This window comes from Bizionia saleffrena (assembly GCF_008086175.1).
Classification (GTDB): Bacteria; Bacteroidota; Bacteroidia; order Flavobacteriales; family Flavobacteriaceae; genus Bizionia; species Bizionia saleffrena.
The window spans coordinates 57,672-115,342 of record NZ_VSKM01000008.1; the positions used below are offsets into that span (position 1 = coordinate 57,672).

Here is a 57,671-nt window from a genome sequence, read left to right on the forward strand (position 1 = left end):
ATTTCTGGAGCACTACCTTCGCCTGCAACCACGGTTTGTCCAACTTGTAAGCCATTTTGAGCAATGACATAAGTTTTCTCACCATCTTGGTAATTTAACAACGCAATAAACGCTGTTCGGTTAGGATCGTATTGAATTGATTTCACTTCAGCAGGAACTCCTACTTTGTTTCTTTTGAAATCAATGATACGGTACCTTTTCTTATGACCACCACCTATGTAGCGCATAGTCATACGACCTTGACTGTTTCTTCCACCTGAACGTTTTTTCGGAGCTAATAAACTCTTCTCCGGCTTATCAGTAGTGATGGCGTCAAATCCATTTACTACTCTAAATCGCTGTCCTGGTGTGATTGGTTTTAATTTTCTTACTGACATTTGTTTTTAATTACATGTTAGTGTATAAATCAATTATCTCACCTTCCGCCAGTTGTACAATTGCTTTTTTAAGAGCATTTGTTTTACCATGTTGAATACCAGTTTTTGTAAACTTAGTTTTTCTATCTGGACGGACATTTATAGTACGAACTTTTTCAACAGAAACGCCATAAGCAGCTTCCACCGCTTTTTTAATTTCTACCTTGTTCGCCTTGGTATTCACGAAAAAACTGAAGCAGTTGTTTAACTCACTGTTTGCAGTTGCTTTTTCTGTGATTATAGGTTTAATTAAGATACTCATTGTTTCTCTATTTACTTAAATTCGTTTCAATTCCTTCTAAAGCACCTTCTAAAAGGATTACTCTACTTGCATTTAAAATCTTGTAAGTGCTTAATTCTGAACTAGTTATAACTTCAGAACCTTTTAAATTACGTGAAGACAAATATACATTATTATTTGAATCACCCAACACAAACAGAGATTTTTTATTCTGTAAGTCTAAAGCCTTTAATACGTTAGTGAAGTTTTTTGTTTTTGGTGCGTCGAAATTAAAATCTTCTAATACCATAATTGACTTCTCACCCGCTTTGATACTCAATGCCGATCTACGTGCTAAACGCTTCAACGTTTTATTAAGTTTCATTGTGTAGCTTCTAGGTCTTGGGCCGAACATACGTCCACCACCTCTAAACACACCAGACTTAATACTACCTGCTCTTGCAGTACCTGTTCCTTTTTGCTTCTTAATCTTACGTGTACTTCCAGAAATCTCAGCTCTTTCTTTCGATTTGTGAGTTCCTTGTCTTTGGTTTGCTAAATATTGTTTAACATCCAAATATACAGCGTGATTATTAGGCTCTATAGCAAAAACACTGTTAGAAAGGTTTGCCTTTCTACCTGTTTCTTTTCCGTTTATATCTAAAACTGCTATTTCCATTACTTTCTAATAATTACATAAGCGTTTTTGTGTCCAGGTACACACCCTTTAACAACAAGTAGGTTCTTTTCAGCAACTACTTTTAAAACTCTTAAATTTTGAATTTTTACTGAGTCTCCACCCATTCTTCCTGCCATACGCATTCCTTTGAATACACGTGCTGGATAAGATGCAGCTCCAATTGATCCAGGTGCTCTTAAGCGGTTATGTTGACCGTGAGTAGCTTGACCTACACCACCGAAACCATGACGTTTTACAACCCCTTGAAATCCTTTACCTTTTGATGTTCCTGAAACATCTACAAATTCACCTTCTGTGAAATGCTCTACAGTGATTGCATCACCTAAATTGTACTCCTTATCAAAACCTTGAAATTCTACGATTTTGCGTTTTACAGAAGTTCCTGCCTTTTTAGCGTGACCTAGGTCTGCTTTAGTAGCACTTTTTTCTGTCGCGTCATCGAAACCAAGTTGAACAGCTCCATAGCCATCAACTTCTTCAGTTCTGACTTGGGTAACGATACATGGTCCAGCTTCGATTACTGTACATGGAATATTCTTTCCATTCTCGTCGAAGATGCTGGTCATACCGATTTTTTTTCCAATTAACCCAGACATAATTATTGTTTATTATATTATAGACAACTCGCGATTTGTCCATTTTATTTTTTCTGTGATTAAGTCGCGACTTAACCCTTATTAAAATACAAGGCCGAAAATACATTTTCAGCCTTGAATTGTATTTTTACCGTTTTTCCTTAACCAGTCGTTAAGGACATGTAGATTTCTGCAAAAATAGAAATCTCTTCTTAGATACCCTAAATAAATTTAGGTTATTTTAAATAAGCGTCTTAAGTGTTACCTGCGGACTATTTTACTTAAACTTTAATCTCAACTTCTACGCCACTTGGTAATTCAAGTTTCATTAAAGCGTCAATTGTTTTAGAAGATGAAGAGTAAATATCTAATAATCTCTTGTAAGAGCTTAATTGAAATTGTTCTCTTGATTTCTTATTTACGTGTGGTGAACGTAATACAGTAAAAATTTTCTTATGAGTTGGTAACGGGATTGGCCCTGTCACTACAGCTCCTGTACTTTTTACTGTCTTTACAATCTTCTCAGCAGACTTGTCTACTAAATTATAATCGTAAGATTTTAATTTTATTCTTATTTTTTGACTCATTTCCTTAAGATTTACGATTCAGTGCCTTTAGCAGCTTTGATTACTTCTTCTGATATATTTGAAGGGGTTTCAGCGTAATGTGAAAACTCCATTGTTGATGTTGCACGTCCTGAAGACAATGTTCTTAATGTTGTTACATAACCAAACATTTCTGATAAAGGTACAGTCGCTTTTACAGTTTTTGCTCCGGCTCTGTCTCCCATATCACTTAATTGTCCACGACGACGGTTTAAATCTCCTACTATGTCACCCATATTTTCTTCAGGAGTAATTACCTCAAGTTTCATAATAGGTTCCAGTATAACAGCTTTTGCTGCTTTTGCAGAATTTTTAAATCCTAATTTAGCTGCTAATTCGAATGATAATTGATCCGAATCGACATCATGGTAAGATCCATCCTTTAAAGTTACTTTCATTGAATCTACTTCGTAACCTGCAAGTGGTCCATTAACCATAGCCATTTTAAATCCTTTTTCAATAGAAGGGATAAATTCCTTAGGAACGTTACCACCTTTAATTGTAGACAAGAACTGTAATCCAACAACACCTTCATCTGCTGGTCCAATAGTAAATACAATATCGGCAAACTTACCACGACCACCAGATTGTTTTTTGTAAACTTCTCTGTGTTCCGCAACTTGTGTAATAGCTTCTTTGTATTCAACCTGTGGCTGACCTTGGTTTACTTCCACTTTAAACTCACGACGTAAACGGTCTACAATGATATCTAAGTGAAGCTCACCCATTCCTGATATAATTGTCTGACCTGAATTTTCATCAGTTCGTGCTGTAAACGTAGGATCTTCTTCAGCTAATTTAGATAACGCCATACCTAATTTATCAACATCTGCTTTAGTTTTTGGCTCTACCGCGATACCAATTACTGGATCTGGAAAGTCCATAGACTCTAAAACAATAGGATGTTTCTCATCAGACATCGTATCACCCGTTTTAATATCTTTAAACCCTACTGCCGCTCCAATATCTCCTGCCTCGATATAATCAATAGCAATTTGTTTGTTGGCGTGCATTTGGTAGATACGAGAAATACGCTCTTTTTTACCTGAACGGTTATTCAAGATGTACGAACCAGCATCTAAACGACCTGAATACGCACGAAAGAATGCTAAACGTCCTACGAAAGGATCGGTAGCAATTTTAAACGCTAAAGCAGCAAAAGGCTCTTTAATATCTGGTCTACGTCTTTCTTCTTTATCTGTGTTTGGGTTAACTCCTATTACACTTTCTCTATCCATAGGAGAAGGTAAGTAACGACAAACAGCATCTAATAAAAATTGTACACCTTTATTTTTAAATGACGACCCACAGATCATAGGAATGATTGCCATATCCATTACAGCAGCTCTAAGTGCAGCGTGCACTTCTTCTTCTGTAATAGAATCTTCATCTTCCATGAATTTTTCTAGTAAGTTTTCATCATAACTAGCTACTTCTTCGATTAAGAAGGCACGATGTTTACGTACTTCCTCTTTCATTTCTTCTGGAATAGCAACAACATCAAATGTAGATCCGAAGTTGTCATCATGCCATACAATAGCTCTGTTTTTTACTAAATCAACGATACCTCTAAAATCTTCTTCTTCACCAATGTTTAAAACTATTGGCACAGCGTTAGATTTTAACATATCCTTTACTTGCTGACACACTTCTAAAAAGTCTGATCCTTGACGGTCCATTTTGTTAACGAAACCAATTCTAGGAACTTTATAATTATCGGCTAATCTCCAGTTTGTTTCAGATTGTGGTTCTACACCATCAACAGCACTAAATAAGAATACTAAACCATCTAGCACACGTAATGAACGATTTACCTCTACAGTAAAATCTACGTGGCCAGGAGTATCAATAATATTAAAGTGATAGTCTACTGCCTCAGCTGTTGGCTCTCCATTTTCTTTAGGAAATGTCCAATCACAAGTTGTTGCGGCAGACGTAATTGTAATACCACGTTCTGCTTCTTGCTCCATCCAGTCCATTGTAGAAGCTCCATCATGAACTTCTCCAATTTTATGAGATACACCTGTGTAAAAAAGAATACGCTCTGTTGTTGTTGTTTTACCAGCATCAATATGAGCAGCAATACCTATGTTTCTTGTATATTTTAAGTCTCTTGCCATTTCTTATTAAAATCTAAAGTGAGAGAATGCTTTATTTGCTTCAGCCATCTTATGAGTATCTACTCTTTTCTTAACCGCCGCTCCTTCTTCTTTAGCTGCTGCTAAAATCTCTGAAGCTAAACGTTGCGCCATCGATTTTTCATTTCTTTTACGTGAATAGGTAATTAACCATTTCATCGCTGTTGAAACCTTACGATCTGCTCTAATAGGATTAGGGATCTGGAATGTTGCACCACCAACTCTACGACTACGTACTTCTACGTGAGGCATAACGTTAGATAAAGCATCTTTCCAAGTTTCTAAACCTGTTTTTTCTTCGTCTGTTTTCTTTGACTCTACGATATCAATTGCATCGTAAAATACTTTAAAAGCTACTGACTTTTTACCGTCCCACATCATCATATTGACGAAACGTGTTACCAACTGATCGTTAAACCGTGGATCTGGTAAAAGCGGTCTCTTTTTTGCTGCTTTTTTTCTCATGTCTTCTTCTTAAAGTTTTAATTACTTTTTAGGGCGTTTTGCACCATACTTAGATCTACGTTGCGTTCTTCCTTCAACACCTGCGGTGTCTAAAGCGCCACGAACAATGTGATATCTAACTCCTGGTAAATCTTTTACCCTTCCACCTCTAACCAATACTATCGAGTGCTCTTGTAAATTGTGTCCTTCTCCAGGGATGTAAGCATTTACTTCTTTACCATTTGTTAACCTTACACGCGCTACTTTACGCATCGCTGAATTTGGTTTTTTTGGTGTTGTTGTGTAAACACGCGTACATACCCCTCGTCTTTGAGGACACGAATCTAAGGCAACCGATTTACTCTTCTTGGTTATTTTGGTTCTTCCTTTTCGTACTAATTGTGAAATTGTTGGCATATATTTTTATATATAATTTTACGTTACCTCTGTTTAAGAGGGGTGCAAATGTATGCATTTTAATTAATAATTCAAATCATAACTAATTAATTTTCAATAGAATTTCAAAAAAACAGCTTCTTTATAACATTCCATTAGTTTTTTCCATTAATTTTATACCCGTTTAAAATGACTGTGTTAGTGAAAAAAAAACCTCTTGTATTCCTTATTATTTTTATAATCCTTTCGTCAACGTCGGTAGCCCAAAACCTATACTTAGAAGTGACAGGAGAAACAGATTCTATTACTGAGATTTTAAAAAACTACAGTACCTTAAAAAAATTTCCAGAGGCCTCTGCGGTTTTAGATGCTCTAGGCAGCTTAAAAGAATCTCTTTATAACGACGGTTATATTAATCACACCCTTATTAATAACTCCAAAAAAAACGATAGTACGTTTGCATATCAAGTTCGGTTGCATTCAAAATACGAATACATCACGATTACATTTAATAAGAATACGATTAATCCTAAGGAGGTGAAACACATTTCAAAGTTAGTAACCGAAAACGAATTTACTATTCCCTTTCAAGACATCGAAGCGACTTTAGATTTCCTCACTATTAAAGTTTCAAAAAACGGATTCCCCTTTGCGCAATTAAACCTTGAAAACATTTCAGCTAAAAACAAAAACACGCTACAAGCCGAATTAAAAATTAGTAATACTACAGAAAAAAGAAAACTAGATGCGATCGTTGTTAAAGGCTATGAAAAATTCCCTAAATCCTATTTGAGACGTTTTTTAAAAATAACCCCTCAAAAAAGTTTTAATATAGAAACCATTAAAAAAAAGCTAAATGGTTTAAACAATCTTCGTTTTGCAAAACAAATTAAAGACCCAGAGGTATTATTTAGTAAAGACTCTACAACTTTATACCTCTATCTTGAAAAAACCCAAAGCAATGCTTTTGATGGGTATTTAGGATTTAGTACCAATGAGGAAACTAACACTCTAGAATTTAACGGTTTTATAAATTTAGACCTTAATAATAATTTTAATTTTGGCGAATCTTTTGCGCTTCATTATAAGAGTACCGAAAATGAACAGAAAACTTTCGATGTTGCTTTAAACCTTCCCTATTTATTTAACACTCCTATTGGCACCGAATTCGAATTAAACATCTTAAAGAAAGACTCGTCGTTTACTACCGTGAAACAAAGTGCTAAAGTATTTTATCAGATAGATACAAAATCGCGCTTTTTTTTAGGAATTGATACTTACACCTCCAATAGTTTATTAAAAAATCCAGTTTTTACGACTACCGACGATTATACCACCAACTTTTACACGTCGAAATATACTTTTGAAAACAGAAACGCATCCGATCTACTCTTCCCTATAAACACTTATTTCGCATTAGAAGCTGGGTTAGGCAAAAGAACACGAGACAACACCGGCGAAAAACAGACCAAACTAGCTGTAACGACCTTTCATAATATTAAATTTAACGCTCAAAACAGTTTTTTTGTTAAAGTGAGCGGTGCTTTATTAAATACTAAAAACCATTTGGAGAACGAATTATTCCGTTTTGGAGGTATAAACTCCATTCGAGGCTTTGCGGAAGAAAGTTTGTTAGCTACAAAATTTGCAGTGATTAATACCGAGTACCGTTACCGATTAAGCAAGACCATCTATGCGCATAGCATTATAGATTATGCGACATTAAATAATACACTTACCCAACAAAAAAACAACTTATATGGCTTTGGTATTGGTTTTGGTATTATAACAAGAGCTGGGGTATTAAAATTAAATTATGCTAATGGGAAGACAGAATCTCAGGAATTCGAATTCTCAAACTCCAATATTCATCTCAGTTTATCTTCCTTTTTCTAAGTATCTGCAGAAATAATACACGTTTTTTTAAAGTTTTTTGAAATTTTAACCAATAAATATTGTTTTATTAACTTTTTATTATGATTTTTGGCCTAGACTAATTCAAATAAAATATAAAATGAAAACAAAGTTTAGTGGAATTTTAACGCTGTTTCTAGCGTTTGTTGTGCAACTCACGTTCGCACAAGAAAAATCAATTTCAGGAACGATTTCCGATGAAAACGGACTACCGTTACCTGGAGTAAATATTGTTATTAAAGGCACTACCAGTGGTACGCAATCGGATTTCGACGGAAACTACGCGATATCTGCAAGCACAGGCGATGTTATTTCTTACTCATTTGTAGGATATAAGAGCGTTGACAAAACTGTAGGTGCAGCTAACACAATTAGTTTTACAATGGAAGTAGACGTAGCAGCTATCGACGAGGTAGTTATTACGGCGCTAGGTATTAAACGTAAGAAAGACGAGGTAACAACCGTTTATCAAACTGTTAGTACTGAAGAACTGGCTAAAGCTAACAACCCTAGTGTTGTAAACAGTTTATCAGGTAAAGTATCTGGTTTAACTATTTCTCAAACTAGTAATGGTGTTTCTGGAGATAGCAGAATTGTTCTTCGTGGTAACCGTTCGATCTCAGGTAACAATGAGGCTTTAGTGGTTATTGATGGTGCAATTTCTAGCACAACCTTTTTAAATGCTTTAGATCCAAACCAAGTGGAATCTTTAAACGTAATTAAAGGTGCTGCAGGTTCTGCATTATACGGATCGCAAGGTTCTAATGGTGTAATTGTAGTTACTACTAAGAAATCAACAAAAGGTGGAAAAATGACTATTCAAGTGAATAGTTCTATCGATTTTGAAAGTGTCGCTTATGTTCCAGAAAAACAGACCCGTTATGGTCAAGGATGGGATTTAGGAAATGGTTTCGAAAACGTTATCTACGAAAACGGTGGATGGGGTCCAGAATTTGACGGAGAAATGGTTCCTGTTGGATTACCTCAAGCTGATGGTTCGTTCGTAATGGCTCCTTACTCAAGTAGAGGAAGTGACAGTATGAAAGAATTTTTTCAAACAGGTATAACAAGACAAAACTCTATCTTATTCTCTTCTGGTGATGAAGACGGATACCTTACTTTAGGTGCTAGAAATATCTTGAATGAATTTATTATTCCTGGTGATCAAAGAAAAAGAAATACACTTACTTTAAATACAGGTAAAACTGTAGGTAACTGGAGTGTTGGAGGTAATCTTATTTACACAAATACTTCTGTTGAAAGACATAATGGTGATTTAAATACACAATTATTACAATCTGCATCAAACATTCCTGTTACTGCATTTGAAAACTCTGGAAACGAAGGAAACTGGAATGCTTATTTTACAAATCCTTACTGGAATCTTGCTAATCAACGTTCTGAAGGAGAGTCTAATAACTTAAGTTTAACTGGAGATTTAGGATACAAAGTAAACGATAACATCTCTTTTAAATTATTAAGTAATGCTAGAATTAATACTAGCCAAAGTTTATCGTACCAAAATGGTTATACAGAGCCAAAGGAGATCATTGACAATACAGGAGGAAATAGATCATTAATTTCTCAGGTAGACATCCGTAATGATAGAAGTAGTCAGTACTATACCGATTTCTTTATGAATTTAGATTATATGTTAACCGAAAAAATATCTTTTGGAGCTAACATAGGTTTAAACAACCAATACTTTAAAAATGCTTTTGTAAGAGCTGGTGGTAATGGTTTAACGGTAGATGGTATTTATACTATTCCTAACCTTTCTAGTGGACCAAGTTCTGAACTTCTCGGAGATAATTTACCAAGAACAACAGATTATAGAAGTTCTAATTCTAGAATTGGTGCTTTTGCTAACTTAGATTTTGGTTACGAAGATTTCTTATTTGTAACATTAACAGGGCGTAATGACTGGTCATCTACTTTAAATAAAGCTAACCAATCATTCTTCTACCCTTCTATAAGTGGTTCTTTTATCCCTACTAAAGCATTCGATAATTTTGGTGGTGATGTATTAAACTACATGAAAGTAACTGCAGCCTATGTGAAAATTGGTAACGATGGTGGTGTTGGTCCTTATGCTATTCAGCAAACGTACAACACAGCAGGTGGTTTCCCTTTTAACGGTCAAAACTCTTTTGTTGTAGATCAAACTATTACAGATCCTTTTCTTCAGCCTGAGTTTACAACCACTGCAGAAGTTGGTTTATCTCTTGGTTTCTTAAAAAACCGTGTTACTTTAGATGCGAGTTATTCTAGCTTTAACACGACAGATCAAATTGTAAGAATTAATACTTCAGATGCTTCAGGTTTAGCTAATACAAGAATTAATATTGGAGAAACTAAAGGATACGCTTTAGAATTTGATTTAGGTCTTAAAGTATTAAAGAGTGAAGATTTTAAATGGGATGTTAACGTAGGCTATTCTACGACAGACAACGAAGTTGTTAAAGTATCAGACCAAGCAAAACAAGTATCTCTTGGTGGTTACACAGGGCGTGCTGAAGTATTTGCTATAGAAGGTGAAGCTTTCCCAGTAATTCAAACAAATTCTTACGAGAGAGATCCTCAAGGAAGAGTTATTATTAATTCTGCAGGAAATCCTACGGAAGCAGCTGGTTTAAAAATTGCTGGTAGAACGACTGCTAAACACATCGTTAACTTAAATACGAATTTTACGTATAAAGCTTTTACTTTATCTGCTACTATGGATTACAGAACAGGACATGTGTTCTATTCTCATCACAAGGAAAACATAACATGGTCTGGTCACGCAGTTGAAACTGCTCAAGGTGGTCGTGGTGCGTTTATTTGGCCAAACTCTGTAGTAGAAACATCTCCTGGTGTTTATGCAACGAATACATCTGTGCCTTCTGGAGGAACCACAGCTGGTTCTTACATTAACTTCTTTGGTAACTATAGAAGTATTGGAGAAAACAACATAGTGGATGCCACTGCATTTAAAGTGAGAGAATTATCATTATCTTATGAATTGGACAAAAAATTCTTAAAGAATACAATGATTACAGGTTTAAGAATTAGTGCTAATGCTAGAAACCCATTTACAGTTTTACCATCTGAAAACAGAGGGTATAGTGATCCAGAATCTGGATTTTCAACTGGAAATGCACAAGGTATTACAGAACAGTCGGCTTTACCACCAACAAGAACTTTTGGTTTAGGTCTTAACTTAACATTTTAAAAAAAATAAACAATGAAAAAATATTTTAATAAAGGATTCATACTTCTTGCTTTAGGTGTATCTACATTAGCGTGCGAAAGTACCCTAGATATCAACGAAACAGAAGTAGGGTTTACAACAGAAAACGTAACTCCAGACTTATTGTTAGCTGGAGCGATACAAGCACCTCGCTATAGATTTGAGGTTACTGGTAGCGAAACTGGAAGTATCTTTATGAACCAATGGGCAGGCGATATTAATAACGTAACTGGTGGTTTTCAAGATGAATTCAGATTGAACTTTACACAAACTTATGGACCAGGATCTGTGATATGGAGAGATATCTACGCAGGGATGGGTACTTACCAAGCCATTATAAATTATGAAGGGGCGGAATACAATAACCATAAAGCGATCTCTAGAATATTGAAATCTTATTACTTCCAGTTCTTAACTGACGTATATGGAGATATTCCTTACAGTGAAGCATTACAATTTGGTGAAAACTTTACTCCTGCTTACGATGATTCAAAATCTATTTATAGAGATTTAATCACAGAATTAAACACAGCAATTGGTACTTTAAACAACTATAGTGCTGCAAACCCAGTAGGTGTTGAAGACACTGTTTTTGCTGGTGATGCAAATGGATGGATTCAAGTAGCTAATACTTTAAAGCTTAGAATTCTATTAAGACAATCTGAATTAGCAGCGACTGATTCTGAAACAGCGTCTTACTTAGCAGATCAATATGCAGCATTAGATACTAACTTTTTAACGACTGATGCTACTATAAACCCAGGTTACGCTAACGCTGATGGGCAATTAAATCCATTTTGGGAAAACTACGGTCAAGATACAGCAGGTAACGATACGTTCGATAATGATTTTATCGTACCTTCTGAATACCAAGCTGAATTCTTAAAAGGATCACAAACTGAAGATGGTTTATCTACTAACGTACCTGACCCAAGACTTACACGTATGTACGAGCCAGTAACTCAAGGTCCTGATGATGGAAATGTAACGGGTGTTCAACAAGGAGCAACTAATACTACTGCTCCACCAGAATTATCTGAATTAGGTCCTGGTTTCTTAAAAGGCCCAGACCAAGATAGTTTCTTATTTACTGCTGCAGAAAGTTTCTTCTTACAAGCAGAAGCTGCTGAAAGACTTTATATTTCAGGTAACGCTCAGCAATTATTTAATTCAGGTATTCAAGCATCGTTTGATATATTAGGTGCAGGATCTGCAGCGACATACATTACAGCATCTGGTAATACTAATAGAATTGGATATGCAGGTTCGACTAATAAAATTGAAGCTATTATGACTCAAAAATGGATCGCCCTTACAGGAATTAACGCTATGGAATCTTTTATAGATTACAATAGAACAGGTTTCCCTTCGGTTCCATTACCAATCATTGCAGAACAATCTAAATTACCATATAGATTATTATATCCTGCATCAGAATCTTCTTCTAACTCTGCTAACGTGCCTAACCAACCAGGATCAGCAGCGTTTAACGACAGATTATTCTGGGACGTAAACTAATTAAAAATTGCTAAAACTTAGAAAAATGAAAAACATAAAAATATTATTGCTTGTTCTTACATTATCTGCGCTAAACTTCTCTTGTTTAGTAGATGATGAAGATGAAGGAGGATTACAAGGCATCGAAAATAGTGCGTACCTTATTGGTTTCGCTAAGAAAACAGAAAATGAAAGTTATTTCGTAGATGAAGGGGCAGTAGAGAAAAACTACCCTGTAAGTATACTTGGTGGAAACTCTGGATACCCTACTCAATCAGACGTAGCCGTTACTTTTACAGTAGACCCATCATCGACTGCAGTAGCAGGAAATGAATATAATTTAAGCGGTAGCTCTTTTGTTATTCCAGCTGGAGAAAACTTCGGAACAATTCCTGTGACTATTAACACTGGAGGATTAGATCCTGATACCCCAACTTTTTTAAAGTTAAATTTAACGTCATCAACTGGTTCAGTTATATCAGATTTAAATGACACTTTAACAATAAACTTTGTTGGTTGTCAATCACAAGTAGACGCCTTTACTTATGACGTTTCTACGATACGTGTAAGTGATGGAGGTTTAGTGAACCAACAACCTGAAAGTATTACTATGGAATCTGTAAACGTTTTTAGAACTGCAACCGTTGGTTCTTACGGTCCTGGGGCTGCTAATGGATCAATTGGTGGGACAGAAGGATTTACATTTTCAGATGTATGTGGAACAATTAATGTTGAAAGTCAAAATTTAGTAAGTCTATATTCAAATCAAGTATCTGGTTCTGGTTCTGTTGATCCAGTTACTGGAGACATTGTAATCACTTATACTATTACATTTGAATCTGGTGACCGTTTATATGAATCGACTTATGTAAAACAATAATTAAATATTAAAAATATTAAAATGAAAAACATATTAAAAACAAGTTTAAAATCATCTTTGCTAGCACTTACGTTAGTGTGCTTTTTTAGCTGTATGGACGATGACTTAGATGGAATGGACACTCAGCCTAAGACATCTGCATCTACAACTGTTAGTTCTTTAACGATTGCTGAAGGTGGTTCTGATGTTATTCCATTTACAATGGAAAAAGCGATAAACATGCCCTCTCAGTTTAAAATAGAAGTTGTTTCTGGAACAGCGACCCAAGGTGTAGATTTTACAGCTGGCGATGCTGCTACAGATTCTGACACTGGTATTCCAGGTGACGGTTTCGAAATCACAGTTCCTGCTTATGCAACCTCTTTCGACATCCCTGTTAACACAATGATGGATATTTTTGCTGAAGATACAGAAACTGTTGTTTTAAAAATATCTGCAGCAGGTGTACGTACGGTATTAGCAGATGCTACGGTAACAGTTAACATTACAAATATTGCTACCGAGAGTTTAGCTATACTATTAGAATGGGACAAGGACGTTACTTACGAATGGTTAGAAACTGTAACTGAAGAAGATGGTGACGACGAGGATATCATCGTTTCTGAATTTACTGAAAACTTATGTGATGTCGTTGATTTTGATGTCGTTGGTTTATTAGAAACCGCTGATTGTCCAGAAGTAGATTATGCTCTTGGTGTTTTAGCTGATGGTACTTACAATATTGAAGTTGATCTATGGACGGTAACTACGGAAAAAACTCCTATTGACGCTTTTGCTATTCCTTTAACATTAACATTAGGAAAAACAGGAACATTTACTACTACTTTAGAATATAACGATGTTTACACATCTGACTATCCTGCAAGTGAACCAGGTGGTAATGGAACTATTGTAGCTGCAACAATTGTTGTATCAGGTGGTTTATATACTATTTATGACAAAGACGGAAATTTAGTAGCTGCTGAATAAGTTATTTAAATTACGACTTAATTAATACTAAAAGAGACTGATGAAAATCAGTCTCTTTTTTTATGTTTTAATTTTTATGAAAAAACTAACTTAAACTAGTTTAAAGGAAAACCATTAATAAACATAAAATAAGATTTTTAAAACCACCTCTTTTCGAGGTGGTTTTTTTATATCTTTGTGCCGATGGAAAAAGACACACAAATTTTCGGTTTAAGAGCAATTATTGAAGCTATAAATGCGAATAGTACAATAGATAAAGTATTCTTACAAAAAGGATTAAAAGGCGAGTTATTTCAAGAACTAGAGTTTGCTATTAAAAAAAATGGCGTAAACGCATCTTACGTGCCTATTGAAAAACTAAACAAATTAACTACAAATAATCATCAAGGTGCTGTTGCACAAATATCACCAATTACATTTCACGACTTAGAAACTTTAGTAGAAAAGACTATAGCAAGTGGTGCAACTCCCCTATTCTTAATGCTCGATCAAATAAGCGATGTTAGAAATTTCGGAGCGATTATTCGTACAGCAGAATGTACTGGCGTAAACGGTATTATAGTTCAGAAAAAAGGGGGCGCTCCCGTAAATGGCGATGCCATTAAAACGAGTGCTGGTGCAGTATTTAAAATTCCTATTTGTAAAGTAGACCACATTAAAGACGCCATGTTCTATATGCAAGCGTCGGGTATAAAAGTAATAGCAGCCACAGAAAAAACCGATAATACTATCTACGATATTTCTCTAAAAGAGCCTTGCGCAATTATTATGGGGTCTGAAGGTCGCGGCATTAACCCTTCGGTATTAAAATTAGTGGATGCAAAAGCAAAATTACCCCTATTAGGTGATATTGAATCTTTAAATGTATCTGTTGCCTGTGGCGTATTTTTATATGAAGTGTTAAGACAACGTTTATAAATCGTTGTCTTTATCTTCCGCATTCTCTTTATTTTCCTTAAAAATGTAGCGTATATTTTGATTTGATAGCGTTGCAGATGTCTCTGTGAGCGCAACGTTTTCTTTTTCTGCTTCTATTTCTGTTGGTACAAAATTACCACTGGCATCAAAGTGTTGCATAAACTCATCGTCTTGTGCGTTGTACTGCTCCTGTTGCCAATCGTATTTTGCAACTTTCGCTATTTTCTTTCTAAAAAACAACGCAAAAATAAATCCGGTAATTAATCCTGCCGTGTGGCCTTCCCAAGATACTTTTTCGTCTATCGGAAACGCATAAACAAACATACTTCCATATAAGAAAATCACTAATAGCGATAAAGCAATTAGCCGGTAATGTCTCGTAAAAATACCCTTAAAAAAGTTAAAGCTAAATAACACATAGATTAAACCGCTAATACCTATATGGTACGATGGCCTTCCTATAGCCCACGTTATTAATCCTGAAATAATAATACCGTAAATAATAACCTTAAACGCCACCTCTTTATAAAAATAAAACAAGGCTGAAGACAATACAAACAACGGAATGGTGTTAGAATATAAATGTTTTATGCCCGAATGAATAAACGGACTAAAGATAACGCCACGCAATCCTTTTAAGGTTTTAGGATAAATACCAAAATTATTGAATCGGTAACCAAAACGGATTTCAATAGAAAAAACAAGCCATATTAGTAGCACTAACAATAACGGATAGAGAATAACATCTATGGAAAATTTAAACGGATCGGTTGGTTTATTCATAGTTACAGTATAGCAAAAGAGCTACCATTTTATAAACAGAGGTTAAAATGTCAGTTGCGTGAGGGATAGAATGGCCTGTTTAAAATCCTTTTTACCTTCTTAAAAAGATTGAGTAATGATAGCCCGGTTATTTTTGAGAGGAACGACAAAAAAAACACGCCCTAAAAATTAATTGACCTCTCCCCTTTTTATTACAATATAATCCTTTAATTTTGCATTATGAATGCACCTTTAGCAGAAAGATTACGTCCAAAAACCTTATCAGACTATATAAGTCAGCAACATTTGGTGGGCGAAAACGGGGCGTTAACTAGCCAAATAAAACAAGGTTTAATCCCGTCGTTAATATTATGGGGTCCTCCTGGTATTGGAAAAACGACTTTGGCAAATATTATTGCTACCGAGTCGAAACGTCCGTTCTATACCTTAAGCGCCATTAGCTCCGGCGTAAAAGATGTGCGTGAGGTTATCGATAAAGCGAAACAAAGTGGCGGCCTATTTACAACGAAAAACCCGATTCTATTTATAGATGAAATTCATCGCTTTAGCAAATCGCAACAAGATTCGTTATTGCAGGCCGTTGAAAAAGGGTGGGTTACTTTAATTGGCGCGACTACCGAAAACCCTAGTTTTGAGGTAATCCCCGCATTATTGTCACGCTGTCAGGTTTACATCTTAAATCCCTTTGAGAAAACCGATTTAGAACAACTTTTAAAGCGTGCCATTACCGAAGATGAGCTCTTATCTCAAAAAACGATTCACCTAAAGGAAACCGAAGCTTTACTAAGGCTTTCTGGTGGTGATGCACGAAAATTATTAAATATTTTTGAGCTTATTGTTACTGCAGAAAATAACGATACCGTTACCATTACAAATGCTTCGGTATTAGATAAAGTACAAAACAACACGGTGCGTTACGATAAAACTGGCGAGCAGCATTACGATATTGTTTCGGCGTTTATAAAATCGATTCGTGGTAGCGACCCCAATGCAGCGGTTTACTATTTAGCACGTATGGTTGAGGGTGGCGAAGATGTTAAATTTATTGCCCGCCGATTACTTATTTTAGCGAGTGAAGATATTGGTAATGCAAACCCAACGGCACTTGTAATTGCAAATACAACCTTTCAAGCCGTGTCGAGCATTGGGTATCCAGAATCGCGCCTTATTCTAAGCCAATGCGCTACTTATTTAGCGTGTTCTCCAAAAAGTAATGCCGCCTATACGGCCATAAACGACGCCCAGCAATTGGTTAAAAACACAGGAGATTTATCGGTTCCATTGGGTATTAGAAATGCGCCAACCAAATTAATGAAGGATATTGGTTACGGCGAAGATTACAAATATTCGCATAATTACGAGAATAATTTCGCACCACAAGAATTTTTACCTAAAGAAATACAAAACACCACGTTGTACACGCCAGGCAATAATGCCAGAGAAAATGGACAACGCGAATTTTTAAGAAACCGCTGGAAAGATAAATACGGGTATTAGAAGTGTAGTGACATTATTTTTGATACTGTTTTTCCTTTAACTACGGAAGAATAGATCCAAAGGCCCGCTTCTTTATAAACGATAGCATTGTTATCTTTTACAATAAAGACGTCTTTTAAGTTTGATTGCCACAAGGTAAAAACCACCATTGAAGTCTCGTCTACAACTCGATAACCATTTGGAATTTCTTGAGCATATAGCGACGCACTGTCTGTAGCTTTAATTACTGTTTGAAGTGGAACAGATTTCTTTAGTACGTTTCTATTCGTTTGTGGCGTTTCGGTCGTTTCTACTCCTGTAATTTTCTCTTCTCTTAAGGTTTCTATCTCCTTTTTAAGACTATTAATTTGCTCTTGCGCTCTAGTCGTTTCCGATGGTATTATAATTTGATTAGCATCTGGTGCATAGCTGTAATTTAAACCATCCAAAGACTTTGAAGCCCCACGTAAAGCTAAATTATAAGCTACAGCACGGTCTTTCTCTCTAGAAATGCCCTCTAGTGTTGTATACACGATATCTCCTTTACAATTTTTAAGTTCTATCTTTAAAATGGTTTTGAAAAAACCAGAATCGTCCAAAACATTAGCGCGTAACGCTAAACAACCATTTGAGATTACTTCGTCTGGAAACGCATCGTTTTCCATAAAAGTTACGAAATTGTATTTTTCGAATAGGAACTTGGTCAATTCGTTTAATCTGTATTCGTTAGCGCTATTTAAAAATTTATAACTATTCGGGACGATGACATATTTATAATTATTAATATTATTTTGAGCATATCCTGAATACATTGCTAAAAAAAGCACGGCAAAAATTACTATTTTCTTCATTCTTATATATAAATTATTCACACTTTTAAAGTAGCGATTTTATTTCTAATAGCGTATTAACTTGTTTAACGTTACCGGTGATTACTGTTTTATGATAGTTGAAACAAATGGCATCCAACCCTATATTTAAAGCACCTAAAACGTCGGCTTCATAATTATCGCCAATCATAATACTCGATTCTTTTTTAGCCTTTGCCAACTCTAATGCGAAATGAAACATTTTAGGATTGGGTTTTTTAACCCCGACCATTTCAGAATTTGTTACGGTTTTAAAGTAGTGACTAATATTCGATTTTTCTAATTTACGCTGTTGCGCTTCTCCAAAACCATTGGTTATAATATGCAAATTATATTTTGGTTTTAAATACTCTAAAAGCTCTATAGTGCCTTCAAAAATGTGATTATAACTGGTTAAATAAGTGATATAGTCAACGGCTAATTTATTAATAACCACATCTTCAATCGTAATGTTTAAAGCCTTAAAAGCGTCACTCAATCTACCGTAACGCAAAGACACTTTATCAACCTTTTCTTCGCGGTATAATTTCCAGTACTTTAAATTTATAGGCTCATAAATGCTTATAAAATCGTTTAAATTGAGACTGATATCATTCATTTTAAAAATCATCTCAAAAGTTAAAGAGGAATTTTTATCGAAATCCCAAAGTGTATGATCTAAATCGAAAAACACATCTGTTATGTTATGACTCATTTGTAGATTCTATTATAATATTAAAAAGTTCTTTATATCCTCTCCAGCGCTCACTATTGCCGAAAGTATAATTATGAAACACGGGTACGAACTCACCATCTACCTTTTTTACTTCGTTAATAATACGATTAAGTATCATTTTTTTGTCTAATAAAGAATAATGTTTTAATAGCGCAAAATCTAAAACATGATAGGTATTAATACGTAATGGCGTTTGTATTTCGTAGTCCAAATCGTAGAAAAGAAAAGGGGTGCAGGTTCCTGCTCTAAACCCAACATGATTAATGTAACCCATCGTAAAATCTTCTAAAATTTCTAATTCGGTTAAATTGCGATACGATTCTGGTAAATTTAATTTAGAATACGATTGTCTTGCGGCAGGAATATCCTGATTAATAATGCGTTCTAACCGTTCTTTTTCCATTTTTAACGTGGGCTTATCGTCTAAGGCAAAAAATGAAGATTTTAGCCCTACTCTACAATAATCTCCCACTTGTTTTATTAAGGATACAAAGCCCGTTTTTTGAATACTGTTGTTTTTATTGTAAGTCGAAAAGTCGCCCACCGAAAAGAAAAACATAAACTTATGCGTGGTATGTTTTTGACGATTTACAATATATTTAAAGGTGTCGTAAGGATCATTCTGAAACCCTAAAATTACCATATACCGGGTGTAAATCTCTTTAAACTTAAAACCAAAAAGATCTCTACATGTTCCACCAACAGTGCGCATTATACCTTTAAACCTATAATCGTAGGCCATTGGCACATCGATTACTGGCGTTATTTTATAACTCCGCTTTTGATAGTCGTAATTTGGGAATTGTAGTTTTAACAATTTCAGAAATTTAAAAGCCCAAATATCTACAACCGGCTGCTCCAAAAACTGATGCTTATAAGCTAAACTTTCCTTGGCTGTAAAACGACCGAATTCGTCCTTTACATGAGGTAAATACTCTTCGTAGCGACTTATAAGATAAAAGGAAGCCGCAAAAATATCGAAAGGCAAAGCACTTTGGTCGTTATTGGGAAAAAAACATTTAGTTTCCTCCCAGTCGTTCACCTTTATCTCCCAATCGTTTAACCCTTGTTCGAATAATAATTCATGAGAGCGCACAAATATTTCGTTACCTAACGACTGCCGCGCATACGACATTTTTAAACTATCGTGTGCAATAAAATCTTCAATTGTTGTTGTAAAACTTACAGGAATACCCAATATGCGCGTGCATATTTGTTTAAATATGTATTTTATTCGTGGTGTTATTTTGTGTGTGTAAACTAAGAGCATTTAGTGGTGCATTCCGATAGTTATAATTTTTAGACTCAAAAATACATAACTTAATCTTTAATCACTCATTGCGACTTGTTTTTTGTGTCTATTTAAAGCGTATTACTACAAAACACCTTCGTCGGCAAAACTAAAATAGGTGGTTTCGGTAACAATTAAATGGTCTAAGACTTTAAGGTCTAAACTTTGGGCTGCAATTTTTAATTTCTCGGTTATTTGCTTATCGGCAGTACTGGGTTTCAATGTTCCCGACGGATGATTATGAGCCAGTAATAATCCTGTGGCGCCAACTTCGAGCGCTGTTTTTAAAACCAACCTTACATCTACTAATGTGCCTGTAATTCCGCCTTTACTCAATTGTGATTTCTGAATTACTTTATTAGAATTGTTGAGATAGATAATCCAAAATTCTTCGTGCGGTAAATCGCCAATAATAGGTTGCAACAGTTCAAAAGCTGAAGCACTCGATGTTATCTTTGTGAGTTTTAAAGCATCTTCTCCTCTACGACGTCGCCCTAACTCTAAAGCGGCAATAATGGAAATGGCTTTCGCTTCTCCAATGCCTTTAAATGTCATAAGTTGGTTAATAGATAACTTTCCTAACTGACTTAAGTTGTTGTTTGAACTTGCTAAAATACGTTTGCATAAGGCCACAGCACTTTCCTCCCGACTTCCAGACCCAATTAAAATGGCAACCAATTCGGCATCACTTAGCGTGCTTTTACCCTTGTGCAATAGTTTTTCTCGTGGCCTATCGTCTTGAGACCAATTTTTAATTGAAAATGATGATGACTGTTCCGACATACAGTAAATCTACATTTTTTTTATTAATAACTAACACTCTGTTCGATAGTAGTTTAAAAACGGATGCGTTATTTCGCCTTAACAAGAAGGGTTCACGATTTCGAAATGAAAAGTGAACCCTTATTTATGTTGTATGCCTATTTTTTACTTAATTAATTCCTTAATCGCGTTGAAATCTAAGCCACCATAATTTCCAGAACTCATTAATAGTAACGCTGTATTCTCTAGATTTTGAGACAACAAATAGTTTTTAAAATCTTCGGGATTAGTGTAAATTATTAAGTCTTCGCGTTTAAAAGCATCGGCAATTTGCTGGTGAGAAATGGCCTCTAATTGTTTCATTTCTAAAGCGTCTGGCGAATAAAACACCACCGCAACATCGGCGGCATCTAGCGCGCCTTTATACTCCTTTAAAAAATCGGCATTTAAACTACTGTAGGTATGCAATTCTAAACATGCCACTAACTTTCGGTTGTTGTATTGCTCTTTTACCGCTTGCGTTGTCGCTATTACTTTACTAGGTGAATGTGCAAAATCCTTATAGGCGACGCTTGTTTTACTCTCGGCAATTTTCTCAAGGCGTTTACTTGCGCCTTTAAAAGTGGTTATGGCTTCGTAAAAATCGTCTTCATCTATTCCCATATGTTGGCAAATCCATTTGGCGCCTGCAAGATTATTCAAATTATGTTTACCAAAAATCTCTATCGGTAAAGCACCTTCTGGGGTTTCTAAGAATGTTTCGCCATCTTCTACGGTGTATTCTGGTGTGTGATACCCAATTTTACGAATCGTGTTTTCGCTCGCTTCCACCACTCGGGTTACCTCAGCATCTTCAGTGTTGTAACTAATACTTCCGCCGACAACAATACTATCTACAAAAAGACTAAACTGCTCCACATAATTCTCGTAGGTAGGAAATACATTTATATGATCCCAAGCGATGCCACTTAACAACGCGATATTAGGTTTGTACAAATGAAATTTTGGTCGGCGGTCTATAGGCGAACTTAAATACTCGTCTCCCTCCAATACAATAAAATCGTTGTGTTCGGTAAGTTTTACCATCACATCAAACCCTTCCAATTGCGCGCCCACCATATAATCGACATCGCGATCGTGGTAATGCATAACGTGCAAAATCATAGAAGTAATGGTCGTTTTACCGTGACTTCCACCAATTACAACTCTGGTTTTATGCTTTGACTGTTCGAAAAGAAACTCTGGGTAACTGTAAATTTTAAGTCCTAATTCCTGGGCTTTTAAAAGCTCAGGGTTATCGGCTTTTGCATGCATACCCAACACGATAGCGTCCAAATTAGACGCGATTTTCTCCGGAAACCAACCAAAGGTTTCAGGTAATAATCCTTTGGCAGCTAATCGCGATTTTGAAGGTTCAAAAATAGCGTCGTCACTTCCTGTTACTTGGTATCCTTTGTTATGTAATGCTAATGCTAAGTTGTGCATTGCGCTTCCGCCTATGGCTATAAAATGTACGTTCATATCCTGATTTTGTAGGCGTAAAGATACTTTTTTTAGGCTGAAATTCCGAATGGTTTACAGCTTCAATTTCAAACGTTTTGAAAGACTTTTGAAAGGGGGTTCATACTCTTAAAAATGGAAAGTTACAAACACTACATTTGAAGAATATCTATTAAAAAAAGGTTCACAATGTATTTATTAGCTCCTTTTCCGATTTAAAAACAGCAATATCGGGTAATTCGGCAATTGCTTTATTTATAAAGAATAGTGCCTTTTGCGAGTTGTTTTTGTGTTTGTAAATTTGTGCCAAACGGTAATACGCCCAGCCTTTAGGCACACCATCGTTAGCACTATAATTCTCTAAATAAACGTTTAAACAATATACCCCTTTTTCTAATTGCACATTATAATCGGCACAGACTTTACCAATTTGATAATGCAAAGCATTGCGTTTATGCTTCATATTTGCGGCTTCTAAAACGCTAATCGCTTGGTTAGTCTTCCCTTCTTTCTCGTAAAGTTTAGTCAGTTTATCGTAACACGTTACCGAGCCACCAACAGTAATTGCCAGCTTATAATATTTCTCGGCTAACTCGGGTTCGGCATCATATTCGTAAATATAACCTTTAGCCAAATAGCCATCCACTTGGGATAAGTTCTCTAATTGGTTGGCATACTCCAAAGACTTGCTCTTACTTCCACCTATAATTCCGGGTAATTGCATATACAATTCCACCAGCGCCCAACGCGCATCGATGTGTGCGGGATCTAATTGTGCAGCTTTCAAAAATGCATGTTTTACGTCTCCAATAATTCCTAAGGCTCTAATTTTATTTATCGTTAGTGCTTTCATTCCCAAAGCACCACCATATTTAAACTGGTAATTAGCATTATCCGGCCTTTTATCGACCAAAACCTGATACTGTTCTATAGCGCTGTCCCATTTTTTTTGTTGGCCGTTAGCATCACCAAATAACTCAATGGCTTCTAAATGATTTGGGTTTTCTGCAACAAACGGCGCTAAAAGTAAAGATGCTTTTTTGTATTCTTTATTGGTATATAAATTCTCTGCATCGTTAAATGCCGTTTGTCCGAAATTAAGCAACGGAAAAAGGAATAGAAATAGTAGGGCTCTCATATTTATTATAAATTAGAGCTAAAATAGTATTCTAATTGGTATTGTTTTTGATTTTAGCGCAACAATTAAAAGTGACACCTTCAAAAAAGAGGCGTTCACGCATTAAAACGCGTCGTTTGCGTAGTTCTTATTTTTTATAAAAGTACAATACGATAAATTGCTTAAAAATGATGTTTATGAAAAATCACGTTATCTTATTACTGATTATATTTTTTGCTAACGCCTCCTTTTCCCAAGATAAAAGCTACGACCAATTATGGCGTGCTGTTGAATTTGAGGAAGTTAATGGGTTGCCAAAATCGGCTTTAAAAATAGTGGAAACTATTGAAGCCAAAGCAACAGCCGATAATAACGAACCTCAACAGATTAAAGTGTTGCTTTTTAAAAGCAAGTTTGCTTTAATTTTAAAGGAAGACGCGCAATTACAAATTGTAAATGCTTTTAAAGCCAAAATTAAAACGAGTACAGCTCCCACTAAAAATATTTTAGAAAATGTACTTGCTAATCTTTACTGGCAATACTTTAAAGCGCATCGCTATCAATTCTACAATCGGACTAAAACGGAAGAAAAAGTAGATGCCGAAGATTTTAGAACTTGGGATTTAACAACGCTAATTGAAGACATTCAACTGCATTTTGATAATTCTCTACAAAACGAATCCCTGCTTCAACAAACCGATTTAAACAATTACAATATACTTTTAGATCGAAAAAAAGACTCAAAGTTATACAGACCAACACTATTCGATTTTTTAAGTCATAATGCGTTAGATTTTTATAAAGCTTCAGAGGCGCGTATTACAAAACCTGCAGACAACTTTCGCATAGATGACCCTAACTATTTTAGTGATGCTGAAACCTTTTCTAGGCTATCTATTCAATCCACCGATTCTCTTTCCTCTCAACTAAAAGCTTTAAAAATTTATCAGAAATTAATACAGTTTCATTTAAATAAACCTGATAAAACAGCTTTAACCGATGTTAATATTAGCAGATTACATTATGTTTATGCTAATACCGTTGTTGCCGACAAAGAGAATTTGTTAATAGATAGTTTTAAAAAAGAAAGTGATAAAAACACAGGAACGGAAAGCGAAGCCCAATATGATTATGAAATAGCACATTTATTATATAAACAAGGGTTGCAATATGACAGCAATACAAATGCTGACGTACGTTGGAAAATAAAAGACGCTGTAGAACTTTGTGAATTCGTTATTAAAAAACATCCAGAAACTAACAGTGCAGAACACTGTGCCCTTTTAAAGCAAAGAATTTTAAGTCGATCTCTTGGCATTCAAACAGAGTCGAATTTACCAATTAATAAAAATGCCAAGCTATTAGTTACCTATAAAAACATTGAGCAATTAGAATTTTCAGCTTATGCCCTATCGGAAAAGGAAATTACTAGCTTCAACGACCTTCATAAAATTGAAGAACAAAAGGCTTTTATCGGTAAGTTATCTGCAACAAAAACGTGGAAAACGCCTTTAATTGATGAAGGCGATTATCAGTCGCATACCATTGAAATTTTAGCCCCAAAATTAGACAACGGTCGCTATTTAATAGTCGGTGCAGCCGAAAATGACGGTATAGACATTGCGCATAGCCTAGTGCAAGTTACCAATACAGCTTATATAGAATACCATGACCATGAATTTAAAGTTTTTCAGTTTATAGATCGCAATAACGGACAACCGCTTACTCAGGTTGAAGTTACGATTACCTATGAAGATAAAAAGAGCAAAAAGACGATAACAACCGATGCGTACGGTAAAATACGCGTAAAAGACAAAACAGATAGATACGGCAGCTTTAGCTTAACGGTAGCCAACGGAACAGACACAGCCGTATTTAAAAACTTATACTTACGTGGGTATTACCCCAAGAATATGCCAGAAAAAACAAGCTATAAGTCCTTTTTATTTACCGACCGTAGTATATACAGACCAGGACAAACAGTGTTTTTTAAAGGAATTATTATAGATGTTGATCGTAATAGATCGCTAGTAGTTAGCGATTATAAAACGAGTGCTAAATTGATTGATGTTAATGGTAAAGAACTTAGTAATTTAGAACTTATAACAAATGACTACGGATCGATTTCTGGTGAATTTATTCTTCCAAACACAGGATTAACGGGGCCATTTGCTATTCGTTTACAAGAGCAAAATGAAAAGTATACAATAAATAGTCAAACCATTTTTAGTGTTGAAGAATACAAACGTCCGAAATTTAAAACGACATTCAAGTCCCTTACTGAAACAATAAAAGTAAACGATAGCGTTACCGTAAAAGGTGAAGCCTTAGCGTTTGCAGGATCTACAATTACTGATGCTAAAGTGGTCTATCGTGTTAAAAGAAATATTCAATACGCACCGTGGTTTTACAGATCGCGTTATGCGCCACAACAACCGGAGCAAGAAATAGCACACGGAGAAACCACTACAAATAATAAAGGAGAATATTCCATACCTTTTAAGGCTATTCCAGATGCTAATGTCGATAAAAAAGGACTCCCTATTTTTAGTTATGAAATTACAGCTGATGTTACCGATATTAACGGTGAAACCCAAAGCGCATCCACTTTTATAAAAGCGGGATACCATACTATTACAGCAGCGCTCTCTATTGCAGATCAGTTAGAAAAATCGAATAAAAAACATACGCTTCAATTAACGACGAAAAACTTGAATGATGAATTTATTTCGACCACCGGAAGCTTAAAAATATACAAACTACAAGCACCAGATCACGTTTTAAGGCCGCGACCTTGGGAAGCGCCAGACTATCAGAATTTTACAAAAGAAGACTTTAAAACACTTTTTCCACACGAAGCGTATACCAATGAAGACCACATTGAAAACAGGGAAAAAGGAGCATTAGTTTTTGAAAAAACAGTGACTACCGACTCACTAACAGATATATCTCTAGGAAATATAAAACGATGGGATTCTGGGGCGTATATTATAACGTTTGAAACTAAAGACCCTTCCGGGTTAACTGTTAAAGATGAAATAAAGATATCTGTTTACGGTAATAATGACACGGTTTTAGCCGATAATCAGCTTTTTAGCATTACAACCAATAAAATAGAATATGCACTTAATGACACGGCAGAAATTACTTTGGCTACGGCAGCAGAAGACTTAGTTATTAATGTAGATATTGAGAAAGACCATAAAATTATAAAATCGTACACCGTACCACTACTTGCTAACAAGAAAACCATTAGTGTGCCTGTAACAGCTAACGATTACGGCGGATTTGTCGTTCATGTTAGCTATGCTGCTTTTAATAGTTTTTATAGTTCATCTCTACGCATTAATGTGCCTTATCCTAAATCTGAATTAGAGATTGAAACGCTAACATTTAGAGATAAACTTCAGCCTGGAAGTGATGAAACCTGGTCGTTTAAAATAAAAGGTCCGCAGGGCGAAAAAGTATCTGCCGAGCTTTTAGCAAGTATGTACGATGCTTCCTTAGATCAATTTAAGAAACATCAATGGCAATTTTCACCACTGTATCAACCACAATACTACTCACAATCTCGACGTAGTGGGTACAGCTCTTTTTTTAATTCTAATTTTAAAGTGCAACTAAATCAGTTATACAATTACTTCCCTAGTCCAAAAAACTATGACAGTCTTAATTGGTTTGGCTTGCATATAGGGAATGAGAACCAATACAAATATTATTTACGTGATTTACAATCAAGAAGAAGGCAAATGCCAACATTCGATAAAGTCATCTCGGGAATAGTTCTCGACGAAAATGGATTACCACTTCCTGGTGTAAATATTATTGTTGAAGGTACAATTTATGGCACACAAACAGATTTCGATGGTCATTACAGTCTTAAAGTAAAACAAGAGAGTCAAGTCTTTTATTCGTTTGTAGGCTATGTCACAGAGAAAAAACCAATAACTTCACAAACCATTTATAATTTATCCATGGCAGATGATGATAACGTAGAACAGGTTGTTATTAGCGCTTTAGGAATAAAGCGCAATCGTCCTGAATTAACTTATGCAATAGGATTTAGTGATCAAAAAGCTGACATTCAAGGTGCTCCTATGGAAGAGGAGGATTCCTATGAAGTCGCAGAAAAACATATAACAGAGGACAAACAAGATGCTACAAATAACGATTTCTCCAATGTACAGATTAGAAAAAACCTACAAGAAACTGCTTTTTTCTTCCCACAATTAGAAACCGATAAGGATGGCACTATTAGTTTTAACTTTACGACACCCGAAGCTTTAACACAGTGGAAATTACAGTTGCTTGCACATACTAAAACCTTAGAAAGTTCTATAAAAACCTTGGATGCTGTAACCCAAAAAGAATTGATGGTTATTCCAAATGCGCCTCGTTTTTTACGTGAAGGTGATCGCATAACAATTAGTACAAAAATCGTAAATCTTACCAATAAAGAATTAAATGGTACGGCGGTGCTTCAGTTGTTCGATGCGGTTACTAATAACCCTATTGATGCCCAACTGAATAATAGCAATAGCAAACGTGCGTTTACAGTAGCCGAAAAAGGAAATACACAAGTCTCTTGGCAATTAACGATTCCGAAGAACATCCAAGCCGTGACCTATAAAATTTTAGCACAATCGGGGAATTATAGTGATGGTGAACAAAACGTATTACCTGTTTTAACCAATAGAATGTTAGTTACAGAAACTTTACCAATGTGGATAAGCAGTAACGAAACGAAAACATTTACGCTCGATAAATTAAAAACAACGACCTCACCAACGTTAAAACATCATAAACTGACATTAGAAATAACAAGTAATCCTGCGTGGTATGCGGTGCAAGCTTTACCGTATGTAATGGATTACCCTTACGATTGTAACGAACAGATTTTTTCGCGCTATTATGCAAATAGTTTGGCACACTCCATTGTGTCATCTAATCCAAAAATAAAAAGGGTTTTTAACCAATGGAAATCTCACGATGGTTTACTCAGTACTCTAGAAAAAAACCCAGAATTGAAATCTATTCTAATTGAAGAAACGCCATGGTTGCGAGATGCTGAAAGCAAGACAGAACAAAAAAAACGTATCGCACTACTTTTTGATTTTAATACAATGACGAATGGATTATCAAAAGCGATTCGCAAACTAGAAAATAATCAAATGGACTCCGGTGCGTGGTCTTGGTTTGGGCAATACCGAGAAAATAGATTTATCACGCAACATATTATTTCGGGCTTTGGGCATCTTAAAACATTGGGTGTAAACACAGAATCTAATAGTAAAATGATTAGTAAAGCCATTGGGTATTTAGATACGCAATTTGTGAAGGAATACAACGATTTAACAAAACACAGCGCTAATGTAGACGTATCGGCAGATCATTTGAGCTATAGTCAATTACAGTATTTGTACATGCGAAGCTTCTTTAAGGACGTAAAAACAACGAAAGAAGTACGCAAAATAATGGACTATTATCAATCGCAAATCAATGCGTATTGGTTACAGCGTTCTCTTTATGCGAAAGGAATGATGGGGTTAATTTCGAATAGAAATGGTGATAAAGCGACAGCTCACCAGATTTTAGAATCGCTTAGAGAAACTAGTATTACATCAGAAGAATTAGGAATGTATTGGAAAGAAAACACAAGTTCTTGGCAGTGGTACGAAGCGCCTATTGAAACGCAATCGCTACTTATTGAAGCGTTCTCTGAAATTGAAGAGACCTCAGTACGTAAAACCGGAACTATAGATAACTTAAAAATATGGTTGCTTAAAAACAAGCAAACGAATAGTTGGAAAACCACAAAAGCAACAACCAATGCCGTCTATGCCTTACTATTACAAAGTAGTGATTGGTTAAGTGTTACCGACAGTGTAGAGGTGTCGATTGGAGGACAACCCCTTTCTCCGGAGACTCTTGAAAATGTAAAAGTTGAAGCCGGAACAGGCTATTACAAAACGAGTTGGAACACCACAGAAATAAAACCAGAGTTGGCTGACGTAACCCTTACTAAAAAAGGAAATGGCATTGCTTGGGCCGGTTTATACTGGCAATATTTTGAAGATTTAGAGGCCATTACTTTTGCCGAAACACCTCTTAAACTACAAAAAAAACTCTTTAAGAAAACGCAAACAGATACTGGTGAACTCTTAACTGACATCACAAAAAATACAACGCTTAATGTGGGTGATGCTATTCGTGTGCGCATTGAAATAAGAAGTGATCGCGCTATGGAATTTGTGCATTTAAAAGATATGCGTGCGTCAGGCTTAGAACCCATAAACGTATTATCGCAATATAAACACCAAGACGGTTTAGGGTATTATGAATCTACGAAAGATACGGCAACGCATTTCTTTTTTGATTATTTACCAAAAGGCATTTACGTTTTCGAATACGATTTACGCGTTACCAACGCCGGAGAAATGAGTAATGGCATTACAACCATTCAAAGTATGTACGCACCAGAATTTACAAGTCATAGCGAAGGGATTCGTATTACCACCAAAGAGTAAATAATAGCCAATATAAATGATGAAGTATTATAAAGAAAGCAATTTTAATTACGTATAACGTAAAACGCAAGTTCTCGACTACACCTGAACGGACCATGGCGCTTCGTTTAGAAATACAATAAATATTTTTGCCAGAATCACTACTAATTAAACAGACATTACAACACAAAAAAGAGGCTTCGCGGCCTCTTTTTTATACTATAAATTATTTTCTATTCTCTTATTTTGAAGGCGGCATCGCTGGTCTTACCTCAATTTTACTTGGTAACGTTCTTGGATTCATTTTTAATACATCGGCTACTAATTCGCCAATATCTTCGCTTTGAATTTTCCAAGCATCTGCATCATTTAGCGTATGTCCGTTAAAATGAGTGGCTACCGATCCTGGCATAATCGTGCTTACTTTTATACCGTGCTGACGTAAATCTAACATTACCGCTTGCGTAAATCCTGTAACACCAAATTTACTGGCGTTGTATGCAGAACCGTTTGCAAAGAAGTTCTCGCCTGCTAAACTTGAAATTGTTAAATAATAACCTTTTGTTTTCTTTAAAGCATTCACACTGGCTTTAATAGAATTAAAAACCCCAGTTAGATTAGTGTCAATGGTGTCTTTCCATTGTTCTTCCGTGATGTCTTCAATACTTGCAAAGTGCCCTATTCCAGCATTAGCAACCATAACGTCTAGCTGTCCGAAAACATCTTCAACGGCGTTTACTGCTTCTTGCTGACTTTTAAGATTTCTAACATCGGCTTGAAAACCTATGGCTTTTGCTTCCGTTTTAGAATTAGCATTCAATCGTTCGGCTGCTTCTTGAGCAGATTGTAATGTACGACTTGTAACGGCTACGTTTACACCTTCTTGTAATAAACGTTCGGCAATACCATATCCTATTCCTTTTGTTCCTCCTGTAATAAGGGCTACTTTATTTTTTAATGTTGTCATTTGTATTCTGTTTTACTCAAAATTACAAAAAAGGCAACGGATTACAGTATTTTAAAGGTTATCAAAATGATAAAGTTTACTGTTTTGGTTTGGGTGGATATTGCGTGAATATCTTATCTACAACAGCACGAAAATAAGATTCTCGTTGCTCAGGAGATGCTTTAGGATTCATACTACTTTCACCTTTACCTTGCCAAAACAACCCCATTTTAGAGTCGTCTACAAACTCAATTAAAAGACTCTGATTCACTTTATTTTGCCCCATAGGAATACCAATAGAGATACCCCCACCAATACCTCCATTTCCGCCGCCAAGACCAACGCCTACATTATTTCGTGGCGCTTCTTGATGTTGAGACATTTTAAAATCGATTAAAAAATCAGGCGTTTCAGAAACCGATAATCCTTGTTTTGACAGACTTTTAGTAATGGCAATAATTAAACGCTTATCGTCCAATTCATTTAAACCTGATTCTATATTAGAGAAATAGTTATAGGTTTTATACTCTGAAAACGTAGCTGTTTTTTCATAATCCGATGTCACTTGAATAGCGCTACAAGAGCACAAAAAGACACACAGTAGGAGGAGTTTAATAAATTTCATAGTTCTAGATTTTCAATAAATATAATCATTAGCGGCCGATTAAAAATAATATAGTTTAATTAACCCGTTCAAAACAGATTATTTCGATAGTTTTTAAACCGACATCTTATTTTTTTAGAAATAAATTTAAAGATATAGAGAAGGCTTTTTAAGGTTTGCTATGCGTTTAACAAATGGTAATAATTTGGTCTAGTTTCTTAGTTTTAAAAGTGAAACGACCTTGAATCGTTTATCGAAAAAAAAGTCTAATTAAGATTTAGTCCTTTTTATCGACAGACCGTGTTAGTGCTGAAGAAATAATACCTGTTGGAATAGCCACGATACCTAAACCAATCATTAAAATAAAAAAAGTAAAGATTCGACCACCAACCGTAACCGGGTAAACGTCGCCGTAACCCACCGTTGTTAGCGTAATAATAGCCCACCACAAACTATCGAAAATAGACGAAAAGTGTTCTGGCTGTGCTTCGTTTTCGAAATAATAGATGCCTACTGCCGAAAAATACATTAAAATAAGCGTGATTAATATAAAGAGTAATATTTCTTCTTTTGCTGATTTAATTGCAGCATTAAAATGATTCATCGCTTTATTGTAGCGCACCAATTTAAGGATCCTAAACAATCGTAAAAAACGAAGTGCTCTTAACGATCGTAAGTCAACTCCCATTGCAATATAAAATGGAAGAATAGCCAGCAAATCAATGATGCCGTAAAAGCTGAAAATAAATTTCAGCTTTTTCTCAGACACATAAATTCTTAGTATATATTCAATAGAAAAGATAACCACACAAAACGTCTCGAAAATCCTTAAGAGAAAGCGTGTGTCTGGCTCTAAATCTGGAAGCGTTTCAATAGAAAACGTTACTACCGACAGTAATATTAGCCCTTGAATAAAAAAAGCAAAAACACGACTTGAAGTAGTGTCGCCATTTTCTATAATAGTTCTAACTTTCTCTTTCACGGCAGTGGTATAGACGTTATTTATTTAACATGGCCCATAACTTATCTTTAAGCTCTATTAAGCCTTGTTGGGCTACAGATGAAATAAACAAGTATGGAATTGGCAATTCGTTATCTAGCTCTACTTTAAGCTCCGCTTTTAATTCGTCGTCCAGCATATCACATTTTGAGATCGCAACAATGCGTTCTTTATCTAACATCTCTGGATTGTAACGACGTAGCTCGTCCAACAAAATATCATATTGTTTTTTAATGTCTGGCGCATCGGCTGGAATTAAAAACAATAAAATAGAGTTTCGCTCGATATGGCGTAAAAAATAGTACCCTAACCCTTTACCTTCGGCAGCACCTTCTATAATCCCAGGGATATCGGCCATTACAAAAGTTTGGAAATCGCGATATTGCACGATACCTAAATTAGGTTTTAAAGTTGTAAACTCATAATCGGCAATTTTAGGTTTTGCAGAAGTGACCACAGATAATAACGTTGATTTTCCGGCATTAGGAAATCCAACTAAACCAACATCGGCAAGCACTTTAAGTTCCAACGTGATTTCACTTTCTGATAGAGGAATTCCTGGTTGCGAGTACCGTGGAGTTTGGTTTGTAGGCGTTTTAAAGTGCCAGTTTCCCAGCCCTCCTTTTCCTCCTTCGGCAACAATTATTTCCTCACCTTCATCGGTGATTTCAAAAAGAATCTCGTTCGTTTCGGTATCTCTAACAACAGTTCCTAGAGGCACATCTACGTACACATCTATTCCATCGGCACCACTACTACGACTTTTACTACCGTGTAGACCATGTCCAGCACGAAAGTGTCGTTTATATTTAAGATGTAATAATGTCCAAAGGTTAGAGTTTCCACGCATAATAACGTGTCCACCACGACCTCCATCTCCTCCATCTGGTCCTCCTTTTGTAATGTATTTTTCACGATGTAAATGCGACGATCCTTTCCCTCCGTTACCAGAAGTTACGTGCATTTTTACGTAATCTACAAAATTTCCTTCAGTCATTGTATTAGTTTGTATTAAGGGTATTTTAGTTGAGCTGTAATTAAATTTAAACGTGATTAATTTCTTATAATGTATCTATTACTGTGCTTAAACGTTCTGTAATATCTTCAATCGACCCTATACCATCGACACCAAAATATTTATTTTGATCTGTATAGAACTCTTTTAATACCGCTGTTTTTTTATAATATTCTTTAATTCTATTTCTTATAATCCCTTCATCTGCATCGTCAGGTCTTCCGCTTGTTTTACCGCGTTCTAACAACCGTTCTACAAGTATTTCATCTTCTACTTCTAAGGCAATCATTGCATCTATTTGTGAGTCCTTATCACTCATTAATTGATCTAAAGCTTTTGCTTGAGCAGGCGTTCGCGGAAAACCATCAAAAATAAATCCTTTTGCTCCAGCATTTTTTTCGACTTCAGTATTTAACATATCGATAGTTACTTGGTCTGGTACTAATTCGCCTTTATCTATAAAAGATTTAGCTAAAACACCTAACGCCGTCTTGTTTTTTATATTAAACCGAAAAACATCTCCCGTAGAAATATGCACAAGATTATATTGGTCTTTTAAGTAATTTGCCTGCGTACCTTTACCTGCTCCTGGAGGGCCAAATAATACTATATTTGTCATATGTTGTGTTGTTTTTAATTGGTATATTTCTGGTAAGTTTCGTCCCAATCCGTCGTAGTCTAAACCATAGCCTACAATAAATTTATTAGGAATTTTAATACCGATATAATGCAGTTTAAAATCCTTTTTATAGGCCTCAGGTTTGTAAAAAAGAGTCGCAATAAGCAACTGTTTTACGTTTGCATTTTCAAAAATCCTGTGTATTTCTTTTAGTGTTTTTCCAGAGTCAATAATATCTTCTAGAATAACAACTGTACGCCCCGATAAGTCTTGTGTTAAACCAATTAAACGTTGAATATCATCAGTAGACTTAACCCCTTCGTAAGACGCTAATTTAATGAAGGTCACCTCACACGGTTTTGGATATTTTTTCACAAAATCGCTTACTACCATAAAAGATCCGTTTAAAACACCAACAAATACAGGCACTTCATCCTTTAAATCGCTTGCCACCTCTTGAGCTAAACGTGTTATAGCTTCCTCTATTTCTTCTGCAGATATAAACGGCTTAAAATATTTATCGTGGAGCTTTATCATAAGGTTGTTTTTACGAAAGGGGCAAAGATAAGGATTTGTATAACGATATTCGATTTTGAACTCGTTTTTTAGACGCTCTTTTCATATTTAAATGTATTTTTGTACTATATATCTTGATAATTATAAGCTAAATTTATAGTCTGTCGCTTATAATTATGAATTTGTATTCTAAAATAAGCAAAAACAATGAATTACTTTTCATCAGAATTTAAACTGGGAATACTAGGTGGTGGCCAACTAGGCAAAATGCTACTCAATGAAACACGAAAATTTGACATCCAAACATACGTTTTAGACCCAAGCGCTGAAGCACCCAGTAAAATTGCATGTAACCGTTTCTTTCAAGGTGATTTAATGGATTTTGACACCGTTTATAATTTTGGAAAACAAGTAGATGTCTTGACTTTCGAAATTGAAAATGTAAACGTGGATGCTTTAGAAAAATTGGAACACGACGGCATAAAAGTCTATCCCTCTTCTAAGAATTTAAGAACGATACAAAATAAGGCTACTCAAAAATTATTTTATTTAGATCATAATTTACCAACCTCAGCATTTTCTCGCTTTGCCTATCTTTCTGAAATTGAAGATGCTATTTCTAACGGCGGATTAAAACTGCCCTTTGTTTGGAAATGTACTCAATTTGGCTACGACGGTACAGGCGTTAAAATGGTTAGAACGCTACACGATTTAGAAAACCTACCAAAAGGCGAATGTATTGCCGAAGAATTAGTCGATTTTAAAACCGAATTAGCCGTAATTGTTGCTAGAAATAGCGCTGGTGATGTTAAAACCTATCCGGTTGTTGAAATGGAATTTCACCCAGAAGCCAACCAAGTAGAATACGTTATTTGTCCGGCACGAATTACCGAATCCATTGCCCAAAAAGCGCAAGAGGTCGCTTTAGCCGTTTCCAAAGCCTATAACCACGTAGGGCTTTTAGCTGTAGAATTATTTTTAACAAAAAATGACACCCTTTTAATTAATGAAGTCGCGCCAAGACCTCACAATTCTGGGCATCAAACTATTGAGGCTAGTTACACCTCTCAGTTCGAACAACATTTACGCGCCGTTTTAAACCTTCCGTTAGGAGAAACAAAAAGTAAATTGGGTGGTATAATGGTTAATTTGGTCGGTGCCGAAAATTATACTGGCGATGTGGTTTACGAGAATATCGAAAAAATTATGGAAATGGAAGGGGTTACCCCGCATATCTATGGTAAAAAACAAACCCGACCATTCCGGAAAATGGGACACGTTACCATTGTTAATGAAAATTTAGACACTGCGCGACAGATTGCAGAACAAGTAAAAAATACGATTAGAGTTATAAGCTAATCACAACATTAAAACACAAACAAATGAGTAAAGTAGCCATAATAATGGGTAGCAATAGCGATCTTCCTGTAATGCAAGAGGCCATCGATATTTTAAAAGGATTTGATATTGAAGTGGAAGTCGATATTGTTTCTGCACACCGCACTCCAGAAAAATTATTCGAATTCAGCAAAAATGCGCACACTAGAGGTATATCGGTAATTATAGCGGGCGCTGGTGGTGCTGCACATTTACCCGGAATGGTAGCCTCATTATCTCCGCTACCAATTATTGGAGTCCCCGTAAAAAGCAGCAACTCTATAGATGGTTGGGATTCTATTTTATCTATTTTACAAATGCCAGGGGGTGTCCCAGTAGCTACCGTTGCTTTAAACGGTGCTAAAAACGCGGGTATCTTAGCGGCACAAATTATAGGTAGCCACGATTCTTGTGTGCTGGACAAAATTATAGTGTACAAAGAAGGCTTGAAACTTAAAGTCGAGGACGCCGCTAAAATAATAAAACAATAACATAAAAAAAGCTCTGATTTTCAGGGCTTTTTTTACTTTTACTCTTCGGCATATTTTAAAGCAGATGAACTAAAGGATTTTGTTGCTCTTAGCACAAAAAAAAAGCCTCAGATAAATCTGAGGCTTTTCATCGCTATTAATCAATAATTTTTAAGTGAGTAACCAGCTCACAGGAAAAAATCAATTGCGAATGTAATGATTATTACGACTTATTACAATGCATTTTTCATTATTTAACATTTTTTTATAAATTAAACAGCAATGAATACACTTTTAAAACACTTTAGCACACCATATAACACGGCACCGTTTTCTAAAATTAATACTGAAGACTATAAACCCGCCATAACAACATTAATTGAAGAGACAAAAGAGGAGATTGATGGCATTGTAAATAATCCTGAATCACCTACTTTTAAAAATACGATTGAAGCATTAGAGTTTAGCGGGCAGCAATTGGATCGTGCTGCTAGTATCTTTTTTAATTTGAATTCTGCCGAAACCAACGAAGAGATTCAGAAAATAGCACAAGAGCTCTCGCCTATTCTTTCAGAGTTCGGCAACGATATCACATTAAATGCGGCATTGTTTAAACGCGTAAAAACCGTTTACATTAGTAAAGACACTTTACAACTTACCACCGAACAGCACACGTTGTTAGATAAAACATACAAAAGCTTTTCTAGGAATGGTGCTAATTTAAATGCAGACGACCAACTTAAACTGCGTGATATCGATAAAAATCTGGCCCAACTAAGTTTAAAGTTTGGGGAAAACGTTTTGGCCGAAACTAATAAATACCAATTGGTAATTTCCAACGAAAACGATTTGTCGGGTTTACCAGAAGGCGCCAAAGAAGCTGCAAAACAGTTAGCAGAAGGTAAAGATATAGAGGGCTGGCTTATTACTTTAGATTACCCCAGTTATATTCCATTTATGACTTATGCCGATAACCGCGCATTACGAGAAGAACTAGCTAAAGCATCTGGTAGTAAAGCTTTTAAAGGTGACGCTTTAGACAACCAGCAGAATGTGTTGGATATTGCTAACCTACGTTACCAACGTGCTCAGCTGTTAGGTTATAAAACACACGCGCATTTTGTTTTAGAAGAACGCATGGCTGAAACACCAGAGAAAGTAGACTCCTTTTTGAATGAACTATTAGAAAAAGCGAAACCAGCAGCCGAAAAAGAATTTAAAAATCTTCAGCAGTTTGCCAAAGAACTAGATGGTATTTCTCGTTTAGAAAAATGGGATTCGGCGTACTACTCTGAAAAATTAAAACAAAAACTTTTCGATTTAGATGACGAAAAACTAAAACCTTATTTCAAGTTAGAAAACGTTATAGAGGGTGTATTTACAATTGCAAAAAAATTATACGGTTTAGAGTTTGAACAAATTACCACGATCGACAAATACCACGACGAAGTACTAACCTATAAAGTAACTGACGAAACGGGGGCGTTAGTTTCCATTTTTTACGCTGATTTTTTCCCAAGAGCAGGCAAAAGAAATGGAGCTTGGATGACCTCTTACAAATCACAATACATCGAGAATAAAGTTAACGAAAGACCACATATCTCTAACGTATGCAATTTTACAAAACCAACAAAAAGCAGACCTTCCCTTTTAACGTTTAATGAGGTCACTACCTTATTTCATGAGTTTGGTCACGCTTTGCACGGTATGTTTGCAAACACTACTTACCCTAGTCTCTCTGGCGCTAACGTGTATTGGGATTTTGTAGAATTACCAAGCCAAATATTAGAAAATTGGTGTTACGAAAAAGAAGCTTTAGAGCTATTTGCAACACATTATGAAACGGGAGAAGTTATTCCGATGGCATTAGTATCAAAAATTAAAGACTCTTCAACATTCCACGAAGGGATGCAAACACTAAGACAACTTAGTTTCGGTATGTTAGATATGTCTTGGCACGCTATAAACCCATCATCGATTAAAGATGTAAAAGCGCACGAAAATGAAGCATTTAAAAACACAGAGTTATACCCCGATGTAAAAGAGAATTGTATGAGTACTGCGTTTTCTCATATTTTTCAAGGCGGCTATTCGTCGGGTTATTACAGTTATAAATGGGCAGAAGTTTTAGATGCCGATGCTTTCGATTATTTTAAACAAAACGGCATTTTCAATACTGAAATTGCGGCTAAATTTAAAGATAATATATTATCTCAAGGAGGAACAGAGAACCCAATGGTGCTTTACAAACGCTTTAGAGGTCAAGAACCACAACCAGAGGCCTTATTAAAACGCGCCGGATTATTACCAAAATAACAGTATAATAAACCTCTAAAAAAGGCAGACCAATTGGTCTGCCTTTTTTTTTAATCGTTATTTCTAAGGGAATAAAAACAAAGAAAAAAAAGCTTATTTTTGAACAAACGAAATTCAATTTATGCCAACTCACAAAATAGATCCTAATCAATGGATCACTTTGTATTCCGATTATCTTTTTAATTACACTATTTCTAGGATAAATGATAGAGATATGGCCAAAGATATAGTGTCGGAGACGTTTTTAGCGGGTTTAAAATCGATGAGAAATTTTAAAGGAGAAGCGAGCGAGCGCACCTGGCTTATTTCGATATTAAAACGAAAAATTATTGACTATTACCGTAAAACAAATTCTAAGAAAGGCAAAGCCGAAGTGCGTATATCTTATAATAGCGATACCGAAAATGAAGGCGATTGGCTAGAAGAACGTGTTGCAGATCCTTTCGATAAAACGGCCGAAGACACCATAGAAAACAAAGAACTCGCTTTAGCAATTAAACAGTGCTTAAACAAACTCCCTAAAAAACAAGCGACCGTTTTTGAAATGAAAACCATTTTAGATTATGAAACAGAAACTATTTGTAATGAATTGAATATTACTGCGTCTAATTTATGGGTAATTATACATCGCGCGAGAACTGCAATGGCAAGTTGCCTAGAAAAAAACTGGTTTTAAAATGACTAAAAAGAACTCTTTATTTATGCCGTGCACAGCGGCGAACGTGGTCTGCGATAAAGCGCAATACAACGAGGCAACGCTATGGGAGAAAGTACAGATGTACATTCATTTAGTAATGTGTAAACTCTGCAGAAAATACACCAAGAATAACCTTAAATTAACCAAACTGATAGACGCTAATAGAAATGAAAAATTTCAGCGTTTAGACCACCATTCGAAGGCTCAGCTTAAAATAACCTTTGATAAGGAACTAGCCAAACACCATAATGAGTAACCAAAGTATCGGAATACTTTCTACCCAAAACGCACTGTAGTACATACTATTATTTTTATTAGCAAACAGTATAAATCCTGCTGTAACAAGCGTTACCACCATTAAAGTTGCAAAATTAACGGCTACCAATTCATTTTTAAAAAATTCTAGAAATAAAAATAGCATTAATAAAAACAAACCCATTATTTTGGTTTGCTTCACCCCTATTTTTTGAGGTATAGTCGCTAGTTTAAAATTGTCGAACGTTAAATCTCGTATTTCAAAAGGTAACATTATGGCGATAAGGAAAACAAACCGTTGAATAGTTGTTAAAATAACATCCGCATTACTGGTTATATTGCTATTTATTAAAGGTAAAATAACGGTCACGCCGGCCCAAACAAGTCCTATTATATAGACTTTTAATCCACTAATATCTCTTAAGTTATGATTGCTATCTACATACAAGCGTTTAGGTATAATAGGCATAGCATATAAAAAAGTTATAGCGGCAAATACAGATAAATAAAGTAGCACTCTCATCTCTAATTGCAACATAAAATAGCCCATACATAGAAAACATAGAAGAGAAAAAATCTGGATAATTTTTAACCATTTTGCTAAGCTGCGATAGTGCCATTTTGCTATCCCAAAAAATTTAACAAAATTATAACCTGTAATTGTAGCAAAAAAAATGAAAGATAAAACGTTATAATCAGTAGTAACACCAAATTCTTTTACCGTTATAAAGGACAAAGAAACCACCGATAATGCTACGTGTACACTACTATTCAGGTAAAAATTAAAAAGCTGTTTGATTAGGTTCATTCTACAAAGTTACAGAAACTGTTAATAAACTAAGGCTTTGGTTAAAAACTTTCGTTTTAATACCAAATTAAACCTTAGGTTTTCAGTATTTTTGCAAGATTAAATTTTCAACACTACTATAATGAATACAAACTCTTTTGCACTACGCCATATTGGACCTAGAGAAGAAGACCAACACCTAATGTTACAATCACTTGGCGTTGACTCGATGGAACAACTTATTTATGAAACTGTTCCAGATGATATCAGATTAAAAAAAGAATTAAATTTAGATGTAGCGATGAGCGAGTTTGAGTTTTCGTCTCATATTAACGAGCTCTCTAAATTAAATAGTATTTTTAAAACATATATAGGTCTAGGATACCATCCTACTATTTTACCTGCGGTAATACAGCGTAACGTTTTAGAAAACCCGGGTTGGTACACCGCTTACACACCTTATCAAGCAGAGATTGCTCAAGGTCGTTTGGAAGCGCTTTTAAACTTCCAAACTATGATTGCCGATTTAACCGGTATGGAATTAGCAAATGCTTCACTTTTAGACGAAAGTACTGCGGCAGCCGAAGCAATGAGTTTGTTATTTGCTGTAAGAGATCGCGATCAAAAGAAAAACAAAGTGAATAAATTCTTTGTTTCAGACGCTATTTTACCTCAAACCTTATCTCTGTTACAAACACGTTCTACACCAATTGGTATTGAATTAGTGATTGGTGATGAAACGACTTTCGATTTTTCAACTGAATTTTATGGAGCAATTCTTCAATATCCAGGAAAAAACGGACAAATTACAGATATCAAATCTTTTATAGCAAAAGCAAACGACGCTAATATAAAAGTAGCTGTCGCTGCCGATATTTTAAGCCTTGTAAAACTGGAAGCTCCAGGTGCTTTTGGTGCTGATGTTGTTGTAGGAACAACACAACGTTTTGGTATACCGATGGGTTATGGCGGGCCTCACGCTGCTTATTTTGCAACTAAAGCCGCCTATAAACGCGATATTCCTGGACGTATTATTGGCGTTACAAAAGATGCTAATGGTAACCGCGCATTACGTATGGCGCTTCAAACCAGAGAGCAACATATAAAACGTGATCGTGCGACCTCAAACATTTGCACAGCTCAAGTACTATTAGCTGTTATGGCTGGAATGTATGCCGTTTATCACGGTCCTAAAGGTTTAACCTTTATAGCCGATAACGTGCATAATGCTGCTTCTACTTTAGCAAAAGCGATTACAAAGTTAGGTTTAACACAAAAAAATAGCTCTTTCTTCGATACGTTACAAGTTGAAGCCGATGCGGAAAAAGTAAAAGCTATTGCCGAAAAAAATCAGGTTAACTTCTTTTATCCAACTGCAAATACGGTTACGATTTCTTTAAATGAAACAACTAGACTTTCAGATTTAAATGACATCATTGCAATTTTTGCTGAAGCTGAAAACAAAACAGCTTTTACCATTGAAGCTATTGAAACGTCTAATAATATTACTGAAGAGTTACAGCGTGAAACTGAATTTTTAACTTTAGATATTTTTAACTCGCACCATTCAGAAACTGAATTAATGCGTTACATAAAGAAATTAGAGCGTAAAGATTTATCGTTAAATCATTCTATGATTTCTTTAGGATCTTGTACAATGAAACTTAATGCTGCCGCCGAAATGTTGCCAATAAGCTCACCAAACTGGGGAAGTATCCACCCGTTTGTACCCATCGAGCAAGCCGAAGGCTACCATACCGTATTAAGAAAATTAGAAGAACAATTAACCGAAATTACTGGTTTTGCTGCAACTTCATTACAACCAAATTCTGGAGCGCAAGGTGAGTACGCTGGGTTAATGGTTATTAAAGCATACCACGAATCTCGTGGCGATTACCATAGAAATATTTGCTTAATTCCATCGTCTGCGCACGGTACAAACCCAGCGAGTGCTGTAATGGCAGGAATGAAAGTAGTGGTTACCAAAGCAACAGCCGAAGGTAATATCGATGTTGATGATTTGCGTGAAAAAGCAGAATTACATAAAGATAATTTATCTGCGTTAATGGTTACTTACCCGTCAACTCACGGTGTTTACGAATCGGCAATTAAAGAGATAACGCAACTTGTTCACGATAACGGCGGACAAGTTTATATGGACGGTGCTAATATGAATGCTCAGGTTGGTTTAACTAACCCAGGTAATATTGGAGCCGATGTGTGTCACTTAAACCTACACAAAACATTTGCCATTCCTCATGGTGGTGGTGGCCCTGGAGTTGGACCTATTTGTGTTGCAGAACAATTAGTGCCCTTCTTACCAAGTAACCCAATTATAAAAACAGGTGGTGACCAAGCCATTTCAGCCATCTCCTCAGCACCATTTGGTTCTGCGTTAGTTTGCCTAATTTCTTACGGGTACATCAAAATGTTAGGTGTAAAAGGGATTAAACAAGCGACAGAAGTTGCTATTTTAAATGCCAATTATATTAAACAACGTTTAGAAGGTGCTTTCGAAACCTTGTACTCTGGAGAACGCGGTCGTTCTGCTCACGAGATTATTATTGATTGTAGACCTTTTAAAGCGAATGGTATCGAGGTCAATGATATTGCAAAACGTTTAATAGATTATGGTTTTCACTCACCAACTGTTTCTTTTCCAGTAGCAGGAACAATGATGATTGAGCCTACAGAAAGCGAAGGCAAACAGGAAATGGATCGTTTTTGCGACGCAATGATTTCTATTAAAAATGAAATTGAAACCGTATCTAAAGAAGACACAAATAACGTATTAAAAAACGCTCCACATACTTTAGCAATGGTAACTAGCGACGAATGGTTGTTCCCATACTCACGCGAGAACGCAGCCTTCCCAACAGAACACGTAAGAGATAATAAATTTTGGCCAACGGTACGTCGATTAGACGATGCTTATGGAGACAGAAATTTAATCTGTACTTGCGCACCGATCGAAGCATATATGGAAGCGTAACATCTAAAATAATTCAATAATTAAAGAAATTTAAGATTGCCTTTATAATTTTACTAGTATTTTAGTTACATTAGTAAACTATAAAGGCAATTCTCTTTTATGAACATAAAAATTACGGGTACGGGAAGTTATATTCCAAATACCATAGAAAAAAACGAAGCGTTTCACAATCACCAGTTTTTAAATGCTGACGGATCAACAATAAATTCTACCAATGAAATTATCGTTGAAAAATTCAAGGCCATAACTGGTATTGCCGAACGCCGTTACGCAGAACCTGAATTAAAAAATTCAGATTTAGCCTTTTTTGCAGCTGAAAAAGCAATAGCCGATGCCAAAATTGATGCCGAAGAGCTTGATTATATTATTTTAGCACACAACTTTGGTGATATAAAAGCAAACACTCTTCAAAGTGATGCTGTACCGTGTTTAGCGGCACGAGTTAAACATCTTTTAAAGATTAAGAATCCTAAATGTGTCGCCTACGATGTTTTATTTGGTTGCCCAGGATGGAATGAAGGTTTTATTCAAGCCAGTGCTTTTATTAAAGCGGGAATTGCAAAAAAATGCTTAGTTATTGGTGCAGAAACCTTGTCTAGAGTTATCGATAAACACGATAGAGACTCTATGATTTATTCTGATGGGGCAGGTGCAGCAGTGGTAGAAGAAACAAACGAAGAAGGTGGTATACTTACTCATGAGAGTGCAAGTTATACCTACGAGGAAATTAAATATTTATTTTTTGGCGGATCGTACAACACAGCATTAGATCAAGATGTGAAATACATCAAAATGTTTGGACGTAAAATTTACGAATTTGCTTTAAGCCACGTTCCCGACGCAATGAAATTGTGTTTAGACAGAAGCGGATTAGCTATTACCGATGTTAAGAAAATAATTATTCATCAGGCTAATGAAAAAATGGACGAAGCTATTGTAAAACGTTTTTATAAACTTTACGATATGTCTGTTCCAGAAGGTGTTATGCCAATGAGTATTTACGAACTTGGTAATAGTTCGGTGGCAACTATACCAACGCTTTTCGATTTGGTTAAAAACAACAAAATTAAGGATCAAAGTCTAAATAAAGGTGATGTAATTATTTTTACAAGTGTGGGTGCAGGAATGAATCTTAATGCTATAGTCTATAAATACTAACGTTTCTAAACACAAATTCATTACTAGAAAACGCATTATGTACGAAGGCAAATTTCCTCATAAAAGGTATAAGCTTACCTCTCAATTCGTAGAAAAACACCTTTCTAAATCTGAAACAATTTTAGATTTAGGCGTAGCAAATCCCTTTACTCAAGTGTTGCTAAATAAAGGTTATCAAGTAAAAAATACCTCGGGTGAAGATCTAGATCGAGATACCTCCGCAATAGAAAATGATGACGCTACAGTTGTAACTGCGTTTGAAATTTTTGAACATTTATTGTCACCTTTAACAGTTTTAGAGGCTATAAAAGCAGATAAATTGGTAGCAAGCATACCGATGCGCTTATGGTTTGCTCCAGCATACCGTAGTAAAAATGATATGTGGGACAGACATTTTCACGAATTTGAAGATTGGCAATTCGATTGGCTTTTAGAAAAAGCAGGATGGAAAATTATCGCTCGTAAAAAATGGACTAATCCAACAAAAAAAATTGGTATTCGCCCCATATTACGATGGTTTACACCCCGCTATTATATTGTGTATGCTGAACGTATTTAATATAATCACAATTCTTTTAGCTTACTTATTTTGAATATTTACATTGTTATTCCGGCTCATAATGAAGACCGCTGCATAGGCTTAATGCTTCAGTCGTTAGTGGAACAAACAGTTTTACCAAAGCAAGTGGTGGTAGTAAATGATAATTCTACCGACAGTACCGAAGCTATTATTTCAAAATATACCACTGCTTTTCCGTGGATACAATCCATCAACATACAATCGTCCATAGATCATATCCCAGGAACAAAAGTAATTAATGCCTTTTACAAAGGTTTAGAAACGCTCGATAATGATTACGATGTGCTTTGTAAATTTGATGCCGACATCATTTTACCCAACACTTATTTAGAAGCTGTAATTGCCCTTTTTCAGTCTGAGGACACCGTTGGAATCGCTGGTGGTTTAGCTTATATAAAGAAGGGAAATATTTGGGTTTACGAAACTATCGCGTCCAAGAAACACGTTCGCGGTCCGTTTAAAGCCTATAGAAAAGAATGTTTTGAAGCTATTGGCGGATTGAAACGCAGTATTGGCTGGGACACTTTAGATGTCTTGTTAGCTCAATATTATGGTTGGACTATAAAAACCGACACGTCGTTACACGTGAAGCATTTAAAACCCACGGGGAAAACCTATCATAAAAGCAGTAAATTCCTACAAGGAGAAGCGCTTTATAAAATGCGTTTCGGAATTGCACTAACCACGTTATCCGCCTTAAAAAGTGCTGTATCACGACGTAGTATAACCTACTTTATAGATACTATACAAGGTTATTTTAAAGCACAATCGCATAACATTACACCACTAGTTACAAAAGAGCAAGGTGAATTTATTCGCGGAATACGATGGGAAGGTGTTAAGCGGAAACTTGGTCTTTAAAACGCCTTAAAACTTCCAATTTTTATAATAAGCTGAAGCTTCAAGCTTATCTTCTAAAGCGTCATCCAACTGATTAAAGAAGTCTATTCCTGTTAATTTTTCAACAGCATCTAAAGTTACCACGTATTGGGTTAAAGCTGCGTTAGACTCTTCATGAGGCATTAAGAACGCTATCAATTTTGGGTTACCATTATTATAATCAAAAACTATTTTATAAAACTGATTTGGCACGGCTACATTCTCGTTACCAATCGTTTTTAACCCGGTTTCTAAAACACCTCCAGTTACTACGTACACACCATTATATCTCTTTGCCCAATAACGCACGCGCTGTTCTAGACGATTCCAAACACCAGCGTTAAAAACGTGACTTTGCGGGGTGATATTACTCGTTAAAAAAGTTTCATTAAATAGAAATTGTGATTGACGTCGGTCGCCAGCAGGACATAAATGTCCACGATCGTAGCCAGAGTTCTTATAATTCCTCCAGCTCGCCGCTTGCGTTTTAACCGCGTAATCAATTTCAAAATACGGTCGTTTAAAATTATTAGTCGATAAATCGCTGGTTTTCAATTCGTATGCCACCCACTCTGCTTGTTCGTGCGGCTCACTGTAAGATAAAGAATAGCCTTGATGATGCACCACTTGCTGCGTGGTACTTGTTGGTAAGAAATTAACATTAGTTCCGTTCTTTACGACGCTTCCTTCCGATACTTTTTTACGGTCTACCTCATGTTCTACATATAAATTATAAGAATATACAGCTATCAAAAGTAAAGCTGACAATAGAGAATACATCGTTTTTTTAGACATCTTACTGCTTTACGAACTTTTTCGCTATTTTTCCGTTATTAACATCTACAATCTCTAGGATATACACTCCATTTGACACCTTTGGAAGTTGAATAACGTAGCTTTCAACAGCATCTAACGTCATGATCTCCTGACCGAGAACACTATACACCGTAAGTGATTTTATGTTTTGTATCGTATCGTAACCTCTAATTTCCAGTTGCTGATTGGTCGTGTCGTAAATTAGCGATATTCCGTCGCTTACAGCAATAGCATCTGCACTCAGCGTGTCGTCTTCGTGATACACTATAGAATACCGATTACTGTATTCGCCAGCTTCAAAAAAGAGTGAGGCGTCCTCAGTTTTTAAATTATAATACAATCCGCTTACGTTATCTTTTAAATAGATTGGTGTTGCCTCAGGAAAATTTAAAGTTTCTTTTAACCCTATGGAATAATCACCCGCCGTTGTAGTTTTAATAGCTAAAGGCATTTCGTTAGCAACAGCAAAATTGTTTCGGCCTTGAATAACATACTTAACGCCTTGAATATCCCATAACATATGGTCTGGAAAAACATCGTAATCTAAAGCATCGTAACCTTTATCGTAATTGGTCGTTGCGTTATCGTCGTACCCTAAACCAATTTCGCGAACACGTTGTGAGGGATCGGTAAATGTTAACCACAATTTAGTACGTAAATCTGTAGAAACTGTATTTTGAGAAGCTCCATTTGTCTTAAAGAAGGTCGACTCATCGAGCACACTCTCCTTTGCAAAAACACGCTGTGTGTTTTTAAATACGACATCTCCACCATTGCTGTCTGCCTTCACAAAGAAACCTTGACCTACAGCTATGTTTTTTGTTGGCGCTCCTTTAGAGCTATTACCACCATTCGCTGGTAATGCGGCGGCGGCGGCACCCATCATTAAGTTATAGGTAGCATAACCACCTTGGTAGTTAACTGTGACGTGCGTATTATTAGCAGGAAATTGTTCGTAAAAATATAATGCCCCCGTAATACTTGATGCATTATCGCTAATAAATTTATCAGCATCTAAGGCAGAGGGATAGGGATTACCCACCAAGATCTCGTTCCCCGTTGATAAAGGATGGATATATCTGCCATTATTAGGAGTTCCTCTAAACACATATTCTTGACCAGTGATAGGAATAGGCGACGGAAATCCAGCTCCAGAACCTTTCATAGTATACCCTATGCCTGGCGAAACGTCTGTATTTTCACCTATATGCAACCAATCGTAGTAATTTTCACTTACACCATTAAAGGCGTATAGCCATTTGCTACTAAGCGTTATAGGAACTGTGCTAGGATCGGCGTCATTTTGAAAAGCCCAATTTAAAACTCCATTATTATCTTCTAAATAACTTATTTGCCAGCCTCCCATTCTATTTACCGGCGCACTCCAATAGTTGTAATTAAATAAATTTGAAGATCCTTGTTGCCTAATTATTAACTCACCAGCTCCTGTATTCTTATCCCCTCCAATTGTGTGTTGAATAAGTTGAGATTCTCCATTTATGAGTATCTTTCCGTCATTATGTATATTATTTACCACGTCAAGTAAACGATTGTTATTTACAATTAACTCCGCACCAATTGCAAGTTCTACTTCGCAGACGTGTGCATTTTGGGTTAGCGTCGCCGTAGTGCCTGATAATATTAATAATTTTTTATCTGAATCGGCATTCGTTGGCTCACCAGCCCCTCCAGAACCACCCGTAAAACTTGTACCATCCCAAACTATTAGCTCTTCACGATAACGTAGAGTAAAATGTCTCTTATCGCCAATAGTTACATCATTTACAGAAGCTATATCTCCCACAACGGTTAAAGGATAAATTTCTTGAGGACTTGAAAAGATACTGTTGTACTCATTTTCAGAAGTGCCAGAGTAATTATAATGGTCACTTCCTATAACTAATTCTAAAGGATAACATTTACTTAATCTTGGGATGTTAGAAATATCGAACGAGATATCGACACGCCCTAAATCCTGTACATCTTCACTTTTACTAACCCTCCAAATCGTATTTAGATGATTGTAATTATGTAAAACCCCACTATCATCCTCAGCGATAATTGCGGTATTAAAATTATAATCACTCCCCATTTTATTTTGCCCCCAAAATAAATACTTATCATTGGTATTATTTAAGTCACTTGGGCCATTGATTCTTACAATACCGCTACCTTGAGAATCCAGGTGAGTTGTATTGCTTACCCTTGCGATTCCGGCCACGTGATGATCGTAATTACCGTTTGTTAACGCATCTTGAGTATAAAGATTGTTAGATTCTAAACCCAGGGGAATATTATATTTAGCAGACAAGTAATTATTTACTATTATCGTTTCGGCGGGGTTTAATTTATAGTTATAGTGTATAACTTCTGCCATTTCACTCTTGGAAAAACGCAAATCTCCAATATTCAATCTACCCAAAGTAATTGGAGCATTCGAATTCATAATAGATACTGACGCCTCAAATCGTCTGTTAAAACTTAAACCGTTACGCGAAACAGCACTTCTATTACTATTAGTAAGGTTGCCATCAAAATCAAAACTTAAAATATAATTTTCATCATTATTAAACACAGTATTACTTGTGTCATAGCGATCATTTGCAGTAACAATATCGTTAGTTAATTTGTCATTATAAAAAAAGAAAGTATATGCATAATTTAGATTAGCGCCCTGATATCCATTCCTTTTAGATAGAATTGTTTGCACGGTATTACTTGCGCCCAAACCTTTAGGCTTGTATACACTAAAAAAGTTAATTGAAGTAGTTCCATCTAATATATCGGCATCGTTTATCTTCATCCAATCGTTAACACCGTCGAAATTTAATGACGGATAATTGTTAAACGAAGAAGCTCCTATTATGGAGGGGCTCTCATTTAAAGTTGGTTGATTTGCGTCATTTCCATTACCAGAAGTGTCTTGCCAATTAGAAATTCCTTCCCCGTTGTCAGCTAAACTGAAATCATCGGACTTTAACCAGAGTCCATTTGTAGTGGCATTGCCCACGCCACCAGGTCCGGACTGTGCAAAAGTGAAAATTGACACAAAAAAAGATGCTAACAGTAAGTGTTTAGAATAGTTAATCATTATTATTTCTTAAAAGGCCGCTCCTAAATTACAAGACAAAATATAAATAAACAAATATCTAATTAAAATTTTACAAATATTTTAAACCAACTGCACATAAGTGCTGATAACAACTGGGTATAGATAAATGTTTTAGTCTTTCACAAATTTTTTCGCTATTTTTCCGTTATTAACATCTACAATCTCTAGGATATACACTCCATTTGACATCTTTGGAAGTTGAATAACGTAGCTTTCAACAGCATCTAACGTCATGATCTCCTGACCGAGAACACTATACACCGTAAGTGATTTTATGTTTTGTATCGTATCGTAACCTCTAATTTCCAGTTGCTGATTGGTCGTGTCGTAAATTAGCGATATTCCATCGCTTACAGCAATAGCATCTGCACTCAGCGTGTCGTCTTCGTGATACACTATAGAATACCGATTACTGTATTCGCCAGCTTCAAAAAAGAGTGAGGCGTCCTCAGTTTTTAAATTATAATACAATCCGCTTACGTTATCTTTTAAATAGATTGGTGTTGCCTCAGGAAAATTTAAAGTTTCTTTTAACCCTATGGAATAATCACCCGCCGTTGTAATTTTAATAGCTAAAGGCATTTCGTTAGCAACAGCAAAATTGTTTCGGCCTTGAATAACATACTTAACGCCTTGAATATCCCATAACATATGGTCTGGAAAAACATCGTAATCTAAAGCATCGTAACCTTTATCATAATTGGTCGTTGCGTTATCGTCGTACCCTAAACCAATTTCGCGAACACGTTGTGAGGGATCGGTAAATGTTAACCACAATTTAGTACGGGTATCTGTAGAAACTGTATTTTGAGAAGCTCCATTTGTCTTAAAGAAGGTCGACTCATCGAGCACACTCTCTTTTGCAAAAACACGCTGATTATTATTAAATACTAACGTTCCATTAGTTATTATATTAACGAAGAAACCTTGCCCAACAGCTATGTTTTTTGTCGGCTTACCTTTAGAGTTAAAACCCCCATTGGTATTGGGCACAGCCACTGCACCAATAGCCAATGTTAAATTGTAAGTAGCATACCCTCCTTGATAGTTAACTGATACGTGTGTATTATTTGTGGTAAATTGTTCCCAGAAATATATTGTACCATCTATAACCGGAAGGTTATCGCTAATAAACTGCAAGGCATTTAATGCCGATGGATAAGGATTTCCTACTAAAAAGTCGTTACCTGCGCTTACTGTATAACTATAATCACCATCATTAGGAGTTCCTTTGAATATATAATCTTGCTCTATAGAAGCTCCAGATCCTTTCATTGTATAACCAATACCCGGCAGAATATTACTGTCTGCACCTAGATATTCCCAACCATAATAATTATTCTGTCCTGCATTAAAACCGTAAATCCATTTGCTACTAAGTGTCATAGGGGAAGTGGTAGGATCGGCGTCATTTTGATTCACGAAAGCAAAAGCACCACTAGCCTCTTCTAAATATCCCAATTGCCAAGCACCCAATCTATTTACTGGCGCGCTCCAATAATTATAATTATATAAATTTGAAGATCCTTGCTGTGTTATTTTTAAATTACCCATACCCGAGTTTAAACTCGCCCCTGTATGTTTTTGAATAATTTGTGCTTCGCCTTGCAAATCTATAATACCTTCATTAAAGATTCCACTTTCCACCGTTAGCTCAACGCCATCAGCAATTTCAAGAATAGCCCCCGCTTTTATCTCTACAGACTCTACGTGTGCATTTTCATTTAACGTCGCAGTATTTCCTGCTTTTATTTCAAGCTTAAAACAAGCATCATCCATATTTGGTACTTCAGCACTTCCAGAACCATTATGAAAAGCACTACTTCCATCCCAAACGATTTTATCTACATAACGTAAGGTAAAATAATCGCCATCATCAAAACCTAAACCATCTACATCGTATACATACTCGGTAGCTGTTTCTGATAAATCATAAACCACCACAGAAGCCCCTGTAAAATCCGGATTGTCCGCCATAACTAATTCTAATTTAGCACAACCAAAAGTTGATGTTAGATTAAGGTCGCTTTTTTTAATGTTAACTCTTAATTTAGCATTAATATTAATAGGCTCACTAACCCGCCACATTGTATCGATATAATTTTTGTAGTCTCCGAGGACATTTAGCGAAAAACTATAGTTACTGTTTTTGTTGTTTTCTCCCCAAAATAGAAATTTATTATTTGCTAAACCATTTTTACTGATTCTGATGATCCCCGTTCCTTGAGAATCTAGATGTTGATTTAAATTATCTACTTTAACAATACCTGCAACATTATGATCGAAATTACCCTTTGCAGATTGGTCTTGTGTATAATAGTCTTCAGCAATATCGATGTTATATTTTGCAGCTAAATAATTATTTACAATAATACGTTGTGCATCATTTATCACGCTATTATACATAATAATTTCTCCAATACCTCCTTTGAAATAGTAATCTGGTGTACTCTCATTCCGCCCTGCCCCTAACCTAAAAGGAGATGTCGTATTTAATAACATATTTTGAGAAGTGCTTTGACTTAAAACACTGTTAACAAACAAATTCTTACCGTTAGAGAATTGGCCTTTATAAGCTATATTTTGAATAGACCAAACACTTTGCGTAGAATTAGAACTATTTGTTGTTGCCCAAGATGTTTCTGCGCCAGTCCAAAATGACCAATTATTAGAAGTTGGTATAGCATACAATATAAAGCCACTTCTATCATCGCCACTATTCACCTCGTGTCGATTTGAAAATACAGCCTTATATTTATCAGAAGGCAAAACGGTACTCACCGAGAAAACACTGAACTTATTAGGGTTAAGTTTACTCTCGAAAGATTTTTCTAAATATTGATTCGTTCCGTTAAAATTATAAGCGCTATAACCGTTTACGTCATTACTATTTAAAGTAGCTCCCGACCCCGCTGTAAAGTTAAAGTTGTTTCCTGATTGATCTTCTAGCACATTATCAGTATTTACGCCTTTATCAGGGTTTAACCATAAGACGAGTTCTGAAGTTCCGTCGGTAGATCCAACACCTCCTGGTCCTAATTGAGCAAATAAATTTGGAGATAAGACTACTGATAACAGTAATAAAAATGAAGATACTTTATACATAATATTAATTTAGGGTCCTCAAATATATAAAGAGAAGCCCCCGTTAAAAAAAATTTAACGGAGGCTTTATATTGCTTTTCGATAAAACGTAAGAATAATCCGTCTTACTGCAAGTTATTAATACTTGTTTTTAAGGTTTCTATTTTCGCTAATGCATCAGCTTCTTTTTTACCCTCATTTACAATCACTTGCTCTGGTGCACCCGCTACAAAACGCTCGTTAGATAGTTTTTTCTGAACCGATTTTAAAAACCCTTGAGTGTAGGATAATTCTTCAGTTAGTTTTATAATTTCGGCGTCTACATCTATCGCGCCTTCCATAGGTATAAAATACTCGTTAGATTTTACACGATACGTTAAAGCACCTTCAACCGCTTCAGAAACATAATTGATGCTGTCTAAATTACCTAGTTTAATAATAACATCATCAAACGTAGTCGCTACTTTTTCATTGTTTATTACCGAAAATCCTATGGTATCTTTAAAGGCAATGTTTTTATCTTTTCTTACCGTTCTTATTCCTGAAATCACTTCAGAGGCAAACTCAAATTGAGATATTAATGTAGTATTAATTGGTTTTGCTTCTGGCCATTTCGCGACAATTAAGGCCTCTTCCGGCGTTCTTTGTGCCGTTTTTTGCCATATATCTTCGGTTAAGAATGGCATAAATGGATGCAATACTTTTAAATTATCTTCAAAAATAGCAATTACTTCGTTGTACGTTGCTGCATCAATGGGTTGTTGGTATGCTGGTTTTACTATTTCTAATAACCATCCGCAGAAATCATCATATACCAATTTATAAGTAGACATTAAAGCATCACTTAATCTATATTTGCTAAAATGATCTTCGATTTCTAATAACACCGTTTGAAACTTAGCACGGTACCATTCTAAAGCAATTTTACTTGAGTTTGGTTGTCCAATAGTATCACTAACCTCCCACAGATTCGTTAAATTATAGGCATTCCAGATTTTGTTTCCAAACCCTTTTCCCTGCTGGCAAAGCGATTCGTCGAACATTAAATCGTTACCCGCAGCGCTACTTAAAAGTAATCCTACACGCACCCCATCGGCACTATAATCGTCAATTAATTTTAAAGCGTCTGGCGAGTTCCCTAAAGATTTACTCATTTTTCGACGCTGTTTGTCGCGAACTAGCCCTGTTAAATACACATTATTAAAAGGCTTTTGGTCTTTGTATTCGTAGCCTGCAATAATCATACGTGCTACCCAGAAAAATAAAATATCTGGCCCCGTTACTAAATCGTTTGTTGGGTAGTAATATTTTATCTCTTCGTTTTCTGGATTACGAATACCGTCGAACACACTCATTGGCCATAACCAAGAGCTAAACCACGTATCTAAAGCATCGGTATCTTGTTTTAAATCTTCAGCTTTTAATTCTGATTTCCCCGTTTTTTCTTTTGCTAACTCTACTGCTTTTTCTATAGTTTCGGCCACCACAAAATCTTCTTTTCCGTCGCCATAGAAATACGCAGGAATTTGTTGCCCCCAAAGTAATTGACGCGAGATATTCCAATCGCGAATATTCTCCATCCAGTGGCGGTATGTATTTTCAAATTTCTTCGGAAATAATTTAATTTCAGCGTCATCTCCAAGCACTGCTTCAATAGCAGGTTTAGCCAACTCCTTCATTTTTAAGAACCATTGGTCGCTTAATCTTGGTTCGATAACGGCTTTAGTACGTTCGCTAGTTCCTACTTTATTTATATGTGTTTCAGTTTTTACCAAAACACCTGTTGCATCTAATTCTTTGGTTACCGCTTTTCTGGCATCAAAACGATCTTGACCTTCAAATTGTAATCCGAAACTATTCAGCGTCGCATCATCATTAAAAATATCGATAACTTCTAACTGATGTTTATCACCTAAATTTTTATCATTTTCATCGTGAGCAGGCGTTACTTTTAAACATCCTGTCCCAAATTCTAAATCAACATATTCATCCTCAATAATAGGAATAACACGATTACAAATAGGCACAATAGCTTTCTTACCTTTTAAATGCTTAAAACGTGCATCGTTAGGATTAATACAAATGGCAGTATCCCCAAAAATTGTTTCTGGTCTAGTGGTAGCAATAGTTAAAACATCATCGCTACCTTCAATTTTATAATTAATGTAATATAGATTTCCTTGGCGCTCTTCGTGAATTACTTCTTCATCAGACAGTGTCGTTTTTGCTTCCGGATCCCAATTTACCATGCGATAACCACGATAAATTAAGCCTTTGTTATGCAAATCGACAAATACTTTTATGACAGCTTCAGACATATCGTCGTCCATTGTAAACTTTGTTCGGTCCCAGTCGCACGAACACCCTAATTTTTTAAGCTGTTCTAAAATTACACCACCATATTCTTCAGTCCATTCCCAAGCGTGTGCTAAAAACTCATCGCGGGTTAAATCGTTTTTATCGATGCCTTGTGCTTTTAACTTCGCTACTACCTTTGCTTCGGTAGCAATAGACGCGTGATCTGTACCCGGTACCCAACACGCATTTTTACCCTGTAAACGGGCGCGGCGAATTAAAACATCTTGAATAGTGTTATTTAACATATGCCCCATATGCAATACTCCGGTAACGTTTGGCGGAGGGATTACTATGGTGTAAGGTTCTCTTTCATCTGGCGTAGAATGAAAATAATTATTTTTCATCCAGTAGTCGTACCATTTGCTTTCTACTGCTCTAGCATCATATTTCGATGTAACACTCATTTTGGAATAGTTTTTGAATAATATTTAGCAAAAATACTTATATTTCTCTTTACAAGAAATTATAAAGACCAAATATTATGACCTTAAAATACATATTAGGTTTTGCCAATGTATTTTACAAATGATATTTTTGTTTAGAAATTAAAAGTGTTTACTTTTACAAATGAATAAAAACGAAAAATTATGAAAAATTTATTTACACTTCTATTTGTTGGTTTAATTAGCTTCGCAGCTACAGCGCAAGCTAAGATTGAGTTTAAAAGCACAACTATAGATTATGGTACAATAGAAAAAGGAGCTGATGGTCTTAGATCTTTTGAATTTACTAACACTGGTGATGCCCCTTTAATTATCTCTAAAGCAACTTCTACGTGTGGTTGTACAGTACCTACGCCTCCAAAAGAGCCAATTATGCCCGGAAAAACTGGTAAAATTGATGTGAAATACGATACTAAAAGAGTGATGCCTATTAGAAAAACAATTACTGTTATTTCTAACGCTGAAACGCCAACGGTCGCTTTAAAAATTAAAGGTGAAGTTGTTGATCCTTCTAAAACAAGTGTTTTAGATCAAAACAAAAAAAGTGTAATGGAGCAATAAAAGCTTTACTACCTCTATATTTTAGAAGCCAAAACACTCGTTTTGGCTTTTTTTATTTTAATGGAGATTCTAAATTGAATTTCACTTTTAGTAATACCCCCTGTCTATCGACTTGCAATATTGTTTTTTTGCCTTCATCTTCATAAAACTCACCCATAAGTTTTTGTAAATTGTACGTTTTGGTATCGTTACCATTAACAGTTAAAACAACATCGCCTACTCTTAAACCCGCGCGGTGTGCGGGCGAATCGTCTCTAATTTGAGAGATTGTAAATGCTTTTTTGAATACCATTTTTTCTTCAGACACATACACCGCTTTAACTTGCAACTTATTATATTTTTCTAAAAAGGGATTAAAGTTGTGCTGTAATTTAGAATTCGACTCGGTAACTAATCGCAAACCCGAATTTTCTAAAGTAATTCCACTTTTATTATAACTAAATGGCGCTTTAAAATTACGATTGCGTTTTAAAGTTAATTGATTGTCGCGGTAGTTGACCACGCAATTAAACCGTTTTAAGAGTTCACCGCCAATGCTTCCTTTCCTCCCTTTAATTTTTACAAGATCTCTAATGGTTTCCGGATCTGGAAACGCAGCTTTTGGATTCTTAACGACTAAAGCCTTGAATGAAACCTCATCTATTTTAGAGCGCTTACCGTTAACCACTCCACTTAATCCATAACCCAAAATATCATTAAAGTAATAATCGTGAACATACAAACCTGTACTTTCATTTTCGAATAACCATAACGCATCACTACTTCCCGAATCGATTAAAAGCTTAACGGGAATGGTTTTAGTATTTACAGTTACAGTAACGTTTATATAAGGCTTGTCGTTATAAAACTGAATATTGAATGTTTCGCAACGTCTGCATTTTTTGTTTTTATAGCGTTCTGGACTCGTAATTTTTAAAAACTTTCTTGCGTAATTAATTTCTACAATTAAATCTTTAAAAAAATCGAAGCCCAAAATCCCGTGAATAGGCACTCCTAATTTTGGTGCGAAATCTATTGAAGAATCAAAAACAATGTAAAACGACTGATCTAAATTGATAGCATTGCCGACCTTAAAAGTATTATGCGACGATTTTAAAGCTTCGACTACACCGTCGTTTCCAAGGCCTTTTAAAAAAATCTTTTTTGAATTCAAAATAGGAATC

The 57,671-nt window shown here is 35.7% G+C and carries 44 protein-coding genes (2 of these 44 cut by a window edge); 18 read left to right on the forward strand and 26 right to left on the reverse strand.

Features of this window, described 5'->3' with window-relative positions; genetic code table 11:
• From rplB to rpsL, 8 genes are all read right to left on the reverse strand, one after another.
• Positions 1-377, reverse strand: partial view of a 50S ribosomal protein L2 gene (gene rplB / locus ES676_RS09010; RefSeq protein ID WP_148369995.1) — the 5' portion only. It extends 448 nt beyond the left edge of the window; only the first 377 of its 825 coding nucleotides appear in the window; the start codon lies at positions 375-377; the stop codon falls past the left edge of the window.
• A 10-nt stretch (positions 378-387) separates the two neighbouring features.
• Entirely contained in the window at positions 388-678 is a 291-nt protein-coding gene (gene rplW / locus ES676_RS09015; RefSeq protein WP_092133874.1) for a 50S ribosomal protein L23, read from the reverse strand.
• Between the two features lie 7 nt (positions 679-685).
• The gene (rplD, locus tag ES676_RS09020; protein ID WP_148369996.1) at positions 686-1,315 is read right to left on the reverse strand and encodes a 50S ribosomal protein L4; all 630 of its coding nucleotides are present in this window, start codon (positions 1,313-1,315) and stop codon (positions 686-688) included.
• Complete coding sequence (gene rplC / locus ES676_RS09025) at positions 1,315-1,932, reverse strand: 50S ribosomal protein L3 (protein ID WP_148369997.1); 618 nt, start codon at positions 1,930-1,932, stop codon at positions 1,315-1,317. Before rplC ends, rplD begins: the two co-directional genes overlap by 1 nt.
• A 260-nt stretch (positions 1,933-2,192) precedes the next feature.
• Positions 2,193-2,498 (reverse strand): 30S ribosomal protein S10, encoded by a 306-nt coding sequence (rpsJ, locus tag ES676_RS09030; protein WP_008992279.1) that lies wholly within the window; start codon positions 2,496-2,498, stop codon positions 2,193-2,195.
• Between the two features lie 11 nt (positions 2,499-2,509).
• Positions 2,510-4,636, reverse strand: coding sequence for an elongation factor G (gene fusA, locus ES676_RS09035; RefSeq protein WP_148369998.1), 2,127 nt, complete (start codon positions 4,634-4,636; stop codon positions 2,510-2,512).
• Positions 4,637-4,642: 6 nt separating this feature from the next.
• Positions 4,643-5,119, reverse strand: coding sequence for a 30S ribosomal protein S7 (gene rpsG / locus ES676_RS09040; RefSeq protein WP_148369999.1), 477 nt, complete (start codon positions 5,117-5,119; stop codon positions 4,643-4,645).
• A 21-nt stretch (positions 5,120-5,140) separates the two neighbouring features.
• A complete protein-coding gene (rpsL, locus tag ES676_RS09045; RefSeq protein ID WP_092133886.1) occupies positions 5,141-5,515 on the reverse strand; it encodes a 30S ribosomal protein S12 in 375 nt (124 codons plus the stop codon).
• A 180-nt stretch (positions 5,516-5,695) separates the two neighbouring features.
• Between rpsL and ES676_RS09050 the strand changes: the two genes are divergently transcribed.
• The 6 genes from ES676_RS09050 (at position 5,696) to rlmB (ending at position 14,904) form a co-directional block, all read left to right on the forward strand.
• Positions 5,696-7,390, forward strand: a complete 1,695-nt coding sequence (locus tag ES676_RS09050; RefSeq protein WP_246130338.1) for a BamA/TamA family outer membrane protein — start codon at positions 5,696-5,698, stop codon at positions 7,388-7,390.
• A gap of 118 nt (positions 7,391-7,508) precedes the next feature.
• Positions 7,509-10,622: a SusC/RagA family TonB-linked outer membrane protein gene (locus ES676_RS09055; protein WP_148370001.1), complete on the forward strand. Its 3,114-nt coding sequence runs from the start codon at positions 7,509-7,511 to the stop codon at positions 10,620-10,622.
• Positions 10,623-10,634: 12 nt separating this feature from the next.
• Complete coding sequence (locus ES676_RS09060; protein WP_148370002.1) at positions 10,635-12,158, forward strand: SusD/RagB family nutrient-binding outer membrane lipoprotein; 1,524 nt, start codon at positions 10,635-10,637, stop codon at positions 12,156-12,158.
• A 46-nt stretch (positions 12,159-12,204) separates the two neighbouring features.
• Entirely contained in the window at positions 12,205-13,017 is an 813-nt protein-coding gene (locus tag ES676_RS09065) for a hypothetical protein (RefSeq protein WP_170234443.1), read from the forward strand.
• Positions 13,018-13,038: 21 nt separating this feature from the next.
• Positions 13,039-13,986, forward strand: coding sequence for a hypothetical protein (locus ES676_RS09070; RefSeq protein WP_148370004.1), 948 nt, complete (start codon positions 13,039-13,041; stop codon positions 13,984-13,986).
• A 183-nt stretch (positions 13,987-14,169) separates the two neighbouring features.
• A complete protein-coding gene (gene rlmB, locus ES676_RS09075; protein ID WP_148370005.1) occupies positions 14,170-14,904 on the forward strand; it encodes a 23S rRNA (guanosine(2251)-2'-O)-methyltransferase RlmB in 735 nt (244 codons plus the stop codon).
• On the opposite strand, the gene ES676_RS09080 is transcribed toward rlmB, so the two are convergent.
• Entirely contained in the window at positions 14,899-15,687 is a 789-nt protein-coding gene (locus ES676_RS09080) for a rhomboid family intramembrane serine protease (RefSeq protein ID WP_148370006.1), read from the reverse strand. The genes rlmB and ES676_RS09080 overlap by 6 nt on opposite strands.
• Before the next feature lie 219 nt (positions 15,688-15,906).
• On the opposite strand from ES676_RS09080, the gene ES676_RS09085 reads away from it, so the two are divergent.
• Entirely contained in the window at positions 15,907-17,184 is a 1,278-nt protein-coding gene (locus tag ES676_RS09085; protein WP_148370007.1) for a replication-associated recombination protein A, read from the forward strand.
• Here ES676_RS09085 and ES676_RS09090 read toward each other — a convergent pair.
• The 6 genes from ES676_RS09090 to ES676_RS09115 form a co-directional block, all read right to left on the reverse strand.
• On the reverse strand, positions 17,181-18,014 hold the full coding sequence (locus ES676_RS09090; protein ID WP_148370008.1) for a hypothetical protein: 834 nt from the start codon (positions 18,012-18,014) through the stop codon (positions 17,181-17,183). The two genes, ES676_RS09085 and ES676_RS09090, sit on opposite strands and share 4 nt — an antisense overlap.
• 25 nt (positions 18,015-18,039) lie before the next feature.
• The gene (locus tag ES676_RS09095; RefSeq protein WP_148370009.1) at positions 18,040-18,726 is read right to left on the reverse strand and encodes a YjjG family noncanonical pyrimidine nucleotidase; all 687 of its coding nucleotides are present in this window, start codon (positions 18,724-18,726) and stop codon (positions 18,040-18,042) included.
• Positions 18,716-19,945, reverse strand: a complete 1,230-nt coding sequence (locus tag ES676_RS09100) for a polysaccharide deacetylase family protein (protein WP_317130824.1) — start codon at positions 19,943-19,945, stop codon at positions 18,716-18,718. Before ES676_RS09100 ends, ES676_RS09095 begins: the two co-directional genes overlap by 11 nt.
• A gap of 177 nt (positions 19,946-20,122) precedes the next feature.
• Positions 20,123-20,821, reverse strand: a complete 699-nt coding sequence (radC, locus tag ES676_RS09105; protein ID WP_148370011.1) for a RadC family protein — start codon at positions 20,819-20,821, stop codon at positions 20,123-20,125.
• Positions 20,822-20,965: 144 nt separating this feature from the next.
• Positions 20,966-22,321 (reverse strand): UDP-N-acetylmuramate--L-alanine ligase, encoded by a 1,356-nt coding sequence (locus ES676_RS09110; protein WP_148370012.1) that lies wholly within the window; start codon positions 22,319-22,321, stop codon positions 20,966-20,968.
• 163 nt (positions 22,322-22,484) lie between these two features.
• A complete protein-coding gene (locus ES676_RS09115) occupies positions 22,485-23,438 on the reverse strand; it encodes a tetratricopeptide repeat protein (protein ID WP_148370013.1) in 954 nt (317 codons plus the stop codon).
• A 176-nt stretch (positions 23,439-23,614) separates the two neighbouring features.
• On the opposite strand from ES676_RS09115, the gene ES676_RS09120 reads away from it, so the two are divergent.
• Entirely contained in the window at positions 23,615-29,944 is a 6,330-nt protein-coding gene (locus ES676_RS09120; RefSeq protein WP_148370014.1) for an alpha-2-macroglobulin family protein, read from the forward strand.
• Between the two features lie 220 nt (positions 29,945-30,164).
• Here the strand turns inward: ES676_RS09120 and ES676_RS09125 are convergent, their stop codons facing one another.
• The 5 genes from ES676_RS09125 to ES676_RS09145 form a co-directional block, all read right to left on the reverse strand.
• Positions 30,165-30,890 carry an SDR family oxidoreductase gene (locus ES676_RS09125; RefSeq protein WP_148370015.1) on the reverse strand — a complete coding sequence of 242 codons (726 nt, stop codon included), beginning with the start codon at positions 30,888-30,890 and terminating at the stop codon, positions 30,165-30,167.
• A gap of 76 nt (positions 30,891-30,966) precedes the next feature.
• Positions 30,967-31,494, reverse strand: coding sequence for a DUF4136 domain-containing protein (locus ES676_RS09130; RefSeq protein WP_148370016.1), 528 nt, complete (start codon positions 31,492-31,494; stop codon positions 30,967-30,969).
• A gap of 256 nt (positions 31,495-31,750) precedes the next feature.
• Complete coding sequence (locus ES676_RS09135; RefSeq protein ID WP_148370017.1) at positions 31,751-32,455, reverse strand: ion transporter; 705 nt, start codon at positions 32,453-32,455, stop codon at positions 31,751-31,753.
• A gap of 16 nt (positions 32,456-32,471) precedes the next feature.
• Positions 32,472-33,470, reverse strand: coding sequence for a GTPase ObgE (obgE, locus tag ES676_RS09140; protein ID WP_148370018.1), 999 nt, complete (start codon positions 33,468-33,470; stop codon positions 32,472-32,474).
• A gap of 64 nt (positions 33,471-33,534) precedes the next feature.
• Complete coding sequence (locus ES676_RS09145) at positions 33,535-34,644, reverse strand: adenylate kinase (RefSeq protein ID WP_148370019.1); 1,110 nt, start codon at positions 34,642-34,644, stop codon at positions 33,535-33,537.
• Positions 34,645-34,830: 186 nt separating this feature from the next.
• Between ES676_RS09145 and ES676_RS09150 the strand changes: the two genes are divergently transcribed.
• From ES676_RS09150 to ES676_RS09170, 5 genes are all read left to right on the forward strand, one after another.
• Positions 34,831-35,982: a 5-(carboxyamino)imidazole ribonucleotide synthase gene (locus ES676_RS09150; protein ID WP_148370020.1), complete on the forward strand. Its 1,152-nt coding sequence runs from the start codon at positions 34,831-34,833 to the stop codon at positions 35,980-35,982.
• 23 nt (positions 35,983-36,005) lie between these two features.
• Positions 36,006-36,491 (forward strand): 5-(carboxyamino)imidazole ribonucleotide mutase, encoded by a 486-nt coding sequence (gene purE / locus ES676_RS09155; protein ID WP_148370021.1) that lies wholly within the window; start codon positions 36,006-36,008, stop codon positions 36,489-36,491.
• A 261-nt stretch (positions 36,492-36,752) separates the two neighbouring features.
• On the forward strand, positions 36,753-38,786 hold the full coding sequence (locus ES676_RS09160) for a M3 family metallopeptidase (RefSeq protein ID WP_148370022.1): 2,034 nt from the start codon (positions 36,753-36,755) through the stop codon (positions 38,784-38,786).
• A gap of 121 nt (positions 38,787-38,907) precedes the next feature.
• Positions 38,908-39,462 (forward strand): sigma-70 family RNA polymerase sigma factor, encoded by a 555-nt coding sequence (locus ES676_RS09165; RefSeq protein ID WP_148370023.1) that lies wholly within the window; start codon positions 38,908-38,910, stop codon positions 39,460-39,462.
• Between the two features lies 1 nt (position 39,463).
• Positions 39,464-39,739: a glycine dehydrogenase gene (locus ES676_RS09170; protein WP_148370024.1), complete on the forward strand. Its 276-nt coding sequence runs from the start codon at positions 39,464-39,466 to the stop codon at positions 39,737-39,739.
• Here the strand turns inward: ES676_RS09170 and ES676_RS09175 are convergent.
• Positions 39,716-40,546 (reverse strand): UbiA prenyltransferase family protein, encoded by an 831-nt coding sequence (locus ES676_RS09175; protein ID WP_148370025.1) that lies wholly within the window; start codon positions 40,544-40,546, stop codon positions 39,716-39,718. The genes ES676_RS09170 and ES676_RS09175 overlap by 24 nt on opposite strands.
• Before the next feature lie 121 nt (positions 40,547-40,667).
• Here ES676_RS09175 and gcvP point away from each other — a divergent pair, with 121 nt between their 5' ends.
• The 4 genes from gcvP to ES676_RS09195 all read left to right on the forward strand — a co-directional run bounded on the left by gcvP (position 40,668) and on the right by ES676_RS09195 (position 46,116).
• Positions 40,668-43,517, forward strand: coding sequence for an aminomethyl-transferring glycine dehydrogenase (gene gcvP, locus ES676_RS09180; RefSeq protein WP_148370026.1), 2,850 nt, complete (start codon positions 40,668-40,670; stop codon positions 43,515-43,517).
• Between the two features lie 99 nt (positions 43,518-43,616).
• Positions 43,617-44,675 (forward strand): 3-oxoacyl-ACP synthase III family protein, encoded by a 1,059-nt coding sequence (locus ES676_RS09185; RefSeq protein WP_148370027.1) that lies wholly within the window; start codon positions 43,617-43,619, stop codon positions 44,673-44,675.
• 37 nt (positions 44,676-44,712) lie between these two features.
• A complete protein-coding gene (locus ES676_RS09190; RefSeq protein WP_148370028.1) occupies positions 44,713-45,234 on the forward strand; it encodes a class I SAM-dependent methyltransferase in 522 nt (173 codons plus the stop codon).
• Between the two features lie 30 nt (positions 45,235-45,264).
• Positions 45,265-46,116: a glycosyltransferase family 2 protein gene (locus ES676_RS09195; protein ID WP_148370029.1), complete on the forward strand. Its 852-nt coding sequence runs from the start codon at positions 45,265-45,267 to the stop codon at positions 46,114-46,116.
• Between the two features lie 6 nt (positions 46,117-46,122).
• Here the strand turns inward: ES676_RS09195 and ES676_RS09200 are convergent, their stop codons facing one another.
• The 4 genes from ES676_RS09200 to ES676_RS09215 form a co-directional block, all read right to left on the reverse strand.
• Positions 46,123-46,929: a DNA/RNA non-specific endonuclease gene (locus tag ES676_RS09200; RefSeq protein ID WP_148370030.1), complete on the reverse strand. Its 807-nt coding sequence runs from the start codon at positions 46,927-46,929 to the stop codon at positions 46,123-46,125.
• A 1-nt stretch (position 46,930) separates the two neighbouring features.
• Positions 46,931-50,041, reverse strand: a complete 3,111-nt coding sequence (locus ES676_RS09205; RefSeq protein WP_148370031.1) for a T9SS type A sorting domain-containing protein — start codon at positions 50,039-50,041, stop codon at positions 46,931-46,933.
• A 132-nt stretch (positions 50,042-50,173) separates the two neighbouring features.
• Entirely contained in the window at positions 50,174-53,167 is a 2,994-nt protein-coding gene (locus ES676_RS09210) for a T9SS type A sorting domain-containing protein (RefSeq protein ID WP_148370032.1), read from the reverse strand.
• 104 nt (positions 53,168-53,271) lie between these two features.
• Complete coding sequence (locus ES676_RS09215; protein ID WP_148370033.1) at positions 53,272-55,908, reverse strand: valine--tRNA ligase; 2,637 nt, start codon at positions 55,906-55,908, stop codon at positions 53,272-53,274.
• A 183-nt stretch (positions 55,909-56,091) separates the two neighbouring features.
• On the opposite strand from ES676_RS09215, the gene ES676_RS09220 reads away from it, so the two are divergent.
• Entirely contained in the window at positions 56,092-56,508 is a 417-nt protein-coding gene (locus ES676_RS09220; RefSeq protein ID WP_148370034.1) for a DUF1573 domain-containing protein, read from the forward strand.
• A 52-nt stretch (positions 56,509-56,560) separates the two neighbouring features.
• On the opposite strand, the gene ES676_RS09225 is transcribed toward ES676_RS09220, so the two are convergent.
• On the reverse strand, positions 56,561-57,671 hold the 3' portion of the coding sequence (locus ES676_RS09225) for a pepsin/retropepsin-like aspartic protease family protein (protein WP_170234444.1). 233 nt of this gene lie beyond the right edge of the window; only the last 1,111 of its 1,344 coding nucleotides appear in the window; its start codon lies off the right edge, out of view — the gene reads right to left on this strand; it ends in the stop codon at positions 56,561-56,563.

Coding starts and splice junctions, on each gene's coding strand:
- rplW (WP_092133874.1), bottom strand. CDS start 678: ATGAGTATCTTAATTAAACCTATAATCACAGAAAAAGCAACTGCAAAC.
- rplD (WP_148369996.1), bottom strand. CDS start 1,315: ATGGAAATAGCAGTTTTAGATATAAACGGAAAAGAAACAGGTAGAAAG.
- rplC (WP_148369997.1), bottom strand. CDS start 1,932: ATGTCTGGGTTAATTGGAAAAAAAATCGGTATGACCAGCATCTTCGAC.
- rpsJ (WP_008992279.1), bottom strand. CDS start 2,498: ATGAGTCAAAAAATAAGAATAAAATTAAAATCTTACGATTATAATTTA.
- fusA (WP_148369998.1), bottom strand. CDS start 4,636: ATGGCAAGAGACTTAAAATATACAAGAAACATAGGTATTGCTGCTCAT.
- rpsG (WP_148369999.1), bottom strand. CDS start 5,119: ATGAGAAAAAAAGCAGCAAAAAAGAGACCGCTTTTACCAGATCCACGG.
- rpsL (WP_092133886.1), bottom strand. CDS start 5,515: ATGCCAACAATTTCACAATTAGTACGAAAAGGAAGAACCAAAATAACC.
- ES676_RS09055 (WP_148370001.1), top strand. CDS start 7,509: ATGAAAACAAAGTTTAGTGGAATTTTAACGCTGTTTCTAGCGTTTGTT.
- ES676_RS09060 (WP_148370002.1), top strand. CDS start 10,635: ATGAAAAAATATTTTAATAAAGGATTCATACTTCTTGCTTTAGGTGTA.
- ES676_RS09070 (WP_148370004.1), top strand. CDS start 13,039: ATGAAAAACATATTAAAAACAAGTTTAAAATCATCTTTGCTAGCACTT.
- rlmB (WP_148370005.1), top strand. CDS start 14,170: ATGGAAAAAGACACACAAATTTTCGGTTTAAGAGCAATTATTGAAGCT.
- ES676_RS09080 (WP_148370006.1), bottom strand. CDS start 15,687: ATGAATAAACCAACCGATCCGTTTAAATTTTCCATAGATGTTATTCTC.
- ES676_RS09085 (WP_148370007.1), top strand. CDS start 15,907: ATGAATGCACCTTTAGCAGAAAGATTACGTCCAAAAACCTTATCAGAC.
- ES676_RS09090 (WP_148370008.1), bottom strand. CDS start 18,014: ATGAAGAAAATAGTAATTTTTGCCGTGCTTTTTTTAGCAATGTATTCA.
- ES676_RS09095 (WP_148370009.1), bottom strand. CDS start 18,726: ATGAGTCATAACATAACAGATGTGTTTTTCGATTTAGATCATACACTT.
- radC (WP_148370011.1), bottom strand. CDS start 20,821: ATGTCGGAACAGTCATCATCATTTTCAATTAAAAATTGGTCTCAAGAC.
- ES676_RS09110 (WP_148370012.1), bottom strand. CDS start 22,321: ATGAACGTACATTTTATAGCCATAGGCGGAAGCGCAATGCACAACTTA.
- ES676_RS09115 (WP_148370013.1), bottom strand. CDS start 23,438: ATGAGAGCCCTACTATTTCTATTCCTTTTTCCGTTGCTTAATTTCGGA.
- ES676_RS09120 (WP_148370014.1), top strand. CDS start 23,615: ATGAAAAATCACGTTATCTTATTACTGATTATATTTTTTGCTAACGCC.
- ES676_RS09125 (WP_148370015.1), bottom strand. CDS start 30,890: ATGACAACATTAAAAAATAAAGTAGCCCTTATTACAGGAGGAACAAAA.
- ES676_RS09130 (WP_148370016.1), bottom strand. CDS start 31,494: ATGAAATTTATTAAACTCCTCCTACTGTGTGTCTTTTTGTGCTCTTGT.
- obgE (WP_148370018.1), bottom strand. CDS start 33,470: ATGACTGAAGGAAATTTTGTAGATTACGTAAAAATGCACGTAACTTCT.
- ES676_RS09145 (WP_148370019.1), bottom strand. CDS start 34,644: ATGATAAAGCTCCACGATAAATATTTTAAGCCGTTTATATCTGCAGAA.
- ES676_RS09150 (WP_148370020.1), top strand. CDS start 34,831: ATGAATTACTTTTCATCAGAATTTAAACTGGGAATACTAGGTGGTGGC.
- purE (WP_148370021.1), top strand. CDS start 36,006: ATGAGTAAAGTAGCCATAATAATGGGTAGCAATAGCGATCTTCCTGTA.
- ES676_RS09160 (WP_148370022.1), top strand. CDS start 36,753: ATGAATACACTTTTAAAACACTTTAGCACACCATATAACACGGCACCG.
- ES676_RS09165 (WP_148370023.1), top strand. CDS start 38,908: ATGCCAACTCACAAAATAGATCCTAATCAATGGATCACTTTGTATTCC.
- ES676_RS09170 (WP_148370024.1), top strand. CDS start 39,464: ATGACTAAAAAGAACTCTTTATTTATGCCGTGCACAGCGGCGAACGTG.
- ES676_RS09175 (WP_148370025.1), bottom strand. CDS start 40,546: ATGAACCTAATCAAACAGCTTTTTAATTTTTACCTGAATAGTAGTGTA.
- gcvP (WP_148370026.1), top strand. CDS start 40,668: ATGAATACAAACTCTTTTGCACTACGCCATATTGGACCTAGAGAAGAA.
- ES676_RS09185 (WP_148370027.1), top strand. CDS start 43,617: ATGAACATAAAAATTACGGGTACGGGAAGTTATATTCCAAATACCATA.
- ES676_RS09190 (WP_148370028.1), top strand. CDS start 44,713: ATGTACGAAGGCAAATTTCCTCATAAAAGGTATAAGCTTACCTCTCAA.
- ES676_RS09200 (WP_148370030.1), bottom strand. CDS start 46,929: ATGTCTAAAAAAACGATGTATTCTCTATTGTCAGCTTTACTTTTGATA.
- ES676_RS09205 (WP_148370031.1), bottom strand. CDS start 50,041: ATGATTAACTATTCTAAACACTTACTGTTAGCATCTTTTTTTGTGTCA.
- ES676_RS09210 (WP_148370032.1), bottom strand. CDS start 53,167: ATGTATAAAGTATCTTCATTTTTATTACTGTTATCAGTAGTCTTATCT.
- ES676_RS09215 (WP_148370033.1), bottom strand. CDS start 55,908: ATGAGTGTTACATCGAAATATGATGCTAGAGCAGTAGAAAGCAAATGG.
- ES676_RS09220 (WP_148370034.1), top strand. CDS start 56,092: ATGAAAAATTTATTTACACTTCTATTTGTTGGTTTAATTAGCTTCGCA.